The sequence below is a fragment of the Mycoplana dimorpha genome, from assembly GCF_003046475.1.
GTDB classification, from domain to species: domain Bacteria; phylum Pseudomonadota; class Alphaproteobacteria; order Rhizobiales; family Rhizobiaceae; genus Mycoplana; species Mycoplana dimorpha.
The window spans coordinates 282,015-338,443 of record NZ_PZZZ01000005.1; the positions used below are offsets into that span (position 1 = coordinate 282,015).

Here is a 56,429-nt window from a genome sequence, read left to right on the forward strand (position 1 = left end):
CAGCCCTTCTTGTGCTTCTTGGCGTTCTTCGGCATCCAGGTCTCGTGGGTGCCCCAGCCGAGCTCGGCCGGCTGCAGGCCCTCGGAGATGAAGCCTTCCACCGACCAGGTGTTCCAGAAGGTGTCGAGCGGCTTCGGCGTCTTGGCGCGCTGGGTGTCGCGTTCGGCGATGTGGATGCCCTTGACGCCGACCTTCTTCATCAGCTTCGCCCAGCCCTCGCGGTCGTCCTGCGCCGGCACGTCGTGCTTGACGCCGAGATCACCCGCGAGATTGACCAGCGCTTCCTTGACGAACCAGGAGACCATGCCCGGATTGGCGCCGCAGGTGGAGACCGCCGTCGTGCCGCCCGGGTTCTTCGCCTTCTCCCTGCGCAGGGTTTCCCGCAGCGCGTAGTTGGTGCGGTCGGCATTCTTCATGTTCTTGTCGAAGTAGAAGCCGAGCCAAGGCTCGATAACCGTGTCGACATAGAGCGCCTTGTGCTTGCGGCAGAACCGCATCAGGTCGACCGAGCCGGTGTCGACCGAGACGTTGACCACGAAGGCCTGCCCGCCGCCTTCCTTGATCAGCGGCTTCAGCAGTTCCTTGTAGTTCTCCTTGGTGACGAACTCGGCGACGTGGCGGGCGCCGTGGCGGGCGTAAAGCGCGTCGTCGGCAGCATCCTTGCGCGGTTCGATGACGATCAGGCGGTTCTTGTCGTACTTGAAATGACGCTCGATCAGCGGAAGCGTGCCGCGGCCGATCGAGCCGAAACCGATCATGATGATCGGGCCTGTGATCTCGCCGTAAACCGGGTAGGTCTTGTCTGCCATTTTCCTTCGATCTCCTTTGGGAGTGCGCGCGCGATTCGCGAAAAGAGGGTCAAACGGCCCCGCTTTCGGGATGAAAATGCCTAGAGCACAGAATTCCGTCACAAAAAAGTGGGCACGAAGCGTCGCGTCTGAGTTGTCAACCGCCGCCAATCGTCCGGAACTGGCGGGCGAGTCCGGCGCGCCTGCCGACCAGACCGTGTACTCGGCCTGCGGACGGTCAGTGATGGAAGTCCTAAAACTCTTCGACGGCCGGCAGCGCGCACCGCGAACGGACCTTGGTGGATAGCACCTATCCCGCCAGCCTTGCAGGGATCAGGCCGCGCAGCGAATTGCCGACGAAGAAGGGGTGGCGGAGCAGGTCGTCGACCTGCAGTCGCTGTTCAGTGGCCCGGCCGGTTGCGAGCAGTTCCTCGCGCAGCACGCCGGCCAGCAGGCCGCAATCGAGCGGCGGCGTCTTCAAGATCCCCGTGCCGTCGTCGAGAAAGACGGAGGTGATCGTGCCCTCGCAGACCTCGCCGCGCTCGTTGAGAAGGATCACCTCGTCGGCGTCGGCGGCCGAAAACTCCGCACGGGCGGCCTCGTAGACGGCACGGCGCGACGTCTTGTGGCGCAGCAGCGGCTCGGCGGAGGAAAGCCGCGTCGTCGCGATCCGAACTGTCCAGACGGCGTCCGCGGCGAGCGGCACGAACCGCGCGGTCTTCACCTCGATCCGGCCGTCGGCGAAGAGCTCGAGGCGGACGCGAAGCGGGCAAGCCCCTCCCCTTTGTGGGGAGGGGTTGGGGAGGGGAGGCTGCAGAGAGGTCGCGGGCGATTGCTGCGAAGACCCCTCCCGGCCCTCCGGGCCACCCTCCCCACGAGGGGGAGGGAAGGGCGTGGCACCCACCGCATCCGAAAGCGCGGCCTCGGCCCGTTCCGCCCCCAAAATCCCCAGCGCCGCCGCCGAGCGCTGCAATCGGGCCAGATGCCGGTCCAGCCGGATAAAGCCTTCTTCCGGCTCGAAGCGCAGCGTCTCGATCAGCGAGATATCCATTGGTCTCCCACCGCGAACCGCGCCTTCAGTAGGCATTCCTCGTATTCGGCCTCGGCGTTCGAATCGAAGACGATGCCGCCGCCGACATTGAAGACGGCCTCGCCGCCCTCGAAGAGCGAGAGCGTGCGGATCGCCACGTTGAACTGCATGGTGCCGTCCGGGGCGATCAGCCCGATCGCGCCGCAATAGGCGTCGCGCGGGCCGGCCTCGAGGTCGTGCAGGATCTCCATCGCCCGCATCTTCGGCGCGCCGGTGACCGAGCCGCAGGGAAACAGCGCGGCGAAGATGTCGCGGATCGAGGTCCCCGGCACAAGCTTGGCCCGCACGTGGCTCACCATCTGGTGGACGGTCGGGTAGGTCTCGATGGCAAAGAGCTTGGGCACCTCCAGCGTGCCGACCTCGGTGACCCGCGAGATGTCGTTGCGCAAGAGGTCGACGATCATGCGGTTTTCCGCCTGGCTCTTCGGGTCGGCCAGCATCGCCGCCACGATCGCCTCGTCCTCGGCGGCATTGGCGCCGCGCGGGGCGGTGCCCTTCATCGGATGCGTCTCGATAAAGCCGTCCTTATCGACGCGGAAGAACAGTTCCGGCGAGCGCGACAGCAGGATCGGCCCGTCGAGCGAGACCAGCGCACCGTACCTCACCGGCTGGCGCTCGATCAGCGACCAGAAGGCGGCGACGGGATCGCCGTTCCAGCGGGCGCGGATCGGCATGGTCAGGTTCGCCTGGTAGCAGTCGCCTTCGCGCAGGTGCCGGTGCAGCCGGTCGAAGCGCTGCCGATAGGCCTCCAGGTCCCATCCCGCCTTCGGTTCGGTGACGAAGGGCTCGTTCTCGACGCGCTGCCGCGGTCGGGCGAGGGGGTGTCCGTCGGCGGGTGCTGCGAAAATGCCGAAGCTCATCAGCGGCGTCTCGCGTCCGTCGACCGCGAAACGCGCGAGTTTTTGCTCGAACAGATGGCCGGCCTCGTAGCTCATGAAGCCGGCGATCCAGTTGCCCTCGTCATGCGCCGCTTGCAGCGCCCGCAGCGCCGGCTCGAAGTCCGCCGCCTTGCGCACCGTGATCAGGCGCAGCGGATCGGCGAAGACCGTCGTCCGGTCCTCGCGGTCGTCCCGCAGGAGCACATAGCGTTCGCGATCGGTCATCTCATTGGTTCTCGGCAGGTGATTCAGGCGGCCTTATCAAGCGCCTCGAGTTCGTCAATGAGCCCTTCGATCATCGACAGGCCCTTGCTCCAGAACGACGGATCGGCCGCATCGAGGCCGAACGGCTGCAGCAGTTCGGAATGGTGCTTGGTGCCGCCGGCCTTCAGCATCTCGAAGTACTTCTCCTGGAAGCCGCTCTCGGCCTGCTGGTAGACCGCATAGAGCGAGTTCACCAGGCAATCGCCGAAGGCATAGGCATAGACATAGAAGGGCGAGTGGATGAAGTGGGGGATATAGGCCCAGTAGGTCTCGTAGCCTTCCGAGATGCGGATCGCCGGCCCGAGGCTTTCGGTCTGCACCGACAGCCACAAATCGCCGATCTGCTCGGCGGTCAGCTCGCCTTCCTTTCGGGCCGTGTGCACCTTGCGCTCGAATTCGTAGAAGGCGATCTGGCGCACGACCGTGTTGATCATGTCCTCGACCTTCTGCGCCAGCATCGCCTTGCGCTCGCGCTTGTCCTTCGTCTGGTCGAGCAGGCTGCGGAAGGTCAGCATCTCGCCGAAGACCGACGCCGTCTCGGCCAGTGTCAGCGGCGTCGAGGCCATCAGCGCGCCCTGGCCGCCGGCCAGCACCTGGTGGACGCCGTGGCCGAGCTCGTGCGCCAGCGTCATCACGTCGCGCGGCTTGCCCATGTAGTTGACGAGCACGTAGGGGTGCGCAGACGGCACGGTCGGATGCGCGAACGCGCCCGGCGCCTTGCCCGGCCGCACCGGCGCGTCGATCCAGTTCTCGTCGAAGAAGCGGCCGGCGATCGCCGCCATTTCCGGCGCGAAGTCCCGATAGGCCGAAAGCACCGTGTCCTTGGCGTCGCTCCAGGGGATCAGCGCGTTTGGCGTCTCCGGCAGCGGCGCGTTGCGGTCCCAGAACTCCAGCTGTTCCATTCCGAGCCACTTCGCCTTCATCGCATAGTAGCGATGCGACAGGCGCGGATAGGCCTCGCGGACCGCCGCGGCGAGCGCATCGACGACCTCGCGCTCGACCCGGTTGGCCAGGTGCCGGCTGTCGGCGATGTCCTCGAAGCTGCGCCAGCGGTCGGAGATCTCCTTGTCCTTGGCGAGGGTATTGGTGATCAGCGTGAAGGTGCGGATGTTTTCCTGGAAGGTTTTCGCCAGCGCCATCGCCGCCTTCTTGCGGGTCTCGCCGTCGGCATCCTGCAAGAGGTTCAGCGCCACTTCGAGCGGCACTTCCTCGCCGTCGATCGTGTAGCGCAACGAGGCCATCGTCTCGTCGAACAGCCGGTTCCAGGCGGCGGCCCCGGTCATGGATTTTTCCAGAAAGAGCTGCTCGGTTCGGTCGTCAAGTTGGTGCGGCTTGTCCTTGCGCAGGTCCTCGATCCAGGGGCGGTAATGGGCGGCGAGCGCGTCACGCTCCAGGCTTGCGGTCAGCTTCGCGTCGTCGATCCTGTTCAGTTCCAGCGTAAAGAACAGCAGATGCGCCGAGATGTCGGTGATCTTCGCCTGCACGTCGCCATAGAACTTGCCGTTGGCCGGATCGGTGGTGTTGGAGAAATAGGTCAGGCCGGCAAACGAGGCGACGCGGCCGAGCAGGTCCTCCAGCGCCTCGAATTCCCTCACGGCCGCGCCGATGCCCTCGTCGCCGGTCTTGTCGGCCGCCGCGTCCAGCTTGCCCTTCCAGCGGGCCTCGAAGGCCAGCGCGTCGGCTGCGCCCTTTTCCATGTCGGCCAGAAATTCCGGTGCGGCCGGCGAGGCATAGAGGTCGCCGAGGTTCCAGGCCGGCAGGTCGCCGAGGTCACCGGCGATGGCGCCGGCCGTGGCGGTCGCGTGGTGGATTGCGGGCGAAAGGTCGAAAACGGACATCGGAAGCCTCATGCGTGGTTGGGCGTTCTTGCTTGCGTCGCCATTGGTTAAAAAGCAAGCCTTTCTCAAAACGGCATGTTCAGCCCTTCATGCCAAGGTCCGCCGTCATAATGATTGTGCCAACTCTGCGCATGACGCGCGGCCCGGCAAGGAGGTTCCAATGGCGGCCCACATTCTTGTCATCGACGATGATCCTGTCCAGCGTCGGCTCCTGAAGAACATGATCGAGCGCCTCGGCCATGTCGCGCACATGGCCGACAACGGCCGCAGTGGCCTCGAAGTCCTCGATCGCAAGGGCGGGCTGATCAGCGTCATCCTGCTCGACCTGATGATGCCGGAGATGAACGGCACGGCCTTCCTCGCCGCGCTCGCCGAGCGCGAGAGCACGATCCCGGCGATCGTGCAGACGGGGCAGGGCGGGTTGGATACCGTCGTCACTGCGATGCGCGCCGGTGCCTTCGACTTCGTCGTCAAGCCCGTGTCGCCGGAACGCCTCGGGGTGGCGATCGACAACGCGCTCAAGCTCGAGCAGCGCGACCAGCGCGGCCGCTCCGGTCGGCGCGCCCGCAGCGAGGCGGTGCAGTTCGAGGACATCGTCTCCGGCAGCCCGGAAATGCTGCGGGTGATCGATCTCGCCCGCCGCGCGGCCCAGTCCAACATCCCCGTCGTCATCGAAGGCGAATCCGGCGTCGGCAAGGAAATGGTGGCGCGCGCCATCCAGGCGGGCAGCGATCGGGCCGGCAAGCCCTTCGTCACCGTCAATTGCGGCGCCATTCCGCACAATCTGGTCGAGAGCATCCTGTTCGGCCACGAAAAGGGCGCCTTCACCGGCGCCACCGAGCGCCACATCGGCAAGTTCGCCGAGGCCGACGGCGGCACGATCTTCCTCGACGAGATCGGCGACCTGCCGCTGGAGGTGCAGGTGAAGCTGCTGCGCGCCGTGCAGCAGGGCGAGATCGAGACGGTCGGGGCCCGCGCGCCGCAGAAGGTCAATGTCCGGCTGATCTCCGCCACCAACAAGGACCTGATCACCGAGGTCAAGGAGGGGCGGTTCCGCGAGGACCTCTACTATCGCCTCAACGTCTTCCCGATCACGATCCCGGCGCTGCGCCGGCGCAAGGAGGACATCCCGGTTCTGGTCCGCGCCTTCGTCGAGCGCTTCGCCGGCGAGCAGAAGCTCGCCACGCCGCTGTCGGTGTCGTCCGCCGCCATGGCGCTTCTGACCGCCTATGACTGGCCGGGCAACATCCGCCAGCTGGAGAACGCAATCTTCCGCGCCGTGGTCCTGGCGCAAGGGGCGGAACTCGGTACCGCCGACTTCCCGCAGATCGCCACGCAGCTCCCCGGCCACGCCATATCGGACGCCGGTACCGTATCCTGGGACGCCCCGGCCGATCCGGTAAGGGCGTCAGACGCCGGACAGCCGCCGGTCCATCCCGATTTCCGTCCGGGCGGAGGCTTCGAATCAAATCCGCAACCGGCGGCTGAAAACACCATCGCGAGCGTCGATCGAGGCGGTCAGGTGCGTCGCCTCGCCGAAGTCGAGGAAGAATTGATCCGCTTCGCGCTGAAGTTCTACCATGGTCAGATGAGCCAGGTTGCGCGCAAATTGGGCATCGGACGGTCGACTTTGTATCGAAAATTGAAGGATTATGGCATCGATCCGGACAATCCGCTCAAGGATGCCGCCTGATTTCAGTTGATTTCTCAGGCCTCACATGTTTTCCCCGTTGCCGTTCACCGCTTGTTAGTGGATCGTTCACTATAAGCGGAGAGCACCGGCGACTGTGGCGAATATGCCATGCTGTCACCGCAATTGGACGTCATCTGAACCCTCGGCGGGCGTCTATATAGTCCACAGGACGGGGATAGAATTGGCAGACATCATTGGACCGATGACGCTCCGGGGAGCCAGCGCGCTAGCTATGTGCCAAGCCGCCGTCGCCAAGGCTCCGAGGATATTGACCGTCGCCGCTCTGGCTTTCTCGCTCGCCGTTCCGGCTTTGGTCCCGTCGGCAACCGATGCCGCTTCCGGCACGCGTTCGCTGAAACTCTACTTTGTCCATACCAACGAAAAGGCGGAGATCACCTTCAAGCGCAACGGTCGCTACGACCAGAAGGGTCTCGAGCAACTCAACCGTTTCCTGCGCGACTGGCGCCGCAACGAACCGACCAAGATGGACCCGCGACTCTTCGACCTCGTCTGGGAGGTCTACCAGAAGAGCGGATCGCGCAGCTATATCCACGTCGTCTCCGCCTATCGCTCGCCGGCCACGAACTCGATGCTGCGCTCGCGCTCCAAGGGCGTGGCCAAGAAGAGCCAGCATATGCTCGGCAAGGCGATGGACTTCTATATCCCCGACGTGAAGCTGAAGACGATCCGCGAGATCGGCATGAAGTTCGAGGTCGGCGGCGTCGGCTATTATCCCACCTCCGGCTCGCCCTTCATCCACATGGACGTCGGCGGCGTGCGCGCCTGGCCGCGCATGAGCCGTGATGAACTGGTCCGCCTGTTCCCGGACGGCAAGACGATGCACCTGCCCGCCGACGGCAAGCCGCTGCCGGGCTATAATCAGGCGGTCGCCGACTACAAGCGCCGCGTCGGTGCCGATGCGGTACAGGTCGCCGGCGGCGGATCGCCGGACCAGGCGCGTTCCGGCAAGAAGCGCAACCTCCTGGCCGCGCTCTTCGGCGCTGGCGGGGACGAGGATGAAGAGCCCACTGCGATCGCCAGCGCCGAGCCGCTCGAGGCGCCGGCACCGGCGGCGAGCGCCAACGCTTCGACCGGTACGGGCGAATTGCCGGGCGTCGCTGCGTCCGCCACGCCGCAGGCCCGCCCGGTCGTGACCGAAACGGAAATCGCCGAACTGAATGCACCGGTTCCGCTCGTCCGTCCGGCCTTCCGCAGCGAGGCGGCAACCACCGAACTGGCGCTTGTCTCGCCGTCGACGAACAATGCCGCCGCCGCCCTCAATGCGGCGCTTCCGGCCTCGGGTGAAGCGCAGGCGCAGTTCGCCGATCTCGGCGCCTACCGCGTGCCCGTGCCGGAGCTTCTCGGCAAGCGCACCCTGCCGGGCGAGGCAGAGGAAGGCGTGCTGACCGCGTCCGCGGTCGGGCTCTCCGACCAGGACTTCGGCGTCATCCCTGTTCCCGGCGCGCGGCCCGGCGACGAAACCGCCCTTATTGCGGCTGCCGCAGTCGAGGTCGGCGTGCCGGACCAGAACGGTTCGGCCAATGTTGCCGTGGTCGCCGAAGCCGAGCATGAGGATGGCCTGACGGCGGAGGCGGCCACGCGCGTGGCGCTCGCCTCCCCGAGCGACCAGATGGACGCAGGCACGCCGGTCGAGCTTGCCGCTCTCGTGCCGACCGCCTCGCGACGCGCGCCCGAAGCGCTCACCGCCTTCGACGTCCAGCCGAGCGAGCTTCCCACCAAGGGGGGCCGGCCGAAGAAGCAGGACGCCGATGCCGCCGCGCGCGGCGCGATCCGGACCGAGCCGAAGCTGAACGAGAAGATCATCTCGCAATGGGCCCTGACGCAGGGCCGCGTGGCGACGCTGTCGAAACCGGTCAAGGCACCGCGCTTCGTCAGCCCGAAATTGCGCACGGCCCCGACCACCGTCTACATGGCAGGCTTCCAGCCGGCCAAGGTCGTGGTCGATCCCGCCCGGTTCAGCGGCAGCGCCGTCAACTTCATGGAAGTGCGCAAGTTCTCCGACACGAACTGAGGCCCGCCTCCCGGGGCTGGCGGTTGCGGGGCAAGAGCGCGTGAACCCATCTCCCGCGCTTTGCATTGCCGCTCTGACAGCCTCGCCATTTTTCGCGAGCACTGCTCTTCCGTCTCCCCGGACTTGATCCGGGGTCCAGCAGCGCCGCGTCTGCCGCGCGAAAGGCTTGTATTACGCTCAAGGACTGCCTGGATGCCGGATCAAGTCCGGCATGACGGAGCCGTGTGAACCGCTCGAGCGATGAAGAGGGGCGAAAGGGCGCTGTCAGCACGGCGGATCTGGCGCCGTCGCTGCCGGCCGCAGAAAACCTTCCAGCCCCAAAAGAAAAACCCGCCAGGCTGGAACGGCCGAGGCGGGTTCTTGTCGTCAGCCGGCGAGCGGCGTCATTCGGCGTCCGGCGGCAGCTCGATCATGCCCAGTGCCTGCAGGTAGGTGTCGAGGATGGCCTCCTGTTCCATGCGCTCGTCCTTGTCCTGCTTGCGGATCTGGATGACCTTGCGCAGGATCTTGGTGTCGAAGCCGACGCCCTTGGCTTCGCCGTAGACGTCCTTGATGTCGTCGGCGATCGTCTTTTTTTCTTCTTCCAGGCGCTCGATCCGCTCGATGAAGGCACGAAGCTGGTCGCGGGCGACGCCGTTGGCATCGGACATGGTCTTCTCCTCGTTGGGGGAATGAGAAATATGATGGCGGTGGTCTGCCGCGAAGTTCCGGCGAGATCAAGACCCGCGGTCTGGGAGAACGCGATTTTCGCCGCTTATACCAGTTTCCCCCACTATTCCTTCGGGCGGTTCGTTTCGAAGGCGGCCTTCTGCTCGGGGCTCGCTTCCTTCTGGTGCAGGTCGCGCCAGGCGTCGTAGGGCATGCCGTAGATGATCTCGCGCGACTGCTCCTTGTCCATTGCGACGCCCGCCTCGTTCGCTGCCTCGCGGTACCAGTTGGACAGGCAGTTGCGGCAGAACCCGGCGAGGTTCATCATGTCGATGTTCTGCACGTCGCTGCGCTCGCGCAGGTGCGCGACCAGCCGCCGGAAGGCCGCCGCCTCGAAAGCGGTGCGTTGTTCTTCGTTGATGTCCACCATAACCTCCTTTCGGTTGCCTGCGAGCGCACCGGCCACCGGTACAATCATCTGTCCCGCCTAGTACGCGCCGGTGCGGGAGGGGAATGTCTGATAGGTGTGCAGGTCCGCGTCGGCATTCAAGTCGGCGAGGATCGGCGCAAGGCGGGCGGCCCAGCGCGCCTCGCCCTCGTCGTCGCCGATTTCGTCCTGCCGGATCTCGATCAGCGCATGGGGGATGGCCGCCATCATGCAATGCCGGAACATGGTGTCGCCGCGCAGCGCCCCGTCGTAAGGTTCGTTGCTGGCGGTGACGATGCCGGGGATCGCGCCGAAGGCAGCCAGCAGTGGCCTGACTGCGCGGTCGTCGCCGTCCCACAGCACGGTGACGTGCCACGGGCGCGGCACGCCCTTCCAGACCGGCGTGAACGAATGCAGCGAGATGACCAGCGGCGCCCGACCCGACGCCGCAGCCACCCTTCCGATCGTCTCGGAAACGGCGGCATGGTAGGGCCGGTGAAAGCTCTGTAGCCGGTGCTGCCATTCCTCGGCCGAGATCGGGTGGTTGCCGGGGATGATCGCGCCGTCGGAGATCCGCATGATCAGCGTCGGATCGTCCTCGCCGCGGTTGGGGTCGATCAGCAGGCGCGAGAAGCGGCTCAGCACCGCCGGCACGCCGAGGCGGGCGGCGAGCCGCCGCGTCAGCCCCTCGATGCCGATGTCATAGGCGATGTGCCGGGAAAAGGCGCTTTCCGGCAGGCCGAGCCGGCCGTAGCGCGCCGGCAGGTGATTCGTGGCGTGATCGGCAAGCAGCACGAGGCCGCAAGCGGCATCGCCGTCGATGATCTCGAAGGGGCTGTCGTTGACGCTATCGCTCGGCATGCAATCTCCCGGGCTGGTGATCGAGGGCTTGATGGCATGCCGGACCGGCGATCGCAAGACCGCCGGATCGGTCGCAAACCGTCGATTGGGGCGCTCGATTGCGGCTGTAATCGATTAGTGTCGCGTTGACATTCGCAGCCTGCCGTCGCAAGAAAGCGTCTGCCCACATCAACGGAGTTCCACTGGAAGCCGTGTCAGTTCGTTCTCACCTCCGCTCTGTCCGTCCGTCGTCCGGCCTTTCGTTCACTGGCCTTCTTGCCGCCGCCGCCTTCCTGTTCCTTGCTGCGCCCGAAGCCGCCCATGCGGATTTCCGCGTCTGCAACGGCACCCAGAATCTCGTCGGCGTCGCCATCGGCTACCGCGCCACCGAGGGTTGGGTCACCGAAGGCTGGTGGCAGGTTCCGGCGACGACCTGTGCCACGCTGATCGAGGGCGAACTGCAGTCGCGCTACTACTACCTCTATGCCGAGGATGCCGCGCGCGGCGGGCGCTGGACCGGCGACGTCGAGATGTGCGTGGCCGAGAACGAGTTCAAGATCACCGGCGTCAAGGACTGCTTCGCCCGCGGTTTCCAGCGGATGGGGTTCAAGGAGTACGACACCGGCCGCCAGGGCAGCTGGATGGTCCAGCTCTCCGACACACCAGGGACGCAAGAAAGCCAGAATTGATGAGACGAAACAGAAGAGTAAAGATCCTCGCCACGCTCGGACCGGCTTCCGCCGAGGAAGGAACGATCCAGAAGCTGCATGAGGCCGGGGCCGATCTCTTCCGCATCAACATGAGCCACGCCAGCCATGACCTGATGCGCACGCTCATCAGCCGCATCCGTTCCGTGGAAGCGCGCTGCGGCCGGCCGATCGGCATCCTTGCCGACCTGCAGGGCCCGAAGCTGCGCGTCGGCAAGTTCAAGGACGGCAAGGCCGATCTCGTCGCCGGTCAGACCTTTACGCTCGACAACCGCGACGAGCCGGGCGATGCCACGCGGGTCTTCCTGCCGCATCCGGAAATCCTGGCGGCGGTCAAGCCCGGTCATCGCCTGCTGATCGACGACGGCAAGCTGCACCTGCGCGCCGAGCAGGCCGACGGCAAGAAGATCGTCTGCACGGTGATCGCCGGCACGAAGATTTCCGACCGCAAGGGCGTCAGCCTGCCCGACACGCTGTTGCCGGTCGGCGCGCTGACGGAGAAGGACCGCGCCGATCTCGATGCGGTGCTGTCGACCGGCAGCGTCGACTGGGTGGCACTGTCGTTCATCCAGCGTCCGGAGGATCTCGCCGAGGTGCGCAAGGTGGCACGCGGCCGCGTCGGCCTGATGTCGAAGATCGAAAAGCCGCAGGCGATCGAGCGCATCGACGAGATCATCGAGCTGTCCGACGCGCTGATGGTGGCCCGCGGCGACCTCGGTGTCGAGATGCCGCTCGAGGCCGTTCCCGGTCTGCAGAAGCACCTGACGCGCGCCTGCCGGCGTGCCGGCAAGCCGGTCGTCGTGGCGACGCAGATGCTCGAATCGATGATCTCCTCGCCGGTGCCGACCCGCGCCGAGGTCTCCGACGTCGCCACCGCCGTGTTCGAGGGCGCCGACGCGGTCATGCTGTCGGCCGAGTCCGCATCCGGCGAATACCCGGTCGAGGCGGTCTCCACCATGGCTGCGATCGCCAGCAAGGTCGAGCGTGACGCGAACTATCCGGGCATCATCAATGCCCAGCGGACCCCGCCCGAGGCCACCGGCGCCGATGCGATCTCGCTTGCCGCCCGCCAGATCGCCGAGACGCTGAACCTTTCGGCGATCGTCTGCTACACCTCGTCGGGCACCACCGGGCTGCGCGCGGCCCGCGAGCGGCCGCAGGTCCCGGTCCTCGCCCTGTCGCCGATCATCGAGACGGCGCGGCGCCTTTCGGTCGTCTGGGGGCTGCATTGCGTCGTCACCGGCGATGCCGAGAGCCTGGACGACATGGTCAACCGGGCCTGCCGCATCACCGTCAGCGAAGGCTTCGGCAAGCCGGGCGACCGCATCATCATCTCCGCCGGCGTGCCGCTCGGAACGCCCGGCGCCACCAACATGCTGCGCATCGCCTATATCGGCGCCGATGGCGTGAGCGGCGTCTGAGCCGTCGCGAAGCGGCCCGCACGCCTGTCGCACGCCCCCCTGGCCGGTCTTTCCTGCCGCTCTTCCCTGCCATGGGGAAGGGCAGCGATGCCGTGGCGTCGCTGCGGCGCCTCCTGCTCAACAACCCAGGTTTGTCATCTGCAGAATTGAACCAAGCTTGCGCGAATGGAGGGGCCAACTGGTCGCTACGCGGTAAAAAGTGATCGCCCCGGATGCGTTGAATGCTGTGTCGACGGGTAGGGGAGGAGTATGATGTCCCTACCGTTGCATTGGGCGGTAGTTCCAACCAAGGAGAACGTCATGCTCAGGATTGTTTTGGCAGCGTGTGTGATGCTGAGCGCCGGTCAGACCCTGGCCGCGAGCCAGTACTATATCCAGCATGCGGCCGGTGGAAAGTGCACCGTGTCGCAGCACAAGCCGAACGGCAAAAGCGAGATGCAGGTAGGCAAGGCCTTCAAGACGATGACCGAAGCCGAGCGTGCAATGAAATCGGCACACGAGTGCGGCTATTGAGAAAACCTGGAATAGAAGGCGGAGCGGTGTTCTGCACCGCTCCTTTGTTTGCCGCTAGCCTTTCAGCTTCGCGTTGCAAAGACTGTAGAAACCGCCGCCCTTCTGGATCCATTTCAGCCCATTGAGCGTGTTGGCGTCCTTGTTCTGATGATAGGCGTCGACACAGGTGTGCATCCGCCCCTTGCCGGCAGGCTCGCTGGCATACTTGGGCGCGATTTTCGACGGAAACTGGACGCCGGCAGGCGCCTTCATCGTCGGCTTCTCGGGCTCTGCGGTTTCATTCGCATTCAGCGTCACATCAGGTTCGGCGGTGGCGTCCGGCCCGCACTCCGCTTTCCTGAAGTCGTTCCATTTCATGGTGTTGCCGCTGCCCTGGGCGGCCTTGTATTTCGCGCTGCACTCTTTCATCGTCAGTGCAGCGGCCGGTGTCGTCATGGAAGCGCTTCCAATGACAAGAACGGCAAACGAGGCGAGGAATGCAACACGAGACATCATGGCAGATCCTCCGATGGTGCATGTCCTTATTCCACCACCGAACTGAGCCAATTTGATGACTTGAGCGCGTGCGTATTGCGCCCCCGGCGGCTTAAGGCAGGTCGCAAGAATTGCCGATAGGAGAGATCAGCCTCAATCAGGTCCGGCTGCCCGCCAGCTTTTCGGCGATGTCGCCGAGCGCCTTCTGGGCCCGCCGTTCGGAGGGGTAGATATCGAGGAAGCGCTGCCAGGCCTCAAGCGCCAGCTGGTCGCGGCCGTAGCTGGTCAGGATCATTGCCATGCCGGCGATAGCGCCGAAATGGCGTGGCTCGATCTCAAGCACCCGGTTGATGTCGGCCATCGACTTGCGGTAGTTGCCTTCCTTGTAGTTCAGCGTGGCGCGCTGGTTCCAGCCTTCGACATAGCCGGGGGCCAGCTGGATGACCTCGTCGAGATAGTCGAAAGCGGCGGCGTCCTTGTTTTCCGCCATGGCCTTGTCGGCCTGCTGCATCAGGAAGTCGACGGTCGCGCTGCCCGATTGGCGCCACTCGGCGCGGATGTTGTCGGAAATCGCCTTCGCCTTCGCCGGGTCGCCCTCGTGCTTCAGCTCGGCAAACAGGGTGTCCAGCCGCACGGCGGGAGGGGCGGACGGGTCGGGGGCGGTCACCGCCGGCCGCGGCTCCGGCGACTGCGCGTTTGCGGCACCGGGCAGGGGGGAAAGCAGCAGCAGGCTCAGGCAAAAAGCGAAAGGGCGCATTCGATTATGCTAAACCGCATGCGCCCGAAAGCAAACCGATATCTCGACAGCGAGCGCCGTCGCTCAGCCCTGGCGGGCCTTGAAGCGCGGGTTCGACTTGTTGATGATGTAGACGCGGCCCTTGCGGCGAACCAGGCGGTTTTCGCGATGGCGGGTCTTGAGCGACTTGAGCGAATTCTTGATCTTCATGTTTCTGATCCGCGATGCTGGGGAGGAAACGAATCCGCCCGAAATCTTGTCAATTAAAAACGCGCCGTTTGGGGCGCGCTCTCAGGTTGGCGTTCGTGTAACGGTTCGTCCGGGGCCTGTCAACCGTTCGGCTGTGTTTTGGAGGCCGGCGAACCGTGATTTTCCACCGTGCCGCCGGCTCTCAACGCAGCTTCGTCACGTGTCCCATCTTGCGGCAGGGACGCGATTCCGTCTTGCCGTAGAGGTGCACCAGGGCGTCCGGGGTCTTCAGCCAGGCGGGGACGGTCTCGATGTCGTCACCGATGAGGTTGTACATCACGCAGTCCGAGTGGCGCCGCCCGTCGCCGAGCGAAAGGCCCGCGACGGCGCGCATATGCTGCTCGAACTGCGAGATCACGCAGGCCGCCTCCGTCCAGTGGCCGGAATTGTGCACCCGCGGCGCCATTTCGTTGGCCACCAGCTGGCCGTCGCCGAGCACGAAGAACTCGACGCCGATCACGCCGACATAGTCGAGCCGGTCGAGGATCGCCCGCGCCGCGCGTCGGGCCTGGTCGGCCGTCGCCTCGCTGATCGCCGCCGGAACGGTCGAGGTGTGCAGGATGCCGTCGCGGTGGACGTTTTCGGCCGGGTCGTAGCAGACGATCGTGCCGTCCTGGGCGCGGGCGGCGATGATGGAGATCTCCCGCTCGAAGGCAATCAGGCCCTCGAGAATCAGCGGCACCGAGCCGAGTGCCGCAAACACGCCCCGGCGGCTTTCCGCCGGCGAGCGGAACATGCGCTGGCCCTTGCCGTCGTAGCCCATCCGCCGCGTCTTCAGCACGCCGATGCCGCCGAAGCCGTCGAGGGCAGCCTCGAGCTCGGCCTGGCTGTCGACCGCCTCGAAGGGGGCGGTGGCGACGCCGCAGTCGTTGATGAAGCGCTTCTCCACCAGCCGGTCCTGCGAGACCTCCAGCGCCCGCGGTGGCGGAAACACCCGCACCGAATGCGCCAGCCGCTCGGCGGCGCCCACCGGCACGTTCTCGAACTCGTAGGTGACGACGTCGCATTGGCCGGCGAGCGCTTCGAGCGCGGCGGGATCGTCATAGGCGGCGACGATCTGGGCGTTGGCGACCTGGGCCGCGGGGCAGTCGGCCTGGGGTTCCAGAACGACGGTGCGAATTCCGAGGCGCGCGGCCGCCATGGCCAGCATGCGGCCGAGCTGGCCGCCACCGATGATACCGACGGTGCGCACGCTCATAGCGGGCCATCCACCGGATAGTCTGCGACGGCGGCGCTCTGCTGATCCCGCCATTCATCCAGCCGGAGCGCCAGTTCGGGATCGGAGAGGGCCAGAACCGCGGCGGCGAGCAGGGCGGCATTGACGGCGCCGGCCTTGCCGATCGCCAGCGTCCCGACCGGGATGCCTGCCGGCATCTGCACGATCGACAGCAGGCTGTCCTGGCCGGACAGCGCCTTGGACTGGACCGGGACGCCGAAGACCGGCAGGGCGGTGAGTGCTGCAATCATGCCCGGCAGGTGGGCGGCGCCGCCGGCACCGGCGACGATCACCTTGAAACCTTCGGCACGAGCCTCCTTGGCGAACTGGTAGAGCCGCTCGGGGGTGCGGTGGGCGGAAACGATTCGCGCCTCGTAGTCGACCTCGAGGGCGTCGAGCGTATCGGCGGCGTTCTTCATCGTCTCCCAGTCGGACTGGCTGCCCATGACGATGGCGACTGGGGGCGTCTGCGGTGTCTTCACGATCGGGTTCCGTTTCAGGCGATGATGTCAGGAATGATCTGATCTTCGATCTTCGAGATCCGGTCCTTGATCACGAGCTTCTTTTTCTTCATCCGCTGAACCCTGAGCGCGTCGCAACCGACCTGAATCATGGCGTTGATGGCGGCGTCGTAGTCCTCGTGCTCCTGGCGCAGCCGGGCTATCGCCAACCGCAGTTCCGCCTGTTCCTGGTCTGCCATGCTCTTCATCCCATCCCCTGCCGATGGCGGCCGTACCTGCCCCACTCGCGTCCAGCGAGAAGGCTGCTCCTACCATGAAAGGCAGGTCTACGGGAAGTAATCCTCGGCCATGAATTCGCCTTCGACAAATGAAAAATGGCATGGCAGACTTTGAATGTTGCAACCTCGACCATCCGGCGCGAAAGCGTCGGGTGAGAGCAGAAGGAAGGAACTTGATATGTCGATTGAGGCTCATCTTGCCACGCTTGAAAAGAAGCACTTCGCCCTCGAGGAAGAGCTTCACGAAGCGATGACCCGGCCGTCCAAGGAGGATGTCGACATTGCCGAGATCAAGCGGCGGAAGCTGCGCATCAAGGACGAGATCGAGAGACTGCGCTCGTCGACGAATTGACGGGCAGGTGTTTTTAAACAGGGATTCCGCTACCCGTCATCGCAAAAAATGACAAAGGCGGGGGCCGACAGGCCTTCAAACATCCAACCGTTTCGGCATCCCGGCTGCTCCCGCGCCGGGATGCTTTTGTTTGAGGTAGGTCACGACCGCCGTTCGAGCGATCCGATCGCCACGGCGGTTGCCGTTGCGCTGCATGGGCCTCTGTCCCGCCGCTACACCAACAATGCCACTCCGTCATAGGCGAGCTTAAGGCCTGCGAGCAGCGCCATCGTGTACATGAAGGGATAGAACACGTCCGGCTTCATGCGCTTGACCATGTATCCGCCGGCGGCGGTCGCCGCGACCGCGATCGGCGCCAGCGTCGCCGAGATCGTCAGGTGGGCCGTGTCGAGCTGGCCGAGCGCGAAGTAGGGGACGAGCTTGACCGCATTGAGGATCGCGAAGTAGCGCACCGCCGCCCCGGTATAGTCGCGCGGCGGAAGCTTCAGCGGCAGCGCGTAGACCTGGAACGGCACGCCGCCGGCATGCGCCACGAAGCTGCCGTACCCGGCCAGCGTGCCGAAGAAGGCGGCCGGGCCGGCGCGGTGCGGCTTGGGGGGAACGGCGATGCCCCGCCGGATCTGCCACTGGCCGTAAAAATAGCGCAGCGCGAAGAAGATGGTGATGATGCCGATGATCAGCCGCAGCGCATCGCGCGGCACGTAAGCCGACGTCGCCCAGCCCAGCCCGATGCCGATGATGCCGCCCGGCAGCAGCAGTTGCAGGGTGCGCCGGTCATTGTGGCGGCGCCAGATCCACAGCGAGACGACATCGCTGGCGACGAGGATCGGCAGCAGGATCGCCGCCGCTTGCACGGGCGGAACCACCATGGCAAGGATGGGGACGCCCATCAGCGCCAGCGCCTCGCCCATCCCACCCTTGGTGAGGCCGACGAGGATGACGGCGGGAACGGCGGCGAGATAGAGGCTGGGGTCGATGGACATGCGCGGCGATTGATCCGTTGCGATATCCGGTCTATCGGCTTTGGCGAGGCCTGGCGAGACCCCCTCGCCGCGCGATGTGAATGCAGACGATGGATATTCGATGACTGGAACCGAAAACCGCTGCCGCCTGGTGCTGATCGTGCCCGAGGGCGACGACATCGCCGCCCGCAGGACGATGCTGGAGGACGCGCTGCGCGGCGGCGATGTCGCTTCGGTGATCCTGCCGCAATACGGGCTCGAGGACAGCCTGTTCCAGCAGCATGCCGAGGCGCTGGTGCCGGTGATCCAGCACGCCGGGGCGGCGGCGCTGATCGCGGGCGACACCCGGGTCGCCGGGCGTGCCCGCGCCGACGGGCTGCACGTCACCGGCGGCCTCGAGGCGCTCGCCGAGGCGATGGAAAAGCATTCGCCGAAGCTGATCGTCGGTGCCGGCCATGCGAAGGACCGCCACATGGCGCTGGAGGTCGGCGAACTGGCGCCGGACTACATCTTCTTCGGCAAGATCGGCGGCGACATCAAGCCGGAGGCACACCAGAAGAACCTGGCGCTTGCCGAATGGTGGGCGTCGATGGTCGAGGTGCCCTGCATCGTCATGGGCGGCACCGATCCGCAGTCCGCGCTGGCGGTCGCCGAAACCGGCGCCGAATTCGTGGCGCTCTGCCAGGCGGTCTTTGCCGAGCCCGCGAACGCCGCCCAGGCCGTTGCCGCCGTGAACGCGCTGCTTGACGAAAAAGCGCCACGGTTCGAGGATTAAAGGCGGCGCATGACGAGGGCTTCCGACTTCAGGCTGTTTCGGCTGACAACGCTACTGTGCTGCGCGCTTGGCGCCGGCGTGCCGTTCGCGTTCGCTCAGGATGCGCCGAAGCCGGAGGCCGCGCAGGCTGACAATAGCGGAGAACACGCCGGCGGCGATGCCGTCCCGGCGATGGTGCCGAACGCCGCCAGACCCGACGCGGCCGAGCCGGCCACAGCTCTTCCGGGCATCCCGGGCGCGCCGGCAGACAGCACGACTTCCCCGGCCAAGGCCGGGCCGGCCGAAGCCGCCGTGGGCGACGAGAACGCCGCCGGCCTCGATGGACCGGCCCCGGACAGCCGCGCTTCGCGGCTCCTCGAACCCACCGGCGAAAGCGAGCCGGTCGGCAGGCTGACCCCGAAGGACGGTAACCCCGCCCTGGGCGACGGCAAGACACTGCAGGCGCCATCCGAGGGTCTGGGCGTGCTCGACCGCATGGGCGTGCCGCTGCCCGAACTGCCGGCGGAAAAAGCCTATTCCGGAAAGATCGACGAGGCCTATGGCGCCTTCCAGCGCGGCCTCTATCTGACCGCGATGGAACTCGCCATTCCCCGCGCCGAGGCCGGGGATGCCGCGGCGCAGACGCTGGTTGCCGAACTCTTCAACCAGGGTTTCGGCGTCAAGCGCGATCGCAAGCAGGCGGCCTTCTGGTACAAGCAGGCGGCCGAGGGCGGCGATCCGGCCGGCATGTTCAAGTATGCGCTGCTGCTGATGGAGGGGCGGGTCGTGCCACGCGACCGCAAGGCGGCCGACAATTTCATGAAGCAGGCGGCGGACGCCGGCAATGCCTCGGCGCAGTTCAACTATGGCCAGATGCTCGTCGCCGACATGCCCGGCGAAAAGGGGCTGCGCGCCGCCTTGCCCTATTACGAGAAGTCGGCCGAACAGGGCATCGCCGACGCCCAGTACGCGCTCTCGCAGCTCTATACCAACCTCACCGGACTGCCTCCAGAGAAGACCAGGCGCGCCCGCGAATGGCTGGTGCGGGCGGCGCGGGCTGGATTCGACACCGCGCAGCTCGACCTCGGCATCTGGCTCGTCAACGGGATTGCCGGCGAGCGCGACAACGAAGCCGGTTTCGGCTGGCTCAGCAGGGCGGCCAATGGCGGCAACGTCGTGGCGCAGAACCGGCTCGCCTATCTCTATATCAACGCGATCGGGACCAGGCCCGACCCGGTCGAGGCGGGCAAGTGGTTCGTGCTGTCGCGCCGCGCCGGCCTCCACGATCCCGGCCTGGAGGATTTCTATCTGGGGCTGACCGACGAGCAGCAGAAGGCGGCGATCAGCGCCGCCAACAAGTTCCGCCGGCGATAGAGTATTTCTCCCGAAAGCGGGAACCGGTTTCGGGACAAAGACATGCGAAAAGAAAGACGGTCCCGAACTTGCCTGGCAATGGATGTGAGGGATCGCGATGATCCCTGTCAGCCCAGCCCGGCGGCCTACGAATGGCTGCCTGCTTGCGCGCAGACTTGAACTTTGAAGGGATTTGTGGTCTTGAGGCCGCAAGACGGTTCTGGTCGCCCGATGGCGCGGAGCCGGCAACACCTCGCGGAACCCTCATGAAAATCAGCGGCAACGAAATCAAGCCGGGCAACGTCATCGAGCACAACGGCGGCCTGTGGGCGGCGGTCAGGTGCAACACCGTCAAGCCCGGCAAGGGCGGCGCCTTCAACCAGGTCGAGTTGAAGAACCTGATCGACGGCACCAAGCTGAACGAGCGCTTCCGCTCCTCGGAAACGGTCGAACGTGTCGAGCTCGAGAAGAAGGACTTCCAGTTCCTGTTCGCGCGGGACGAGGGCCTCGTCTTCATGGACGTCGACAGCTACGACCAGCTGGAGCTGCAGAAGGAATTCGTCGGCGACCGCGCCGCCTTCCTGCAGGACGGCATGATGGTCACGGTCCAGCTCTATGACGAGAAGCCGATCGGCGTGTCGTTGCCCGACCAGGTCGTGCTTGCGATCGCCGAGGCCGACCCGGTGGTGAAGGGGCAGACCGCAGCCTCGTCCTACAAGCCGGCGATCCTCGAAAATGGTGTGCGCGTGCTGGTGCCGCCGTTCATCGAGGCGGGCGAGCGCATTCTCGTCGACACCAACGAAATCACCTATCTTCGGCGCGCCGACTGAGGCCGCCTTCCGCCGGCGGTGTGCAGACCGCCTCCGCCGCCGGACAATTGACAAGGACAAGTCCCGATGGCCCGCTCAGCTCTTCTCAACGTCATGGTCCAGGCCGCCTTCAAGGCCGGCAAGTCGCTCGCCCGTGACTTCGGCGAGGTGCAGAACCTGCAGGTGTCGCTGAAGGGCCCCGGCGACTACGTGTCCCAGGCCGACCGCAAGGCCGAAAAGCTGATCCGCGACGAGCTGCTCAAGGCCCGCCCGACCTATGGCTTTCTCGGCGAGGAGAGCGAGGAGATCAAGGGCACCGACGGCGCGCACCGCTGGATCGTCGACCCGCTCGACGGCACGACGAACTTCCTGCACGGCATTCCCTTCTTCGCCTCCTCGATCGCGCTGGAGCGCAACGGCGAGATCGTCGCCGCCGTCGTGCTGAACCCGGCGACCGACGAGCTCTACACCGCCGAGAAGGGCGGCGGCGCCTTCCTCAACGATCGCCGCCTGCGGGTCGCCGCCCGCAAGGAGCTGTCCGACAGCGTGATCGCCTGCGGCGTGCCGCATCTCGGCCGCGGCAACCACGGCAAGTTCCTGATCGAGCTGCGCCACGTCATGGGCGAGGCTGCCGGGATCCGCCGCATGGGCGCCGCCTCGCTCGATCTCGCCTATGTCGCTGCCGGACGCTTCGACGGCTACTGGGAGCGCGACCTGTCGGCATGGGACATGGCCGCCGGCATCCTGCTGGTCCGCGAGGCCGGCGGCTTCGTCTCCGATCTCGACGGCGGCAATGCCATGCTGGATGCCGGCAATGTCGTCTGCGGCAACGAATATGTCCGCAAGGCGCTCTTCGAGGTGCTGCACCGCCCGGTGCCGACCCGGTAGACCGGTGCGGCGCCGAAGGGCGCCCGCCGCGGCGGCCGCAACCTGCGGCGTCATTTTCGCCGCGCGCACCCCGGTTGCGCCGCCCTATCCTTGCCGATGCTGTGAACTGTCGCGCCCAAGGGCGCGTTCTGGCTCTTCAATTCGGCGCAATCTTCCTCTACGCTCGCTCGCGTGGTGAAAGCAGGAGATGCGCGGATTATGACAAAGCTGGCGCTGTCGGGTTGGGAAGAGCCGGCCGAAACCGGGGAGGACTATCCCCACAAGCTCTCAAGTCCGATGCCGTTCTTCTGGACCATGGTGATCTTCCTGATCATCGTCGGGTTCGTGGCCGCCATCCTGTTCCGCCAGGCGCACGCGGCCTTCGTCAGCAATCCCGGCCTCAACGGCCTCATCCTCGGCGTGCTGGCGATCGGCATCCTCTTGGTGTTCAGCCACGTGCTGTCGCTGCGGCCGGAGGTGCGCTGGTTCAATTCCTACCGGGCGGCCGGCAGCGCCGAGAAGGTCGGGCGCAATCCGGTGCTGCTGGCGCCGATGCGCGCGCTGATCGGCAAGCATCATTCCTTCGCGATCTCGACGACGGCGCTGCGCTCGATCCTCGATTCGATCGCCACCCGGCTCGACGAATCGCGCGACACCTCGCGCTACCTCATCGGGCTGCTGGTCTTCCTCGGCCTACTCGGCACCTTCTGGGGCCTGCTCGGCACGATCGGCTCGATCACCACCGTCATCCAGTCGCTCGACGCCGGGGCGGGGTCGGCAAACGACGTGCTCACCGCCCTGAAGGAAGGTCTCTCCGCGCCGCTGTCGGGCATGGGTACGGCGTTCTCCACCTCGCTGTTCGGCCTGTCCGGCTCGCTGATCCTCGGCTTCCTCGACCTGCAGGCGGGCAGGGCGCAGAACCGCTTCTACACCGAGCTGGAGAACTGGCTGACCTCAGTGACCGACGTGTCGTCCGAACTCGCGCCGGCGGCATCCGCCAATGGCGGCGAGGCGGTGGACATCCGGGCGCTCGCCGAACAGATCCTGAAGCTGTCGCAGGAAGGCGGCCACAGCCGCTCCTCGGCAGCCATGGCGAGCCTCGCCGAAGGCATCCAGGGCCTCGTCAAGAACATGCGCAACGAGCAGCAGATGCTGCGCGACTGGATCGAGTCGCAGCAGGACGAAGCCAAGGCGCTGCGCAAGACCCTCGACAAGCTGGCGGCGCGCACCGCCGATCTTGGCGGCGACCGGTCCTCCGAGCGGGCCGATGATCGCCCGCGCCTTCGCGACCAGGCCGGGGGCGAGTGATCGATGGCGCTCGCCCGCAATCGCCGTTCGCAACGGGTCGTCGACTACTGGCCGGGCTTCGTCGACGCGCTGTCGACGCTCTTGCTCTCCATCATGTTCCTGCTCTGCGTCTTTGTCGTCGCGCAGTTCTTCATGAGCCGCGAGATCACCGGCAAGGACGAGGTCCTTGACCGGCTGACGAGCCAGGTCAACGAGCTGACGCAGCTGCTGGCGCTGGAAAAGAGCGGCAAGCAGGACCTCGAGGACACCCTGGCCAATCTCCAGGCCTCGCTCGCCGAATCGGAAGGGGAGCGGTCGCGCCTGCAGCAGATGCTGAGCCAGGGCAGCGGCGCCTCCGACGCCGCCAACGCCCGCGTCGCCACCCTCACCGAAACGCTCGACGCCGAAAAGCAGGTGAGCGCCCGCGCCCTCAGCCAGATCGAGCTGTTGAACCAACAGATCGCCGCACTCCGCAGCCAGATCGCCGCCGTCGAGGGGGCGCTGCAGGCCTCCGAGGCCAAGGACCAGGCCTCGCAGGCGAAGATCGCCGACCTCGGCCGCCGGCTGAACGTCGCGCTCGCCCAGCGCGTGCAGGAGCTGAACCGCTATCGCTCCGACTTCTTTGGCCGCTTGCGGGAAATCCTCTCCGACCGTGAGAACATCCGCATCGTCGGCGACCGTTTCGTGTTCCAGTCAGAGGTGCTCTTCCCCTCCGGCGGCAGCGAACTCAATCCGGACGGGCAGGCGGAAATGGCCAAGCTCGCCTCCGCCGTGCTCGATCTCGCCAAGGAGATCCCGCCGGAGATCAACTGGGTGCTGCGCGTCGACGGCCACACCGACAACGTGCCGCTCTCCGGGTTTGGGCGCTACGCCGACAACTGGGAGCTCTCCTCGGCGCGCGCCACCTCGGTGGTCAAGTTCCTGATCTCGAAGGGCGTGCCCGCCGACCGCCTGGTCGCCGCCGGCTTCGGCGAGTACCAGCCGCTCGCCCCCGGCGACACCGACCAGGCCCGCGCCACCAACCGCCGCATCGAGCTGAAGCTGACGGAGAAGTAAGGGGCGGACCGGTGTTCCGGCTGTGGGAGGGGGCGCCTAGCACCGGTAGCTCTTGTCCGGAATTTCGTAGCAAATGCTACCAACGTCCGCTTCCGGCCCGGGAGCTGTCATTGTCCTCGGCAACGACGAACATCGTGGAAGTGGTGGGAAGCGGACTTCTGACGCATCAGTTCGAAAAAGCAGACATTTGGTGACCGGCTAATTTGGTACTATTGGCGGACAGGCCACCATTGGAACTGAGGCTCGTCAGGCAGAAATTGTGAGGAAACCTAATCCGTCGACCATTTTGCCATGCGCCCATCTGAGATCGTTGTGTCGTACCGCTCAATGAACTTCATCATTTTCTCTGTATCGACATAAGTCTGCGCCCATTTTGCCGCACCGTCGGCAACGGCCAACATCAATAGATAGAGGTTGAACGGCTTGGGCATACGCGGGTCTAATCGTGGCATTAACGGGGTCCTTCCAATGTAAGGCGCTATGGAAGACACCTTTCCAGCGAGGACCTGTCGCGATGAGAGGTTGGTCATGTGGAGAATCGAGTTTCGAAATTCCCAGACCTCAACGGCGCTGATTCCGATTGGCTTGAGGTCCACATATGTGTCGAGCCAGTCGGTGAAATTGCCGCGGCCGTCGCCATGTTCCACAAAAGCGAGCGTATCGATACACGACATAAGTAATTTTGCCGATGATACATGGTGCCCTGCGTTGAAAAGTAATTTGATAGCTTTGAAATAGTCGTCATTGAGTAGTTCTGCCAAGTAGAATACATTATCCCGCACGTACTTTACCAAATAGTCTGGAACTGATCCACGCCCTTCGATCTGCGTCACGGCATCGCCGCGAAACGGGCTGGGAGAAACCTGTTGATCTACAGTGGGCACGCCGTCGACAACTGGCGTAACGCAATAAATTACATTACGAGGTGCTCTATAGTGACAGAATGCCTCCTCGAAATAGTGAGTTACTTCGCTAAAGCGTTGCGCCGCAACCCACTCATCCGGGGTGAAGGTCCTTTCAAAATCAAAACGCTTGGCGTTTGTGTGGTCGGTCTCAACGTTGGCCAGCAAGTGTTTTAGTTTAGCCTCGGTACTGCCCGCTAGACGGTGATGGCGAGCGCCATATTGCCGAGCTACGCCCTCATCAAAATAAACAAAAAGGTTGAAGGCGCGTTCCACAGACATCGACGCTCTTTCCCCGCTTAAATGGCAGTGTTCTGCGACTAGGTAGGCCATTCGATCAAGGCCAAGGCCTGAAGACTTCGCTGCATTTCTTTACGCTGCAAAGAATCCTGATGGCGGAAAGCCCAACCAATTCGGAGAATCTCCCCGATGACGCGCGCTATCAACTTCGCAATCTCAGGAATTCCTGACACCTCGATTGACCAGCCCATCGGCTCGAAATGCACGAATTGGTTCCGAATATTCTTGTGAAAGCCGCGCAACCAATTCAGCTCAGACTCGCTTATCGCAACACCAGCAGCATTGCTGCGATCCCCTGCCGAATAAGGTTTTCTCACGGCTTTAAGCAAGTCTGGAAGCCCCATTAAATGGGTCTTGGGCGGTATTGCATTCGGATTGGTGCGCTGGTCCTCAAAATAGGCCAGCCATTCGCCCGCATTGCGCTCGGTGACAGCACCCACCGGTGCCGCAGTCGTAGTGAGATGGCATACGCACGCGCCCTGCAGCGCAGAATGCAACGCTATCACCACCCACTTCCATGCTTGGGGATCCTTCTCCACAAACTGAGCGAGGCGTATAACTTGGCGGATCGATCCCGCAACATCCTCCGTCTCATCCGTCTGAATCCAATTGTCTGCCATCGATCACTCGCCGTCATATCGCTTGCAGCGAGCATAGACCAATCGGTGGCGATACGAACAGACGCGGGCGGGTCTCGACGAACGGGGTTCACGTACTCCCGCTTCTCCCCACCGGGGAGAAGGTGGCCCGCAGGGCCGGATGAGGGGGCGTAGGTTGAGGCTTGGGCCGGCTACCGCGCCGCGGTCGCCACTTCCTCGGCGCCGTCGTCGAACTGCAGGCGGGCGAGCCTGGCGTAGAGGCCGCCCTGGCGGACCAGCGACTGGTGGGTGCCTTCCTCGACGATGCGGCCGTGGTCCATGACGAGGATGCGGTCGGCCTTCAGCACCGTCGCCAGCCGGTGGGCGATGACGATCGAGGTGCGATGACCCATCAGCCCGTCCAGCGCCTTCTGCACCAGCTTCTCGCTTTCGGCGTCGAGCGCCGAGGTGGCCTCGTCGAGCAGCAGCAGCGGGGCGTCCTTGAGGATGGCGCGGGCGATGGCGATGCGCTGGCGCTGGCCGCCCGACAGCGTCACGCCGCGCTCGCCGACCATCGTGTCGAAGCCCTTGTCGAGCCTGTCGATGAATTCTTCCGCCTGCGCGGCCTTGGCGGCGGCGCGGATCTGCTCGCGCGTGGCGCCCGGCATGCCGAAGGCGATGTTGTCGGCAACGGAAGAGGCGAAGATCGTCACGTCCTGCGGCACGATGGCGATGCGGCTGCGGATCGCTTCGGGATCAGCAGCGCGCAGGTCGACGCCGTCGAGCTTCACCGCGCCGCTCACCGGATCGTAGAAGCGCAGGATCAGCGACAGGATCGTGCTCTTGCCGGCCCCTGACGGGCCAACGACGGCGACGGTCTCGCCCGGCCTGATCGAGAAGGTCAGGCCGTTCAGGCTGCGATAGCCGGGCCGGGACGGATAGCAGAAGTGGACGTCGGAGAATTCGAGCGCGCCGCGGGCCGGGGTCGGCAGCGCCACCGGGTTGGTCGGCGCGACGATCGCCGGCTTCTCGTCCAGAAGTTCCGTCAGCCGCTCGGCGGCGCCGGCTGCCTGCGACAGCTCCCCCCAGACCTCCGACAGCGAGCCGAGGCTGCCTGCGGCGAACACCGAATAGAGCAGGAACTGGCCGAGCGTGCCCGCCGAAAGGGTGCCGGAGAGCACGGCCTGGGCGCCGAACCACAGCACGGCCACGACGCTGCCGAACACCATGGCGATGGCGAACCCGGTCAGGAAGGAGCGGGCGAGAATGGCCGAGCGGGCGGCGCCGAAGGCGGCCTCCACGTCGCCGCCGAAGTGGGCCCGGGCGGCCTGCTCGGCGTTGAACGACTGCACGGTGCGGACCGCCCCGATCGCCTCGCCGGCATAGGCCGAGGCGGTCGCCAGCGTGTCCTGCGCCTGCCGCGAGCGGCGGCGCACGGAGCGGCCGAAGGCGACGAGCGGAAAGACGATGATCGGGATGGCGGCGAGCACAAGGCTGGACAGCTTCGGGCTCGTATAGATCATCATGGCGATCGCGCCGAGGCAGAGGATCAGGTTGCGCAGCGCCACCGAGGCGGTCGCGCCGACGGCGGATTTGATCTGCGTGGTGTCGGCGGTCAGCCGCGAGACGATCTCGCCGGACTGGTTCTGGTCGAAGAAGGCCGGCGACAGGCGGGTGACGTGGTCGAACACCGCGCGGCGCAGGTCGGAGACGATGCGCTCACCGAGCGTGATGACGAAGAAGTAGCGAAGCGCGCTCGCCAGCGCCAGCAGGAGCGCGAGCGCCGCGAGCATGATGAAATAGGTATCGATGAACCCGGCGTCCGATTGCGAGAAGCCGTGATCGATCATGCGACGGACGGCCATCGGCAGCGCCAGCGTGGTGACGGCGGCAGCGACGAGGGCAACCAGCGCGCCGGCGACCAGGCCGCGATAGCGGGCAAGGTAGGGAAACAGGACGGCGAGCGGCCGGAGGGACTTGCGGTCGCGGGCGCGCGCCGCACCGGCTTGATCATGTTGGCTCACGTCTACCTCATTCCCGGCCCGTTGCGGCACGAAGTGTCTTTCGGCTCTTGTTATCGCGGCGGCCTTCATGTATAGGCTCGCCATCGAATTGGGAAGCCGCTGGCCCGAACGGTCGCGGCTTCATTTACGTCTTTGGCCCGGCTGTCGCAACCGCTTGCGACAAATGGTCTCCGGAACAGCAGGAAGATTGTCATGAAGGCTGATATCCATCCCGACTACCACATGATCAAGGTCGTCATGACCGACGGCACCGAGTACGAGACCCGCTCGACCTGGGGCACCGAAGGCGCCGTGATGAACCTCGAGATCGACCCGAAGTCCCACCCGGCCTGGACCGGCGGCAACCAGCAGCTCATGGACCGCGCCGGCCGCGTCTCCAAGTTCAAGAAGCGCTTCGAAGGCCTCGGCCTGTAAGCCGCTGCTGCAGCGATTTTGTGAAAAGCCCGGGTTTTCCCGGGCTTTTTTGTTGCCTCGATTGCCCGGCCTGACCGGGCATCGGCGCGCGCTGATCTTGCTTGGCGTTTTTGACGTCGTCGTACCCGCACCGGTGCTCATCTGGGGCTCATCCGGGGCGGAGGAGGGCGCCAAACAAAAAACCCGGCGCGGGGCCGGGTCGATGCGGGATTCCTTGAGCGACGGCGGTCAGTTGCCGCCAAAGACGGTGTGCAGCAGGTGCAGCTGCGCCTGGACGCTGTTCTGGTTGTCGGGCACGAAGGCCTGGCTCTCCTGCGGGCGATAGACCTCGCGGTCGAGCACGGCAATGCGGTTCTGCAGGCGCAGTGACCGCTCGACGAGATCGCGGAAGGCTTCCGGCAGGTCGTTCCAGCCGGGGGCGCTGCGGTCGACGTTGAAGCCGTCGAGGCGCACCTTGCTCTTTTCCGACAGCACCTGGTCGCGGGTCATCTCGCCGTTGTTGACGGCGCGCTGCAGCAGCAGCCACGAGGCCATCTGCATCAGCCGGGTGGTCAGCCGCATCGATTCGGCGGCGTAGAGCACGGAGGCCATGCGCGGCAGCACCTTGGCGGCCTGGCGGCCGGGGCCGTCGAGATAGCTGGCCGTCTCCTCGACCAGGCCCATGCCCTCGGCGTACAGGTTCTTGAACTGCGACGAGGTAGCGACGTGGCCAGCGAAGCTGACGGTGTTCAATCCTCTTTCCGACATGGTCCCAGCATCCTGTTAAACGCAATTACTACTGAGGGTAACCCGAACTTGCGGGAAGTGTTCCGCCCCGCCATTTCGTGCAGGCAGAATGCAGCCTTAGCCGATTCCGCACAAGCCTGATCTTAATGAAAGGTTAATCTCCACAATTCTTTACGATGTCGCGGCGGCGGGGGAGCGACAAAAGAAGAGCCGCGGTGAGGCGGCTCTCAAGGTAAAACAGGGAGAAAATCAGACCCATTCCCCAAGCGGCGAAAATGTCTGAGCCCGGAAAACTCCGGACAGGCGATTAATAGCCGATGATGCTTAACGGCCGGTTAACCGTAACGGCCCGGCGGCCCGAAGCCCTCGCAGGCCGCATCAGCGGAACAGCTTATCGGCCGCCGAGCGGCTTTCGCCCTTGCGGGCCCTTTCCGCCTCGAGCCGGCCGATTTCCGCCTGCAAGAGGGCGATGCGCGCTGCCAGTTCGTCCACCGACAGCAGCGACAGGTCGCAGCCGATCTCGTGCGCCACCTTCCTGACCGGCCGGTCGTCGTCCGACATGCTCATTTTCCGTCCTCCGTCCCATGGGCCCCCGGGTCATGGCCGTGCTGGCCGGCGCGCGGCGAAAGGCGGAGGCTTTCCGGCGTCGTCAGCGTGCCGGGATTGGTATAGGCCTCGCGCGCGGCGGCGGGAAGGGCGGCGCGGCGGCGGCTGCGGAAAATCGCATAGAGGGCGATGGCGGCGTGGGCGGCGAAGGTGACGAGGAACAGGCCGTGCGGCCCGGTCGCCGACATGACCGGACCGCCGACCGTCGGGCCGATGATCGTGCCGATCCCGTAGAGCAGCAGCAGCCCGCCGGACACCTTCACGAAATCCTCCGGGTGGGCGAAGTCGTTGGCGTGGCTGACGGCGATCGGATAGAGCGCGTTGGCCGCCGCGCCATAGACGGCGATGACGAGCAGCAGCAGCATGACCGAGCCCGGCTGCATCAGCACCATCAGCAGCCCGGCTAAGCCGGCAAGCGCCGACAGCGCCGCGAGCACGTAGCGGCGGTCGACCCGGTCGGAGATGCGGCCGGCCGGCAGCTGCATGACCGCGCCGGCAAAGATCGTCACGCTCATCATCAGCGCCACCGTGCGGGCCGACAGGCCGGCCTCGGTGCCGAACACCGCGCCGAGCGTACCGAAGGCGCCGTTGGCGATGCCGATCAGCACGATGCCGACGCAGGCGACCGGCGAGGTGCGGAACAGCGCCGGGATGTCGAGCCTCACCTGCTTCAAGGGCTGCGGCGAGGCGGCGGTCGACAGCGTCGTCGGCAGCATGGCGAGGCAGTAGAGGATGCCGGCGACCATGAACAGGATCGGCGTGCCGACATCGCCGAGCGGCACCATCATCTGGCCGCCGACGACGCCGAACAGGGTGATGGCGATGTAGAGCGAGAAGATCGCGCCGCGGCTCTCGTTCGTCGCCCGCTCGTTCAGCCAGCTCTCGATGATCATCGAGGTGCCGGCAATCGAAAAGCCGGTGACGGCGCGCAAGGCCACCCACCAGACCGGATCGACCAGGATGCCGGTCAGAAGCGCGATGATGGCGATCAGCGAGGCGAAGCCGGAGAAGGCGCGCACATGGCCGATGCGCTTGACGATCTTCGGCGCCAAAAGGCAGCCGAGCACGAAGCCGGTCGCCCAGGAGGTGCCGAGCAGGCCGAGGATCGTGGTGGCGTAGCCCTCGAGCGAGCCGCGCACCGGCAGGAGCAGGCCGTGCAGGCCATTGCCGAGGAAGAGGAACAGGGTGCCGAGCAGGAGCGAGAAGACGGAGAGAAGGTTTTTTCGCATCGGATATCCCTGTGGTCGCAACCGAAATCAACTATGCCATGCGCGGACGATAACCCAAGCCGAAGTCGGAAAGATCCGGGCCCGGATTCGCGCCGCCGCGAAACGACCCTCGGCTTGGAAAAATGTCCGCCTTGTGACAGGAAGCGAAAAAGGAAAACAAATGATGTCGAAAGTCCTGCCGCTTCTGCTGCTCCTCGCCATGCTGCTCCACCTGCTGCGCCCGCTCGGGCTGCCGGGCCTGCGGCGCCGGCGGGATTTCTGGAAGATCGCGGTCGGCGCGATCGCGCTGATGATGGTGACGGTGCTGGTCAGGCCCTGAACCGCCCCTGAACGCCCCGGAACGCCCCGGACGTCTTGGCTTTCCGTCGTGCCGCCTGTCTTCCCGTGAGCCAACGGCGGCGCGTTCACGCGGCGCCGGGCGCCCGTGTCATGCGGCAATCGATGTCGGACGGGGCGCTGAAAGCTGCCTCATCGAGTGTTGTATGTGTGGCACCTCTCAGCGCCCCGTTCGGCGGTTTCTGCCCGCAACTTCGCCCTTCTGCTCCCGCCCCACTTTTCGGAAGGACGGGCCTGTGCGCCACCCGGGCGCGTCCGGAGCGAAACTCGGGTTTCCCCGCCGTGTCCAGAGGAGGGCCTTTCTGCGGACCCCGTCATGCGAGGGCACGCGTCCCTCCCTCGCACACAGCGCCGGTCCCGCCTCGCCACGACGCCTCGCGGTGCATCCGCGGCGGAACGGGGAGAGTATGGCACGGCTTTGCCGGGCGGGGATGGCGGAGGGGCGGGGGTGTTGATTTTGTTGGGGGAAGCGGAGTTGATGTACCCGGAGGTGTATGGTTTGAGCAAGCCAATTACTATGACTGTGTTAAACTTGGTTCAGATCGAATAGGCTCATTTGGCGTCCTTCGATTTCCGATATAATCCGCGCCTTTGTCTTTGAACTTCGAAACAACTGGTATTGCGCAGTGCTCTTCACGTTGGCGCACGCTCTCGCCACGAGCGCGATCGCTTCGAGAACCAATTTTTTAGCGTCTGCGCCTGCGGGTAAAGGCATGGCTTTCTGAGTGAGGATCAATTTCGCCGCGTAGAGCACGAACCAGTGACCATAAACGAGGTACTGACTCTCCCCGGTCGGCTCGATGGCGTCTCGCTGTCTGGCAACGTAGGTATCTCGCAACTCTTCGATTATCCGGTAGAGTTCCACCATTCGACAGAGATCGTCGACGCGGTAGTGCTCGTGGAAAATTTGATGGAAACGCTCGCCGAAAATGGTGTCTGAATCCGCCTTCGCCCTATCCGGCTCCATCATTTGAAACGATAGTAGGATTTGCCCGAGTTTAAGTGCATCAATTCGCTTCTTGGGATCGCGGTCCGAGTGCATATTTCTTTTGCGCTCGAAGTAATATCCATGGTCGTGGAAGCCGATCTCGAGTTTTTTCAACGCGGGGTGGTTCGCGCGGAGGTCCCTGGATTGAATGCGGGCTTGGCTATTCGTTGCGACTGCAACTCTCACAGTAATGTCCTCTCGGTTCGTGGCGTACACTCTCACCAGCAGAACAACGTTTTCAAACGCTTCCGGAGCGCGCTTGTAAGCTTCGAGCAGTGAATGAGAGGTCTGTGCGCCGTTTACTATCTGGAAGTCTTCGATCCTGATCTTCGGATTCGAATGCCCTTTGTTATAGGCGTATTCCTTACAGGTTATGGTGATTCCGTTATTTAGGTACCAGAACAGGTGGCTGTCATCGGATATTGCTGTCTGGATGATGTTGCCGTTGTAGCCGCCATTGGCACCGAGGAAGATGCGGAGATTTTCATCGAACAGGTGACGCTTGATCGACTTGCCATCGCCGGTCCGAATCAGGTCCACGAATGAGCCCGCATCTACAGATGCAATGACGCCCCTGATGTCTCCGTCGCTGCGTTCAAAGGCTTCTTTTCCAATGACCTGGAGGTATCCCACCTCGGACTCGCGCCCCGACGCTCCGATGTCACGGATCATTTCTGCCGGGCCATAGACCTCGTAGTGAACTGAATAGAGCGTCTTCAGAGCGCTTTCCAATATCGTTTCGGCAGACGCCGATAGACCTTGTCCGTTCGTGCAGAATACCACCTGGTAACGACAGACAACACCGCGTTCGTGGAGCCTCCAGATCCTGGCCACCGCTTCGGTCAACTGCAGATTTCCGGTCTCAAGGAGACGCTGTTCCTTGTCGAACACCGCATGCAAGAAGGATGCTATCTTCAAGGCCTCGCTGTCATTGATCGTCCTGTCGGTGGACTTCAGCGACGTGCGATGTTTAGACTGGAAAATGAATACCTCAGCCCTCTCGTCGCGCTCAAGAACTTCGATTGCGTCGACGCCGAGATCATTGCCGCCGTCCACGATCATCTCGGGAAAATCTGAGGCTCGGTCCGGAAAATATTGCTCCAGCACAAGACAGAGAAATCCAAAGGAATGTTCTCTTGTGGCATGGCGCTCCATCGCGGCCCTAACACGGGCATCGACGATATCCCATTCGACAGCGGACAGGGCCGGCATCAGAATCAAGCCTCGATTGAAATACGCGAACTATACCCGTTATCCTCGAATATCGCACCGATCGAAGGATGATATTCACCGGGATTTTAGTTGGAGGTGTAAAAGGTCCGCATACGGCCGCAGGCAGACGCCACACGGCTCAGCGTCAGTTCGCCGACCGTCACCCTCCCGCCAGAGATACCCAACCCGCGATCAAGTTCGAGCTTGATCGTCTGAGATGGGGTGGCAAAGCAGCTGCTGCTTCAGCCACGAACAAATGACCGCTGCGGCCAATTCCAGAAGGACAACATTCGGTCGATGGGTCCGCCGAAGCCCCGCCTCTCCTTGTTGTCAGGCTGCTGACGACCTCGACAAGCAGGGTTGCCACAGCGCCTCTAGAGATGAAAATCGCCGGCCGACTCCGGTTGGTAGAGTACCCTTTCGATCCGAATACGTCGCGTACGATCTGTAACCCTCCAGTCGATGGCATCGCCTTCCTGATAGCCCAGGATCGCGGCGCCGACGTCGGAGAGCACCGATAGCTTGCCAGAGCGTTCGTCGGCGTCTTGCGGATAGACAAGACCCACTTCCGTTTGTTCATCGTCAAGTTGCAGCACGACCCTGGAGTTCATGGTCACGACATCGCGCGCGACGTGCTGAGGATCAACGACAATGGCTCTCTCGATCTCGTGTTCAAGCTCGACAATTGCCGCCCCTTGCTCGAACTCAATCAGGCTCTGGAGCCGTGCCTTGTCGATCTCCGTGACGTAGATGTCGGTGGATTTTGCCATGGCGCCTTCGCGCAGGAGCTGGAGATAGCGGCCAGAGGTCATGAACAGGGAATTGAGCGTTGGTGTTTCGAGTTTGAGAAGAAAACCGCAGCGTTCAAAACCCTTTAGCGAGCGCGTATTGTTCGGGTGAATTTTGGCGATGACGCTCTCGGCACGCATGTCGAGGAAGGCGAGCTTCAAACCTTCGCGGATGGTGCTGGCGCCGAGCCCGCGCCCCCAGTTGTCATGGTCTCCGATGACCAAGACGATTTCACACTCAGCGCCTGTCTTGACCAGACGGACGAAGCCGACCGGGATGTCGTTTCGGTCGTAAGCCATAAAGAAGCGGCCGCCCTGATTGAACAGATGCGTCAGGATCGGCATTTGCGCTCGGTCGACGGCCTGTGCGATGAATCGAGACACACCGCGGGAATCGCTCAGGTAGCGAGTGACGCGTTCATCTTCCAACCAGTCCATCAGGATCAGTGCGTGTGTCCGAGTGATTTCCGGACGCAACGAAACAAAAGGCTTGTTCATCTTCGCTACCTTGGTCGCAAGAATGAAAGCCTGTCACGGTCGCTGCCGTGCTGGTTCTTTCGGGTCAACGTTGAAAATTTGAAGGCCGATCTAGCAAAGATCCAGCGGTGAAGGCCAGCGGAGAAGCGCCCCGTATGAGGGAGGGCGTGCCGCAGTCCAACTGGGGCCCCACCTGAGAGGGTTCCTGAACGGGACGGGCAGGAAACCACCCCCAAACAGCCCTGGCGTCAGCTTGGGCGGAAACGATTCGTTCCGGCAGGATGAGGGCCGAAATCGGACGGGCAGCATTCGGCAGATGGGGCCCCGAGCGGCACGGTTGTGACCTTCATCCCCGATCAGCCGAGCCCGCTTGCGTCTGCCTTCGAAGAATGGTTCCGGACGCAGCCTCACGCGTCGACCCCCCGATGCCGGAGCGCGACCCGCCGGCGCCTTTCCGATTCAGAAACGCTTGAATACTTGAAGTCCTGCAGACTGGCCGAAGGCGTCGTCGCGGTGCCAGGCGTCGTAACCGGCGGTCACGCCCAAGCCGTTGGCGTTCGTGTAGGTGAGCGCCAGGGCGGCTTCCACCTGCCAAGGCGACTCCGCGCCGCCGGTGGTGGTGAAGACATCATCAGGCGATCCGGCATAGGCAGCGTCGATGCTGCCGGCCTCCCGGAGTAAGCCGTAGCCCGCGCCGAGGCTGACATCCACCGCCATGCGTTCGGTCAGGTCGTGGGTCAGCGCACCGTTGACGCCGAGCACGAGTGCATCGCGATCGCGGCCCTTCACGAGGAGGTTGAGGTCATTCGCGCCGGTTTCGGTATAGGCATCATCCTTCATCCAAGTGTAATCCACCCAGACCGAGGGCCTGAACAGCGTGACCTCGCTAACCGCGAAGATCCGGTCGAGCCCGAGGCCCACATGGGCAAAATTGGATGCATAGCTGGAGCTTGCGGTCGCGCTGATTGCCTCGATCGCGCGGTAGCCATCCACGAAGCTGCGGCCGGCATCGACCTGGAAGAGCAGACCGGTTTCGCTGCCCAGATCATGCCGGCCATAAAGCGCGAGCTGATAGGTGTCGACATCGGCACCCTGATCGGGGCCGCTGTTATTGGTGGAGAGATCGGAGCCCGACCAGGCGAAGGCGATGCCGAGATCGGTCTTCCGGCCTACGGTGCCGTCAATACCCGCGACGACGCCGTGTCCGTCGGTCCGGGTGTCCGACATGCCGGTCGTACCATCCTGGTGCATCAGGCCGGCAAAGGTGGTGAGCCAGACATACTGCTCGATCGACAGGGCGTCCGCGGCCAAGGAAGCGGCAGGCACGCCCGAGGTGGCAGGGCCGATACTGCCGGTCGTCAGGTTCGAGATGCTCCGGTCTAGCCCGGACAGGGTGTTGATGCGGTTTCGCAAAACGGTATTGACGCGGTCCAGCGACGCGAAGGTAGCGCTCATGACGCCGCCATTGACGAGCGGCAGCGTCTCCGCGACCGCCGAGGCAACCTCATCCTCGCGCTCGGCCTGGAGGATCGACTGCAGCATGAGGCTGAACTCAGTCGAATTGGTACCGCTAACAGAGAGGTCATCCCAAAAGGCTCCGACCTCGGCTGCACCGGGCATCCGGTTTTCGAGCGCGGCACGGATGGTGGTCATGCCGGTGTCGTTGGCAACGAGGTCGAGGGTTGTCGCATCGTAGAGGGCCGAGAAACGGTAGCGCAGCGAGTTGTCGATGATCGCCAGCCCGTTGCTTGTCAGGCCACCGCTTGTGGAGATGACATCCGAGAGTAAGCTGCCGTCGTAGCCGGCACCGACATCGAGAACGAGCGATCCTGCTAGACTCGCAGTGCCGCCAATCGTCAGCGTGCTGTAGCTCGAGGCCGTGTCGACCGACATATCGAGGCGACCCGTCGACTTCTGGACAAAATTGCCGTCGACCGAGCTTGCAGTCGCGACGCCGGTGCCGGAATAGTCCGCAAGACTTGCGCCCCGCTTCAGGACGAGCGTCCCGGCGTTTTCGAGATTGGCGGCCGAGCCTAGCCGAACGGCGCCGATGGCCAAGCCGCCAAAACTGTTTTCGACATCGGCAAGGATCCCGTAACCGACCTCTAATGCCGCGAGTTCGCTTGCGATCGTGCCGCTGTTGACGATGGATGCGCTGCTGGCCGCAGTGACGCTGATGCCGGTGCCGCTGGACAGAATCGTGCCGGAATTCTCGATCTCGATCCTACCGGCGTGGGATTCGGCGTAAATGCCGGTCTGCGCATCGATCCCACCGGCATTTCTCATGGTGATGGTGCCGCTGTGGCTGGCGGCCGCCATGCCCGCATCCCAATGCGCCGTCAAAATGCCCGCTGCCGTGTTAGAAATCGTGACGGATCCGGCGCCACTGGTATAGGCGCTGATGGCGTGAAAATCCGGGCTGATCTGTGTGAGATTGAGGTCGCGGTTGGCGGTGACGTCACCGCTGTTGGTGACGATGACATCCCCACCGGTGCCAGCAGCGAGGATGGCATCGTAATGGTCGGCGACCACGGTGCCGCTGTTGTCGATCGTGGCACCGCCATTGGCTGACCAACCGACGATAGCCTGACGCGTCGCCGATCGGACACTGCCATCGTTGCCGATGACCGCGGTACCGGTGTAATTGATCGCGCGAAGGCCAGCCTGGTAAGCCTGGATGGAGCCTGAATTGCTGATGCTGACGGGAACCGGAGTGTTGCTCGCATAGCCGCCTTCGGCGTATATACCGCGGCCCCCAGCGGCAGAGACGTCGCCCCGATTGGTGACTCTGACAGAGCCATTGTTGGACGTGGCGGTAATGCCGTCCGCGTTTGCGCCATAAGAAACGATCGTGCCCGAACTGTTCACCACGAGGTCATTGCTTGTCGTGGAATCGGTGCTTTCTGAACGCAGCCAGACCGCACCGAAGGGACCGGCCGACGTGATGCTCACATCTTCGCCGATGAAGAGATTGGCGTCCCAGCCGGCCTGAGAGCTGTACATGTAAAGGCCGGGGTAATCGGTGCGGTTGAGAACGGTCCTTCCATCAACCGTCAGGGTCTGGACGAAGGGGCCGCTCGCGAACGGACTGGTGAGGACTGCGACGGAGCTTGCGGTTACGTCCGTGACGGTGAGCGATGAGGCACCCGTACCGCCGACCATCTGGACATCACTGGAAGCGCATTGGACAGCGGAGATGTTGCCGCTCGTCACGCAGCTTGCCCGCGCCTCGCCCAGGGGGATTCCGACAGCAACCGGCAAGGCAAGGAGAACACTCGCCCGAGTCATCCAGACCGGATCAGCCAACCAGGACTCCATTGAGAAGCCGGGAAAAGGGAAGGACCGGGCGGAAACAGAATGGCGCATGGGGACTCGCTGCGAGGGAGGCAATTTAGCGTTGCGCAGGCGAAGCAGCGCGCACGCAAATTGAAAAATCGGCTTTGCGCGGTCAAGGGCTCAGATGCGATTTACAGAGATAGGTGCAAATTCGATATGCTCCGGATTGCATAAGGCGAGACTTATTCGACTGGAAATGCAAACAATCTCGCAACGGTCTATCTGATCGCAGCAAGATTCTCGGAACCTCAAGGCACCGATCGTGTCCCTGCAACGCGACGCCGCGCCTACTGCGCCGGCGCGCCTTCCTCGACGCGCTCGGTGCCGCCCAGCACCCAGCGGGTCAGCGGGCGGGCGAGGAGGATCAGCACCAGGCCGAAGCCGGCGCTGGTCATGAAGATGCGCAGGAAGGCGTCGTGCAGGCCGGTGGCGCGCTCGGTATCCATGCCGGCGGCGAGCAGCCCGGCCATCAGGTTGCCGAGCGAGGAGGCGACGAACCAGAAGCCCATCATCTGGCTGGTGAACCGCTCCGGCGCCAGGCGCGAGAAGGTGGACAGGCCGACCGGGCTCAGCATCAGTTCGCCGACGGTGTGCAGGAAATAGGTGGCGATCAAAAACAGGGCCGAGACCCGCACGCCGGTCGCCGCGGTCTGCGCCGCCGGTGCCAGGACCAGAAAGCCCAGCCCCAGGAAGACGAGCCCGGCGCCGAACTTGACGAAGACGGGAATGGTCCAGCGCTGCTCGGCATAGATCCAGAAGGCGGCGAAAACCGGGGTCAAAAGGATGATGAACAGCGAGTTGAGGTTCTGGAACCACGAGGCGGGCACGATGAAGCCGCCGAGCTCGCGCCGGGTCAGATCGTTGGCGAACAGGTTGAGCGAGGAGCCGGCCTGCTCGAAGCCCGACCAGAACAGGGCCGCTGCGACGAAGAGGATGGCAAGCCCGATCATCCGCCTCTTCTCGGGAGCGGTCAGGTCGCCTGCGAAGTAGATGTTGAGGAAGAAGCCGACGGCGACGGTGACGATGATCAGGCCCATGGCCCTGGCAAGGCCCGAGGCGCTGGTAAGGTCGATCATGCCCGTGACGGCGGCGGCGGCGACCAGCACCACGACAAGGCCGCCGATCAGGCCGGTGAAGATCTGGTCGCGGCGGCCGGTGGTGGCGTCCGGATGGTGGTGGACGGCGGGCACGCCGCCCTTGTCGCGCAGCGACCGGTTGCCGGCGTAGAGGAAGTTGACCAGCCCGATCAGCATGGCGACGGCGGCGGCGCCGAACCCCCAGTGCCAGCCCCATTTCTCGCCGAGGTAGCCGGCGATCAGGCCGCCGAGGATCGCCCCGACATTGATGCCCATGTAGAAGAACGAGAAGCCGGCATCGCGACCGCCGATGTCGTTCTTGTCGTAGAGTTGGCCGACGAGGGTGGAGATGTTCGGCTTCAGCAGCCCGGTGCCGATGGCGATCGAGACGAGGCCGAGGAAGAAGACCGCCGCAACCGATCCGGAGATCGCCAGCAGGATGTGGCCGAGCATGATGGCGATGCCACCGACGACGATCGCGCGCTTGTATCCCCAGAACCGGTCGGCGACCCATCCGCCGGGCAGGGCGAGGATGTAGGCGGCGGCGGTGTAGAGGCCGTAGATCGCCGCGGCCTCGGCGGTCGCCAGACCGAGGCCGCCATTCTGCACCTGGTCCACGAGAAAGAGGATCAAGATCGCCCGCATGCCGTAATAGCTGAAGCGTTCCCACATCTCGACGAAGAAGAGGGCCACGAGGCCCGACGGATATCTTTGGGACGACGGCATCGAATGCACCTCGCGATAAAGCGCGCGGCGATCTGCCGACCGCCGGCGGCGCTTTTCCGGTTTTCGCATGCTCGGGGACTATAGCGCGGTTCGGGCCGGGTGTCCCTCAAGAGGTTGGCCCTGCACCCTTCGCGGAACAGCCGGGCAGACAACCGAGCCGGGACGGCGTCGCCGCCGGCCCTCGGGGCCGGCGGGGGTTACCGTTTTCCCGACTGCCGGGCGACGGTGCCGTCGCCCGGCGCCAGCCTTGCTCAGTTGCCCGGCTTGTTGCGGATCGCCTCGTCGATCTGCTTCTTGACGGCGTCGAGATTGAAGGAGGCGGGGTCCTGCATCGGCGGATAGTCGATTGCCGTCAGAGCCAGCTCCTTGACCCGGTCCTGGACGGAGACGAAGCGCCAGAACTCGCGCGCGTAGAAATCGTTCATGTAGCCGCCGCCGAGGTCATTGAGGCTCTGCTCGCCGATCGACGGTGTCCGCTCGAACGGGTCCTGGCGGATGTTGACCATGGTCGGCATGTCGGTCGTCACCTTCGCGCCAGGCCAGCCCTGCGGCTGCTGGTAGAACTGGAACTTGAAGTCGTCGATGCGGATGGCGCCGAGCTGCGGGCCACCGAAGTAGAAGAACTCGTGGCGGGCCGACGGGGCGTTGCCGGTCAGGAGATCCAGCTGGTTGTAGCCATCGAGATGGTTCTTGTAGGTGCGGTCGCCAAGCTGCACGCCCTTCAGCAATTGCTGCTTGACGTCGGGGTTGCCGGCGGCGGCGAGCAGCGTCGGGAACCAGTCGAGCGCCGAGAAGATGCCGTTCTCGACCGTGCCGGGCTTGACCTTGCCCGGCCAGCGGATGATGGCCGGTACACGGAAGCCCCCTTCCATCACGGTTCCCTTCGTTCCCTTGAACGGCGTCATGCCGCCGTCGGGCCAGGTGAACACTTCCGCGCCGTTGTCGGTGGTGAAGACGACGATGGTGTTGTCGGCCTCGCCGGCGTCGTCGATGCATTTCATGATCGCGCCGACGCTGTCGTCGAGCTGTGCCATGCCGGCTTCCTCAAGCCCGTAGTTGCTGTCGCTGTTCATCTGCGCCTGATATTTCGGCGACAGGAAGGTCCAGACGTGCATGCGCGTGGTGTTGTGCCAGACGAAGAACGGCTTGTTGTCGGTTTTCGCCTTGTCCATGAAATCGCAGGAAGCCTTGACGAGCACCTCGTCGAAGGTGGTCATGTCGTATTTGGCCTTGGGCATGATGTCGTGCATGTTCGGCACGTTGGTCATGTCGGGGTAGGGCGCCAGCGGGCCTTCGTCGACGATCCGCTGCTTGCCGATCTTGCCCCAGCGCGGCTGTTCGGTGGTGTCGTCGGTGTCGGTTGCAAAGCTGTGCACCAGGTTCCGGGGACCGACCTTGTCGCGGTAGGACTGGTCGTTCGGGAACGAGTACCAGTAGGGATCCGACATGGCGTCGAGGTGGTAGAGATAGCCGAAGAACTCGTCGAAGCCGTGCACGGTCGGAAGGTATTTGTTGAGGTCGCCGAGGTGGTTCTTGCCGAACTGGCCGGTGGCGTAGCCCTGAACCTTCAAAGCGGAGGCGATGGTGGCCGCCTTGTCGGGCATGCCGACGTCCGCGCCCGCCTGGCCGACCGTGGTCAATCCCGTGCGCAGCGGGATCTCGCCGGTGATGAAGCTCGCCCGCCCGGCGGTGCAGCTCGCCTCGGCATAGTAGTCGGTGAACAGCATGCCCTGCGAGGCCAGCCGGTCGAGGTTCGGCGTCTTGCCGGACATGATGCCCCGGTGATAGGCGCCGATGTTGAACCAGCCGACGTCGTCGCCCATGATGACGACGATGTTGGGTTTCGGGTGCTCTTGCGCCCTGACAAGCGCAGTGCTGCTGAAAAGTGCCATTCCCACGCTCAGCGTCGTTGCGATGCAGGTTTGCAAATTCATGTCACTTGTCCTCCTCTGGGACGCGCGCGGCCGAACAGCAACTGCAAGATTGCGCATGCGCCGGCGATGACTTGAAATGCGATCGAGATGTCGGAGACGCCCGCTGCTATGCCGTCGTTCCTGCCGTTGCTCTCGGATTTTGCTGAAATGGCGAAAATATTTTCGCGGAGGCTAATATAATGCCATCCCGCGGCGAGAGACACTGCCGCAACAAAAATTGATTCCGCCGGCCGCTGGCCGTTTTCCGGTGCCGGAATCAAAGAGGGCCGCGTGTAGCGGCCCTCCATGAGGTTTGACCCTGTGACAGGCCCGGACCTTAGGGCCCGAGGAAGGTGGGGATCAGAACGAGGGCTGCCTCGTTGCTGCCACCGCAATTCCCATTGCCGTCACGAGCGTCGAAATCCCATTAGACATTGGACCACCTTCCTTTCTTTACGTTGACGATACCCTGAATGTAGGTCGTCAGGCGCAAAGCACAAGGGCGGAGCCACGGTTTGAGCCCGCGGCGGCCGAGAACGCCGCGTGCGGTCGAGCCGAGGCGATCGGCCTTGCATGGCGGCGGGTGCCTGCGCGTCCTCGTCCGAAACCCATCCGGGCGGAAGGCGCCAGGCTCAGGCCGCCTTCTCCATCTCCTTCGTCCAGAGGCCCCGGGCCGCCAGGCTGCACATCTTCGCGCGGTGGGCGAAGGCGCGCTGGGCGGCGGCGACGTTCTCCGCCTTTCCGCCCCAGGCGGCGAGCGCCTCGGCCTGCAGGGCCCGGCCATAGGAGAAGGTCAGCCGCCACGGCAGGGCGCCGGCCATGGCGTTGATGGCCGACAAATGGGCCGCCGCTTCCTCGGTCGACTGTCCGCCGGAGAGGAAGGCGATGCCGGGCACGGCGGCAGGCACGGTGCGCTTGAGCACCCGGAGGGTGCGCTCGGCGACCTCGTCGACGGGAGCCTTGCGGGCCTTCTTGCCGTCGATGACCATGGAGGGCTTGAGTATCATGCCTTCGAGGCGGATGCGCTGGTCGGCCAGTTCCTCGAAGGTGATGCGCAGCGTCTGCTCGGTCACCTGCTGCGAGCGTTCGATCGAATGCGTGCCGGGCTCGCCGTCCATCAAAACCTCCGGCTCGACGATCGGCACCAGGCCGGCCTGCTGGCAGAGGGCGGCATAGCGGGCGAGCGCATTCGCGTTGGCCTTGATGGCGCCGTAGCTCGGCAGCGTGTCGGAGACGGCGATGACGGCGCGCCACTTGGCAAAGCGCGCGCCGGCCTCGTGATATTTCGCCAGCCGGGCGGCGAGGCCGTCGAGCCCTTCGGTGATCGTCTCGCCGGGAAACAGCGCCATCGGCTTGGCGCCGGTATCGACCTTGATGCCGGGCACGGCGCCGGCGGCGCGGATGATCTCGGCGAGCGGCCGGCCGTCATCGGTCTTCTGGAACAGCGTCTCCTCGTAGAGGATGACGCCGGAGATGCAGGAGCGCATCGCCTCATCGGCGGTGAACAGCATCTGGCGGTAGTCGCGGCGGCTGGCCTCGGTGGACTCGACGCCGATGTCGTCGAAGCGTTTCTTGATGGTGCCGGTGGACTCGTCGGCGGCGAGCAGGCCCTTGCCGGTCGCGACTATGGCGGCGGCGATGTCTTCCAGTCGTTCGGTCATGCCTTCCTCCCTTGCCTCACGGCATCGATGTCGTTGCCTCTCCGTCTCCCTGCGTCGGCGGCCATCTGCGGCCGCACCTTGCGCCATCTTCGGCCAGCACCGGTGGGGCGTCAACGAAAATGGCCCCCTCCATCGGGTGGAGAGGGCCGGATAGGGACGCTGGTAAGCGTCCGCGGCCTCTCAGCCGTCATGCCGGACTTGATCCGGCATCCAGCGGCTCAAGTCCTTGAGCGCTGGAGGAGCTTTCGCGCCGCAGACGCGGCGCGGCTGGACCCCGGATCAAGTCCGGGGGACGGAGGGAGGCGGCTGCAGGCCTGATTACGGTGGCAGATGCCAGGTCAGGCCGGAGGGAGGCGGGCCCGGCATGCCGGAGACGCGCGGCGCGGCGGCCCAGCTCCCCAGTCATGGCGGACTTGATCCGGCATGACGGAGCGCTCAAGTCCTTGAGCGCTGGAGTCTTTCGCGCCGCAGACGCGGCGCGGCTGGACCCCGGATCAGGTCCGGGGTGACGGAGGGAGGCGGCTGAAGGCCTGATTACGGTGGCAGATGCCAGGTCAGGCCGGAGGGAGGCAGGCCCGGCATGCCGGAGACGCGCGGCGCGGCGGCCCCGCTCCTCCGTCGTGCCGGACTCGATCCGGCCTCCAAAGCGCTCAAGTCCCTGAGCGCTGGAGTCTTTCGCGCCGCGGACGCGGCGCGGCTGGACCCCGGATCAAGTCCGGGGTGACGGCGGGAACCGGCTGCGGCGGCCTACTTCTGCTGCAGCACCTCGACGCCCGGCAGCGGCTTGCCTTCCATCCATTCGAGGAAGGCGCCGCCGGCGGTGGAGACGTAGGTGAAGTCGTCGGCGACGCCGGCATGGTTGAGGGCTGCGACCGTGTCGCCGCCGCCGGCAACCGAGATCAGCGCGCCTTCCTTCGTGCGGGCGGCGGCGTGCCTGGCCGCCGCGACGGTCGCGGCATCGAAGGGGGCGATCTCGAGGGCGCCGAGCGGACCGTTCCAGACGAGCGTCTCGGCGCGCGAGATCCAGGCGTTGACCACCTCGACCGACTTAGGGCCGACGTCGAGCACCATGGCGTCGGCGGGGATCGCGTCGATCGCGACGACCTCGTTGTCGGCACCCGCCTTGAACTCGCGGGCGACGACGCCGTCCTCGGGCAGGATGATGGCGCAGCCGGCAGTGGCCGCCTCGATCATGATCTGCTTGGCGGTGTCGGCGAGATCATGCTCGCAGAGCGACTTGCCGACGTTGGTGCCGCGGGCGGCGAGGAAGGTGTTGGCCATGCCGCCGCCGATGACGAGCGCGTCGACCTTCTTCACGAGATTCATCAACAGGTCGATCTTGGTGGAGACCTTGGCGCCGCCGACGATGGCGACGACCGGGCGCTTCGGATTGCCGAGGCCCTTTTCCAGCGCCTCGAGCTCGGCCTGCATGGTGCGGCCGGCATAGGCGGGAAGCAGGCGGGCGAGGCCTTCGGTGGAGGCATGGGCGCGATGGGCGGCGGAGAAGGCGTCGTTGACGTAGATGTCGCCGTTTGCGGCCAGCGCCTTCGTAAAGTCAGGATCGTTCTTTTCCTCGCCGGCGTGGAAGCGGGTGTTCTCCAGCAGCAGGATATCGCCGTCCTTCATCGCGTCGATGGCGGCCCTGGCCTGGTCGCCGATGCAGTCCTGGGCGATGGCGACCGGCTTGCCGAGTACGTCCTTTACGGCCGAGACGATCTGCAACAGCGACTGATCGGCGACCGGCTGGCCCTTCGGCCGGCCGAAATGGGCAAGCAGGATGACCTTTGCGCCCTTGTTCGACAGTTCCAGAATGGTAGGCGCGACGCGCTCGATGCGGGTCGCGTCGGTGACCTTGCCGTCCTTGACGGGAACGTTGAGGTCGACGCGGACGAGAACGCGCTTCCCGGCGATGTCGGTGAGGTCGTCTAGGGTCTTGAAGGTCATGGCACCGCTCCTCGAATTCTGGGCCTGCAGCGCGGGCGTTCGGGGAACGCATAAATCTGCGCTGAAGATATGAAAATTGGAAATCCGCCTTCAAGCGGGAAGGCGGTTTTTTTGGAAAGACATGCGCCCGGACGTTCTATCCGGGAGCAGATCGCAAGCCGGCTGTCCCAACCTGCCGTCATCGCTTGAGCCGGGATCCAGCCGCACCGCGTCTGCGGCGCGAAAGACACTTTTGCGCGCAAGGACTTGCGCGCTGGATGCCGGATCAAGTCCGGCATGACGGATGCAGACGTGGCGCCCGTCGGGCCAGCCATCCCGCACCTTGCCGGCAGTCGCACCCGGGCATCGCTGCCCGGGTGCGTCGTGCCTTGCTCAGATCAGCTTGCCGAGCGCGACGGCGGTGTCGGACATGCGGTTGGAGAAGCCCCACTCGTTGTCGTACCAGGAGAGGACGCGGACGAGGTTGCCCTCGAGAACCTTCGTCTGGTCGGCGGCGAAGCTCGACGAATGGCTATCGTGGTTGAAGTCGATCGAAACCAGCGGGCCGGTGACGTAGTCGAGGATGCCCTTCAGTTCGCCTTCGGCGGCGGCCTTGATGGCGGCGTTGACTTCCTCGGCGGTGACGTTGCGCTTCGGCACGAACTTCAGATCGACGACCGAGACGTTCGGGGTCGGCACGCGGATCGACGAACCGTCGAGCTTGCCCTTCAGCTGCGGCAGCACGAGGCCGACGGCCTTGGCGGCACCCGTCGAGGTCGGGATCATCGACAGCGCCGCGGCGCGGGCGCGGTAGAGATCCTTGTGCATGGTGTCGAGCGTCGGCTGGTCGCCGGTGTAGGCGTGAACCGTCGTCATGTAGCCCTTCTCGATGCCGAAGGCCTTGTCGAGAACGTAGGCGACCGGCGCCAGGCAGTTCGTCGTGCAGGAGGCGTTCGAGATGACGAGGTCGTCCTTGGTCAGCGTGTTGTGGTTGACGCCGTAGACGATGGTCTTGTCGGCGTTGTCGCAGGGGGCCGAGACGATGACCCGCTTGGAGCCGTTGGCGAGGTGGGCCGCGGCCTTTTCCTTGGTGGTGAAGAGACCGGTGCACTCCAGCGCGATATCGACGTCGCCCCAGGGCAGTTCCTTCGGATCGCGGATGGCGGTGACGCGGATCGGGCCGCGGCCGACATTGATGGTGTCGCCTTCGACGGTGACGGTGTGCGGGAAGCGGCCGTGGACCGAATCGTAGCGCAGCAGGTGGGCGTTGGTCTCGACCGGGCCGAGGTCGTTCACCGCGACGACTTCGATGTCGGTGCGGCCGGATTCGACGATGGCGCGGAGCACGTTGCGGCCGATGCGGCCGAAACCGTTGATGGCGACTTTTACGGTCATATCAGGTCTCTCCCTGTCAAATGTGGGTATGCAAAAAGGCCGGCGCGCCGGTCAGGCGCGCCGGCCGAAGATCAGGCCAGCCTGGATTCCGCGGCGGCGACCACCGCTTCCGGCGTGATGCCGAAATGTTTGTAGAGTTCCTTGTAGGGGCCGGAGGCGCCGAAGGAATGCATGCCGACGAAGAGGCCGTCGGAGCCGATGATGTGGTCCCAGCCCTGGCGGATTCCGGCCTCGACGGCGATCTTGACCGGCGAATTGCCGATGATCGCCTTCTGGTACTCTTCCGGCTGCTCGTAGAACAGCTCGAAGCAGGGCACCGAGACGACGCGGGTGGCGACCCCCTTGGCCGTCAGCGCCTCGCAGGCCTTCACCGCGATCTCGACCTCGGAGCCGGTGGCGAAGATCGTCACCTTGGCATCGGCGGCGGAGATCAGGTCGTAGGCGCCCTTGGCGCAGAGGTTCTGTTCCTCGAACTCGGTGCGAACCGCCATCAGGTTCTGGCGGGTCAGCGCCAGGCCGGAGGGCCGGTGCTTGTTTTGAAGCGCCAGCTGCCAGCACTCGGCCGTCTCGGTGGCGTCGGCCGGGCGGAACATCAAGAGATTCGGAATGGCGCGAAGCGCCGCCATGTGCTCGACCGGCTGGTGCGTCGGGCCGTCCTCGCCGAGGCCGATCGAGTCATGGGTCAGCACGTGGATGACGCGGATGCCCATCAGCGCGGCAAGGCGGATCGCCGGACGGCAGTAGTCCGAGAAGATCAGGAAGCCGCCGGAATAGGGGATCAGGCCGCCATGCAGCGCCATGCCGTTCATCGCCGCCGCCATGCCGTGCTCGCGCACGCCATAGTGGATGTAGCGGCCGGAGAAGTCGTCCGGCGTGATCGAGGCGGTCTGGCTGGTCTTGGTGTTGTTGGAGCCGGTCAGGTCGGCCGAGCCGCCGATCGTCTCCTTCAGCACGCCGTTGATGACCTCGAGCGCATCCTCGGAGGCCTTGCGGGTCGCGGGCGAGGGCTTCGTCTCGGCGAGCTTCTTCTTGTATTCGACGATGGCCGAACCGAGGCTGCCCTCGAGTTCGCCGGCGAAGCGGCGGATGAACTGCACGCGCTTCTCGGCGTCGGCCTTCTCCAGGCGTTCCTGCCATTCCTTGTGCGCCTTGGTGGAGCGCAGGCCGGCGAGGCGCCAGGCGTCGAGCACGTCGGAGGGAACGACGAACGGCTCGGATTCCCAGCCGAGCGCCTTGCGGGTGGCGGCGATCTCGTCGGCGCCAAGCGGCGAGCCGTGGACCTTGTGGGTGCCGGCCTTGTTCGGCGCGCCGAAGCCGATCGTCGTCTTGCAGGCGATCATGGTCGGCTTGTCGGACTTCTGCGCCTTTTCGATGGCGGCGGCGATGGCGTCCGGGTCGTGGCCGTCGACGGCGATCGTGTTCCATTGGCAGGCGCGGAAGCGGGCGTGCTGGTCGGTCGAGTCGGCGATCGAGATCGGGCCGTCGATCGAGATGTTGTTGTCGTCCCAGAAGACGATCAGCTTGTTGAGCTTCAGGTGGCCGGCGAGCGCGATCGCCTCCTGGCTGATGCCCTCCATCAGGCAGCCGTCGCCGGACAGCACGTAGGTGTAGTGCTCCATCAGCTCCGGACCGAACTCGTCGCGCAGCTTGCGCTCGGCGATCGCCATGCCGACCGCGTTGGCGATGCCCTGGCCGAGCGGGCCGGTGGTGGTCTCGATGCCGGCGGCGTGGCCGTATTCCGGGTGGCCGGCGGTGCGGGCGCCGAGCTGGCGGAAGTTCTTGATCTCGTCGATCGTGATGTCCTCGTAGCCGGTCAGGTAGAGGAGCGAATAGAGCAGCATCGAGCCATGGCCGGCCGACAGCACGAAGCGGTCGCGGTTCGGCCACGACGGCGCCTTCGGATCGAAGGTCATGAAGCGGGTGAAGAGCACCGTTGCGATGTCCGCGGCGCCCATCGGCAGGCCGGGATGGCCGGAGTTTGCCTTCTCCACGGCATCCATGGAAAGAAAGCGAATAGCATTCGCCATCCGGTCGTGTTTTTCGCGAGAGATCATGACTGTTCCAAATCAATCGGGGTGTCGGGGCCGATGCCATCCGGTCACCGGTCGGGGAGCGGCTGACACATAGCAGGTGCGCCGCCGGAGTCAACGAATTGGGCGGTTTTAGCCGCCATGCGCGGCGATTCGCCGGCCTGCCTGCGGCTCTGCAATTCCGGCGCGGGAGGCGTTCTGTTGCGGTGCAGCAATACCATCCACAGCGCAGCGCCGGGCGACGCGGCGCCGCGGTTGACGCTGGCGGCCGCTGTTGAATACTGTCAAGCCCTTGAAACAGACGGCGGACACGGCGATTCGCCCGTGGGCCGGGATGCCGGTGAAGGCGCGATGGCGGCAGGAGAAACAGTCAGGACGGCGATCGAGGAGTTGCGCAAGGCGCTGACGAGCCTCGACAACGCGCTCGAGACGCGCTTCGAGCGCGAGCGCGCCCATGTCGAGATCGAGAGCGAGGTCCGCCGCGTCAACACCGACCGCTCGCGCCTGGCGCAGGAGCTGGACCAGTCGGAGTTCCGGGCGAACCGGCTCGAAGAGGTCAACCGCGAGGTATCCCGCCGGCTGGTGACCGCGATGGAGACGATCAGGGCGGTGCTCGACCGCTGACGGCCGGCATCCTGATCGGGTTTTGCCCCCTAACGAGAGCGGGAACATTCGATGGCGCAAGTAACGGTGATGATCGACGGCAAGGCCTATCGGATGGCCTGCGAGGAGGGGCAGGAGCAGCACCTGACCGACCTGGCCTCCGGGCTGGACCGCTATGTCGGCCATCTGCGGAGCCAGTTCGGCGAGATCGGCGACCTGCGGCTGACCGTGATGGCCGGCATCATGGTGATGGATGAGCTCAGCGAGATGACCCGGCGGCTGAAGGCGCTGGAGCAGGAGACCGCGGAGCTGCGCCGGGCCAGGGACAACGCCGCCGCCGACGCCTCGCGCGACGAGGCGGAGATCGCCCAGGCGATCACCGAGCTGGCGGGCCAGATCCAGGGCATGACGGCGAAGCTGACGGGCCGGCCGGCCGCCAACTGAGACAGGCAGGTAAGCGGACGCGTTGCCGCGAGGCGCGAGGCGCCGAGCGCGCGACGGGGCGAGACGACCGGCGACCATCCTGGCTTCATGGCGGCCCGCGCGGCCGCGCTTTCGCACGCGCAGCCGAGCCTGCACGAGTGCGCGGCCTCGGGTGCCGGAACGGTTTCGGCGATGCGGCCGCCGCGCGAGCCGGCCGCGGCAATCCGTTCCGGCGTCGAATTGGGGGCTGGCGGAGACGGCCGTTTCAGCCTATATCTTCGATGCGGTCTGCGCTTCCCGACAGGACACAACAATCCCCGGGGCCATACACGATCTCAAGGGAGCTGTCCCTGACCGGGCCCGTGGGCCTGGATATACGGCGCCCACCTACTTTGTAGGCACCCGGGATCGTACTCGCGCCATCGGTCGTCGCGGATCGCACTTATTTTATATCGTTTCCTCGATTTTCGGCTCGGGTCGAAACTCCCCTTCACTGGTTCGGAACGCGCATGGCGGCATTGCCGGCCAGGCCCGACGGCCGCCACCCGAAGCGCAGCTTTCGGGTCATTGAGCAGTTCGCACCGGAATTCCACCTCAACCGGAGCCTCGCCGTGAAGCGCAAGATTTACCTTCCCAGTCCCGGTCCCGCCGCGTGGCAGCAATTTCTTGCTGAGCCGGAGAAGCAATGGCGGCTTGGATATTCAGCTCGAACACTGGCTCATTGCTGGGAAGACAGCGACGGCTTACCCCCGGAAATAGCCGCGCTGTTGATTGCTGTTCCCGAACACAAGGTTCCTCTCCCAGGAGGGAGCCGAGACAGTCAAAACGATGTCTTTGCCCTGGTGAGGTTCGACGGGCTGACGTGTGCATCGACGATCGAGGGCAAGGTGGGCGAGCCGTTCGGACCAACTGTCGGAGAGTGGTTCAAGTCGCCCTCCGAAGGCAAGGTTACCAGGATGCGGCACATCTGCGAACTGCTCGGCTTATCCGATGTGCCGCCTGCGGATATACGCTACCAACTGCTGCATCGATCCGCTTCCGCTTTGATCGAAGCCAAACGTTTCAAGACCGATGAAGCAGCGATGATCGTTCATTCGTTTTCCCCGACGAACGCATGGTTCGATGATTTCGTCTCTTTCGCTGACCTGTTCGGAGTGCGTCCAGAAATCGGAAAGCCTAACGAGATCGTTTTGCGCTCGGGCGTTAGGTTTAGGATTGGGTGGGCTCCCGGCAACCCGGCATACTTGTCGGTTTAGGATACTCTGCACATTCCAGCCGGTCCGAGGGTGTCGTAGACCGGTCGTTCACCGTCCCACCGGAAACAGCGCCCGGTTGAGGGCGCCGGCGGCGCGGGGCGGGAGATTGGCCTTGGCCCAGGCGGCGATCAGGCGGCGTTCGCCGGCCGGGATGGCGGCGAAAAGCGCAAGGCTGATAGCATAGGCGAGCGCGCCGGCGGCGATGCCGAGCGCCATGCCGGCAAGGCCGGGCATCCAGCCGATGCAGGCGCGGGCGGCGGCGGCGCACAACAGGGCGGCGAGCACCACCTTCATGAGCGCCACCGGGTCGGCGGCGGCACCGAGGCGCCTGCGGCAATACCACAGGTGATAAAGGCAACTGCCGGTCAGGGTGAACGCCTTGACCCAGGCGGCGCCGAGCGGGCCGGCCCACGGGACGACCGCGATGAGCAGCCCGATGCAGGCAACCCCTTCGAACAGCGACAGGCGCAGCACCGCGCCGCTGCGCTCGTGGGCCAGCATCAGGCGGTAGGGCACCGATACCATCGCCGGGGCGAAGGCGAAGGCCAGCAGGATTACCGAGAGGTCGACCGACGGGGCGAAGGCGTCGCCGAACAGCAGCGGAATGAGCACCGGCGCGATCGCCGCGCCTCCGAAGCAGATCGGCGCCAGCACCATGGCCAATCCGAGCAGACTGCGCCGGTAGGCGGCGGCGAGGGCGGCGTGGTCGCCGCGCTCGGCATGGCGGGAAAACAGCGGGACCAGCGGCGCCACCAGGAAATAGGACAGCTGGACGACCATGCCGGCCATCGTCGCGGCGATCGCATAATGGCCGACGGCGGTCAGCGTGAAGAACAGGCCTATGACGGCCAGCTCGACCCGCGAGCCGAGCAGCGCCGTCAGACCGCCGGAGAGCCAGGCGTTGCGGGCATAGGCGGTGATCGCCGGGGTCACTGCCTCGGCGCGATCCGATGCCGGGGCGAGATATTTCCGCAGCGCCAGCGCCTGCGGCAGGTGCCGTACGGCGTGCCCGAAGATCGCGCCCGCCGGCCCGAGAACGAGCGCCCCGAGGCCTACGAAGAAGGGCTGCAGCAGGCAGCCGAGCGCGGTGTTGAGGCTGCTTTCGCGAAAGTGCCCGAGCCCTTGTGCGGCGCCGAGCGACATCGTCGAATAGGCATAGGACAGGAAAAGCGCCGCAGTGCCGAGCCAGATCAGCCCGGTGTCGGCCCGGCCGGAAAATTCGAGCCAGCCGCCATAGGCGAGGATGGCCAGCGCAAGCAGGCTCGTGGTGACGGCAAAGCGCCCCGACAGGGTGCGCACGAGCCCGCCGCATCCGCCCTCGCGGCCCTCTTCCTGTCCCACGAAGCGCAGGACCGCCTGCGGCATGCCGAAGTCGGACACCAGCGTCGCCACCGTCATGATCCACAGCGCATAGGCGACGGTGCCGGCCCCCTCGACGCCGAGCAGCCGTGCGACCAGCACGCTGCTGCCGAAGCCGGCGACCAGCGACAGGAGGCCGGCGGCGGTGTTGATCAGGGATGAGCCGAGCATGGATTTCATCGTTGGCCGACCGTCATTCGTTCCGCTGCGACGCCCCGGCGGTGCGGCGAAGCGTATACCGCGCCACGGCGGCGGCGCGGAGCGGAGAGGACCCTAGACCGGCCGGCTTAAAAATCGGTGTCCGAGGCGGGCGGACCGGCGCCAGCGGTGCGATGCTAACCGGTATTTAACGGAACCGGGTTAGGGGAGCATACCCAAGGCGCGACAAGAGAGTGTAATCGATGTCGGACATTTCGCTGTCGCCGCGCGGTGAACGCCGGCTGACACAGAAGCTGCAGCGCCTGTTCTGGCGGCTGATCGCGGTGCTGCCGGACCGCCCCTACATCCGCTGGAAATACTTCTCGATGGCGGGCCGCTTTCCCGATCTCGAGCGACCGCGGCTGTTCAGCGAAAAGGTGCAGGCGCGCAAGCTCTATGACCGCAACCCGATCTACCCACGTGTCGTCGACAAGCATGCCGCCAAGGCGCTGATCGCCGAGCGGGCGGGTGCGCAATACGTCATCCCGACCTACTGGGTCGGCCGCGACCTGCAGCAGGTCGACTGGTCGGCCGTTCCGCTGCCGGCGGTGGTCAAGCCCACCCATGCCTCCGGCTGCGGCGTCTTCCTGCGCGACCAGGGCGACATCGACCGGCTGCTCGCCGAGGATCCCGGCCCCGGCTGGCTGGCGCTGAAGCATCACCGCATCAATCGCGAATGGGCCTATGGCGCGTTCGAGCCGGTGATCATCGTCGAAAAGATGCTGGTCGAGAATGGCCAGGCACCGGACGATCATTGCTTCTTCGTGTTTTCCGGGCAGGTGTCGCACATCGAGATGCGGCTGCGGCGGAACGGCGTCGGCTACGAGTGCAACTTCACGCCGGACTGGCAGCGAATGGAGCACACCAGCGGCTACTACGATGCCTATCCCGGCGACGTGCCGCGGCCGGAAAGGCTCGACGAGATGCTTGAGGTGGTCAGGAAGATCGCCGGCGACAGCGATTTCATGCGCGTCGACCTCTATCTGGCGAACGGCCGCGTCCAAGTCGGCGAACTGACGCTCTATCCGGGCGGCGGCTTCAAGGGCTGCGTGCCGGATGCGTATGACGAACGGCTCGGGATGCTGTGGAAACAGGAGCTGCCACACAGGCCGGGTTGACCGGCGGGGCCGCGGCCCCGCGCGTGTCGCCACGGCGGACAGGAACACGATGCACTTCCTCTTCCTTTCGACCCACGCCTTCCTGCCGACGACACGCAAGGCCAGCGTGCATTTCGTCGTCGAGGCGCTCGCCGCCCGCGGCAATGCGGTCGATACGGTCAGCGTCGGGTTCAGTCTGCTGACGGCACTGACGAAACCACGGCTCTTCGGGGAGCTGGCCGTCCGGCAGAGGAACCGCTTCGTCCAAACGGGGCCGCGCCGGCGCTCCGCCTGCTACCTGCCGCCGCTGCATCCCTTCAGCTCCAGATGCGGGCCGTTGAACCGGGCCAATGCGCTGTTCTTCCCGCTGTTCGGCAACCGTCCGCCGCGCTTCATGACCGAGGCGATCGAGCGCGCCGACGTCGTCGTCATCGAATCGGGAACGGCGATCGCCTTCTTCGACGCCGTCCGCCGCATCAACCCGCGCGCCCGCACCCTGTACTTCAAGCGCGACCGGCTCGACACCGTCGGCGCCTCGGCCTGGCTGCAGGCCCATGAACGGCGGATCGCGCCGCAGTTCGACCGCGTCGTCGTGCCCTCGCCGAGAATGGCGGAGCACCTGCCGGCCGGCTGCCGCATGGTCTATGTGCCGCAGGGGATCGACAAGGCGGGATTCGACGCCTGTGTAACTTCCCCCTATCCGGACGGCTCGCGCAACGCCGTGTCGGTCGGCGACATGCTGTTCGACGCGGAAGCGGTGGCGGCGATGGCCCGCAGCAGCCCCGACGTCCGCTTCCACCTGTTCGGCGCCGGCATTCAGGGCGCCTATCCGCCCAACGTCCATCTCTACGGCGAGCGCGCCTACGGGGACATCGTCCCCTATATCAAATTCGCCGATTTCGGCATCGCGCCCTACCGGCTTGGCGAGCGGGAGCTCTATCTTGCGGAATCCAGCCTGAAGCTGCAGCAGTACAGCTATTGCCGGCTGCCGATCCTCGCCCCCGATCTCCTGGCGGGCGGCCGGGCCAATCTGGTCGGCTATGACCAGCACGACGAGCGCGACTGGGCCGGCAAGGTCCGCCGCGCCGCCACGATCGCCCGCGAGCCCGGCTGGCGGGACGGCATCCTCTCCTGGGACGAGGTCGCCGCCCGCATCGAGGCGGAGGCGGTTTCGTCCTGATGCGGGGAGGGCGGTGCTCCCGGCGCCGGGTCGACCAGGGGCGCAGACAGAAGCGTATCGCCTTCACTTCACTTCGAGCGCTATCCCAACGGCCCCCCGTCATGCCGGACCTGATCCGGCATCCAGCGCGATCAGGTTCTTTAGCGCAGAAGAGTCTTTTGCGCCGCAGACGCGGCGCTGCTGGACCCCGGATCAAGTCCGGGGTGACGGAGGAGGGGTGGTCGCGAAACCGGCGGCTGAACGCAAAACGCCGACCCCGAGACGACCCGCAGGGGCGCTGACAGAAGCGTACCGCCTGCACTTCACTTCGAGCGCTATCCCAACGGCCCCCCGTCATGCCGGACCTGATCCGGCATCCAGCGCGATCAAGACGTTGAGCGCAGAAGAGTCTTTTGCGCCGCAGACGCGGCGCTGCTGGACCCCGGATCAAGTCCGGGGTGACGGAAGGAGGGGTGGTCGCGAAACCGGCGGCTGAACGCAAAACGCCGACCCCGAGGACGACCCGCAGGGGCGCTGACAGAAGCGTATCGCCTTCACTTCGAGCGCTATCCTAACGGCCCCCCGTCCAACAGCTGAACGCAAGACGGCCGCCTCGGGGGCGGCCGTCTTGAAGATTCGATGCGGGGCGGGCCGTTTACGCGGCGGCCTTCAGCTCCTTGTCGACCATCGCGCGGAGCGCGCCGAGATCCTTGGCGAAGGCGCGGATGCCTTCGGCGAGCTTTTCGGTCGCCATCGCGTCCTCGTTCAGCATCCAGCGGAAGGTCTTCTCGTCGATCTTGATCGGGGCGACGTGGCTGACGTTATCGGGCGACAGCCGGCGCTCGAGCTTGCCCTGCGCCGCGTCGAGCTCTTCCAGCAGCTGCGGGCTGATCGTCAGCCGGTCGCAGCCGGCCAGCGCCTCGATCTCGCCGGTGTTGCGGAACGAGGCGCCCATGACGATCGTCTTGATGCCGTTGGACTTGTAGTAGTCGTAGATGGCGCGCACCGACAGCACGCCCGGATCGTCCTCGGCGGTGTAGGTCTTGCCGGTCGCCTTGACGTGCCAGTCGAGGATGCGGCCGACGAAGGGCGAGATCAGGAAGGCGCCGGCGTCGGCGCAGGCGACCGCCTGGGCCATGCTGAACAGCAGCGTCAGATTGCAGTCGATGCCTTCCTTCTGCAGCACTTCGGCGGCGCGGATGCCCTCCCAGGTGGAGGCGAGCTTGATCAGGATGCGGTCGCGGGAGATGCCGCGCTCGTCATAGGCCCTGATGATGGCGCGCGCCTTTTCGATCGAGGCTTGCGTGTCGAAGGAGAGATCGGCGTCCACCTCGGTGGAGACGCGCCCGGGGACGAGCTTGGCCAGCGCGGTGCCGACCGAAATCGCCAGCCGGTCGGCGACGGCGGCGACCACGCCCTCGCGGCTGCCGGCCTGCGACTGGCCCCAGCGCAGCGCCTCGGCGACGGCGTCGGCAAACATCGGCGTGTGCAGCGCCTTCAGGACGATGGTCGGATTGGTGGTGCAGTCGACGGGCTTCAGGCGGGCGACGGCTTCGATGTCGCCGGTATCTGCCACCACGGTCGTCATCGCACGCAGTTGTTCTAGCTTGGAGGTCATGTTCGAGGTCCCGTTTCGTGATGTCCGTGTGGAGCGCCGACGTCGGCTCGACACGATCGCCGGCGTCTTCGGCACCGCCGACA

51 protein-coding genes and 1 other RNA gene (1 of these 52 only partly in view) are annotated in these 56,429 nt (G+C 65.1%); 20 read left to right on the forward strand and 32 right to left on the reverse strand.

From position 1 onward, the window contains the following. The 4 genes from C7449_RS14170 to C7449_RS14185 all read right to left on the reverse strand — a co-directional run. Window positions 1-809, reverse strand: the 5' portion of a protein-coding gene (locus tag C7449_RS14170) for a homospermidine synthase (protein WP_108003456.1). 643 nt of this gene lie to the left of the window's left edge; the window shows 809 of its 1,452 coding nt (coding positions 1-809); it begins with the start codon at window positions 807-809; its stop codon lies off the left edge, out of view. Between the two features lie 289 nt (window positions 810-1,098). Continuing rightward, window positions 1,099-1,839, reverse strand: coding sequence for an aminotransferase class IV family protein (locus tag C7449_RS14175; protein ID WP_170115892.1), 741 nt, complete (start codon window positions 1,837-1,839; stop codon window positions 1,099-1,101). Beyond that, complete coding sequence (locus C7449_RS14180; protein ID WP_108003458.1) at window positions 1,824-2,981, reverse strand: aminodeoxychorismate synthase component I; 1,158 nt, start codon at window positions 2,979-2,981, stop codon at window positions 1,824-1,826. The genes C7449_RS14175 and C7449_RS14180 overlap by 16 nt, the downstream gene beginning before the upstream one ends. A 23-nt stretch (window positions 2,982-3,004) precedes the next feature. Next, window positions 3,005-4,858 (reverse strand): M3 family oligoendopeptidase, encoded by a 1,854-nt coding sequence (locus tag C7449_RS14185; protein ID WP_245414390.1) that lies wholly within the window; start codon window positions 4,856-4,858, stop codon window positions 3,005-3,007. Window positions 4,859-5,018: 160 nt separating this feature from the next. On the opposite strand from C7449_RS14185, the gene C7449_RS14190 reads away from it, so the two are divergent. Both C7449_RS14190 and C7449_RS14195 read left to right on the forward strand, forming a co-directional pair. Beyond that, window positions 5,019-6,551: a sigma-54-dependent transcriptional regulator gene (locus C7449_RS14190; protein WP_108003460.1), complete on the forward strand. Its 1,533-nt coding sequence runs from the start codon at window positions 5,019-5,021 to the stop codon at window positions 6,549-6,551. Window positions 6,552-6,732: 181 nt separating this feature from the next. After that, the gene (locus C7449_RS14195; protein ID WP_374828195.1) at window positions 6,733-8,583 is read left to right on the forward strand and encodes a DUF882 domain-containing protein; all 1,851 of its coding nucleotides are present in this window, start codon (window positions 6,733-6,735) and stop codon (window positions 8,581-8,583) included. A 383-nt stretch (window positions 8,584-8,966) separates the two neighbouring features. On the opposite strand, the gene C7449_RS14200 is transcribed toward C7449_RS14195, so the two are convergent. The 3 genes from C7449_RS14200 to C7449_RS14210 all read right to left on the reverse strand — a co-directional run bounded on the left by C7449_RS14200 (window position 8,967) and on the right by C7449_RS14210 (window position 10,519). After that, on the reverse strand, window positions 8,967-9,233 hold the full coding sequence (locus C7449_RS14200; protein ID WP_108003462.1) for a DUF2312 domain-containing protein: 267 nt from the start codon (window positions 9,231-9,233) through the stop codon (window positions 8,967-8,969). Window positions 9,234-9,355: 122 nt separating this feature from the next. Beyond that, on the reverse strand, window positions 9,356-9,661 hold the full coding sequence (locus C7449_RS14205) for a DUF1244 domain-containing protein (protein WP_108003656.1): 306 nt from the start codon (window positions 9,659-9,661) through the stop codon (window positions 9,356-9,358). A 57-nt stretch (window positions 9,662-9,718) separates the two neighbouring features. Beyond that, a complete protein-coding gene (locus C7449_RS14210; RefSeq protein ID WP_108003463.1) occupies window positions 9,719-10,519 on the reverse strand; it encodes an N-formylglutamate amidohydrolase in 801 nt (266 codons plus the stop codon). Window positions 10,520-10,710: 191 nt separating this feature from the next. On the opposite strand from C7449_RS14210, the gene C7449_RS14215 reads away from it, so the two are divergent. The 3 genes from C7449_RS14215 (at window position 10,711) to C7449_RS14225 (ending at window position 13,139) form a co-directional block, all read left to right on the forward strand. Then, on the forward strand, window positions 10,711-11,187 hold the full coding sequence (locus C7449_RS14215; RefSeq protein WP_374828196.1) for a DUF1036 domain-containing protein: 477 nt from the start codon (window positions 10,711-10,713) through the stop codon (window positions 11,185-11,187). Then, window positions 11,187-12,626 (forward strand): pyruvate kinase, encoded by a 1,440-nt coding sequence (gene pyk, locus C7449_RS14220; protein WP_108003464.1) that lies wholly within the window; start codon window positions 11,187-11,189, stop codon window positions 12,624-12,626. The genes C7449_RS14215 and pyk overlap by 1 nt, the downstream gene beginning before the upstream one ends. 300 nt (window positions 12,627-12,926) lie before the next feature. Beyond that, window positions 12,927-13,139: a hypothetical protein gene (locus C7449_RS14225; protein ID WP_146165087.1), complete on the forward strand. Its 213-nt coding sequence runs from the start codon at window positions 12,927-12,929 to the stop codon at window positions 13,137-13,139. A 54-nt stretch (window positions 13,140-13,193) separates the two neighbouring features. Here C7449_RS14225 and C7449_RS14230 read toward each other — a convergent pair whose 3' ends face one another. The 6 genes from C7449_RS14230 to C7449_RS14255 form a co-directional block, all read right to left on the reverse strand. Continuing rightward, a complete protein-coding gene (locus C7449_RS14230; RefSeq protein WP_108003466.1) occupies window positions 13,194-13,634 on the reverse strand; it encodes a hypothetical protein in 441 nt (146 codons plus the stop codon). A 136-nt stretch (window positions 13,635-13,770) separates the two neighbouring features. Next, complete coding sequence (locus C7449_RS14235; protein WP_108003468.1) at window positions 13,771-14,370, reverse strand: tetratricopeptide repeat protein; 600 nt, start codon at window positions 14,368-14,370, stop codon at window positions 13,771-13,773. A 63-nt stretch (window positions 14,371-14,433) separates the two neighbouring features. Next, on the reverse strand, window positions 14,434-14,559 hold the full coding sequence (gene ykgO, locus C7449_RS14240) for a type B 50S ribosomal protein L36 (RefSeq protein WP_012709334.1): 126 nt from the start codon (window positions 14,557-14,559) through the stop codon (window positions 14,434-14,436). Window positions 14,560-14,740: 181 nt separating this feature from the next. Beyond that, window positions 14,741-15,796 (reverse strand): 5-(carboxyamino)imidazole ribonucleotide synthase, encoded by a 1,056-nt coding sequence (locus tag C7449_RS14245; protein ID WP_108003470.1) that lies wholly within the window; start codon window positions 15,794-15,796, stop codon window positions 14,741-14,743. Next, window positions 15,793-16,260 carry a 5-(carboxyamino)imidazole ribonucleotide mutase gene (purE, locus tag C7449_RS14250; protein ID WP_108003471.1) on the reverse strand — a complete coding sequence of 156 codons (468 nt, stop codon included), beginning with the start codon at window positions 16,258-16,260 and terminating at the stop codon, window positions 15,793-15,795. Before purE ends, C7449_RS14245 begins: the two co-directional genes overlap by 4 nt. A gap of 50 nt (window positions 16,261-16,310) precedes the next feature. Next, window positions 16,311-16,514, reverse strand: coding sequence for a YdcH family protein (locus tag C7449_RS14255; protein WP_108003658.1), 204 nt, complete (start codon window positions 16,512-16,514; stop codon window positions 16,311-16,313). A gap of 217 nt (window positions 16,515-16,731) precedes the next feature. Here C7449_RS14255 and C7449_RS14260 point away from each other — a divergent pair, with 217 nt between their 5' ends. Continuing rightward, window positions 16,732-16,905, forward strand: coding sequence for a YdcH family protein (locus tag C7449_RS14260; protein ID WP_108003473.1), 174 nt, complete (start codon window positions 16,732-16,734; stop codon window positions 16,903-16,905). Between the two features lie 212 nt (window positions 16,906-17,117). On the opposite strand, the gene C7449_RS14265 is transcribed toward C7449_RS14260, so the two are convergent. Beyond that, window positions 17,118-17,888 (reverse strand): sulfite exporter TauE/SafE family protein, encoded by a 771-nt coding sequence (locus C7449_RS14265; RefSeq protein WP_108003476.1) that lies wholly within the window; start codon window positions 17,886-17,888, stop codon window positions 17,118-17,120. A 100-nt stretch (window positions 17,889-17,988) separates the two neighbouring features. Between C7449_RS14265 and C7449_RS14270 the strand changes: the two genes are divergently transcribed. From C7449_RS14270 to C7449_RS14295, 6 genes are all read left to right on the forward strand, one after another. Continuing rightward, window positions 17,989-18,642: a thiamine phosphate synthase gene (locus C7449_RS14270; RefSeq protein ID WP_108003659.1), complete on the forward strand. Its 654-nt coding sequence runs from the start codon at window positions 17,989-17,991 to the stop codon at window positions 18,640-18,642. A 171-nt stretch (window positions 18,643-18,813) separates the two neighbouring features. Beyond that, entirely contained in the window at window positions 18,814-19,995 is a 1,182-nt protein-coding gene (locus tag C7449_RS14275; RefSeq protein ID WP_108003660.1) for a tetratricopeptide repeat protein, read from the forward strand. 245 nt (window positions 19,996-20,240) lie between these two features. Further along, window positions 20,241-20,804: an elongation factor P gene (gene efp / locus C7449_RS14280; protein WP_108003478.1), complete on the forward strand. Its 564-nt coding sequence runs from the start codon at window positions 20,241-20,243 to the stop codon at window positions 20,802-20,804. Between the two features lie 66 nt (window positions 20,805-20,870). After that, on the forward strand, window positions 20,871-21,671 hold the full coding sequence (locus tag C7449_RS14285; RefSeq protein WP_108003479.1) for an inositol monophosphatase family protein: 801 nt from the start codon (window positions 20,871-20,873) through the stop codon (window positions 21,669-21,671). Window positions 21,672-21,869: 198 nt separating this feature from the next. Then, entirely contained in the window at window positions 21,870-22,958 is a 1,089-nt protein-coding gene (locus tag C7449_RS14290; RefSeq protein ID WP_108003481.1) for a flagellar motor protein MotA, read from the forward strand. Between the two features lie 3 nt (window positions 22,959-22,961). Further along, complete coding sequence (locus tag C7449_RS14295) at window positions 22,962-23,993, forward strand: peptidoglycan -binding protein (protein WP_108003483.1); 1,032 nt, start codon at window positions 22,962-22,964, stop codon at window positions 23,991-23,993. Window positions 23,994-24,262: 269 nt separating this feature from the next. Here the strand turns inward: C7449_RS14295 and C7449_RS21580 are convergent, their stop codons facing one another. The 3 genes from C7449_RS21580 to C7449_RS14310 form a co-directional block, all read right to left on the reverse strand. Continuing rightward, window positions 24,263-25,177 (reverse strand): hypothetical protein, encoded by a 915-nt coding sequence (locus C7449_RS21580; protein WP_146165088.1) that lies wholly within the window; start codon window positions 25,175-25,177, stop codon window positions 24,263-24,265. Between the two features lie 38 nt (window positions 25,178-25,215). Further along, window positions 25,216-25,815: a hypothetical protein gene (locus C7449_RS14305; RefSeq protein WP_108003485.1), complete on the reverse strand. Its 600-nt coding sequence runs from the start codon at window positions 25,813-25,815 to the stop codon at window positions 25,216-25,218. A gap of 170 nt (window positions 25,816-25,985) precedes the next feature. Continuing rightward, window positions 25,986-27,797, reverse strand: a complete 1,812-nt coding sequence (locus tag C7449_RS14310; protein ID WP_374828197.1) for an ABC transporter transmembrane domain-containing protein — start codon at window positions 27,795-27,797, stop codon at window positions 25,986-25,988. A gap of 192 nt (window positions 27,798-27,989) precedes the next feature. On the opposite strand from C7449_RS14310, the gene rpmE reads away from it, so the two are divergent. After that, complete coding sequence (gene rpmE, locus C7449_RS14315; protein ID WP_108003489.1) at window positions 27,990-28,211, forward strand: 50S ribosomal protein L31; 222 nt, start codon at window positions 27,990-27,992, stop codon at window positions 28,209-28,211. A 228-nt stretch (window positions 28,212-28,439) separates the two neighbouring features. Here the strand turns inward: rpmE and rcdA are convergent, their stop codons facing one another. The 3 genes from rcdA to C7449_RS14330 form a co-directional block, all read right to left on the reverse strand. Continuing rightward, entirely contained in the window at window positions 28,440-28,958 is a 519-nt protein-coding gene (gene rcdA / locus C7449_RS14320; protein WP_108003491.1) for a protease adaptor protein RcdA, read from the reverse strand. 357 nt (window positions 28,959-29,315) lie between these two features. Then, the gene (locus tag C7449_RS14325; RefSeq protein WP_108003493.1) at window positions 29,316-29,504 is read right to left on the reverse strand and encodes a DUF1192 domain-containing protein; all 189 of its coding nucleotides are present in this window, start codon (window positions 29,502-29,504) and stop codon (window positions 29,316-29,318) included. After that, complete coding sequence (locus C7449_RS14330) at window positions 29,501-30,772, reverse strand: MFS transporter (protein WP_108003494.1); 1,272 nt, start codon at window positions 30,770-30,772, stop codon at window positions 29,501-29,503. Before C7449_RS14330 ends, C7449_RS14325 begins: the two co-directional genes overlap by 4 nt. A 160-nt stretch (window positions 30,773-30,932) precedes the next feature. On the opposite strand from C7449_RS14330, the gene C7449_RS21815 reads away from it, so the two are divergent. Continuing rightward, window positions 30,933-31,091 (forward strand): hypothetical protein, encoded by a 159-nt coding sequence (locus C7449_RS21815; RefSeq protein WP_170115877.1) that lies wholly within the window; start codon window positions 30,933-30,935, stop codon window positions 31,089-31,091. Between the two features lie 543 nt (window positions 31,092-31,634). Here C7449_RS21815 and C7449_RS14335 read toward each other — a convergent pair. From C7449_RS14335 to tkt, 10 genes are all read right to left on the reverse strand, one after another. Continuing rightward, window positions 31,635-33,308 (reverse strand): AIPR family protein, encoded by a 1,674-nt coding sequence (locus C7449_RS14335; RefSeq protein ID WP_108003661.1) that lies wholly within the window; start codon window positions 33,306-33,308, stop codon window positions 31,635-31,637. 374 nt (window positions 33,309-33,682) lie between these two features. Continuing rightward, on the reverse strand, window positions 33,683-34,594 hold the full coding sequence (locus C7449_RS14340) for a bifunctional GNAT family N-acetyltransferase/nucleoside diphosphate kinase regulator (protein WP_108003497.1): 912 nt from the start codon (window positions 34,592-34,594) through the stop codon (window positions 33,683-33,685). 438 nt (window positions 34,595-35,032) lie between these two features. Beyond that, a complete protein-coding gene (locus C7449_RS14345) occupies window positions 35,033-37,879 on the reverse strand; it encodes an autotransporter outer membrane beta-barrel domain-containing protein (RefSeq protein ID WP_170115893.1) in 2,847 nt (948 codons plus the stop codon). Between the two features lie 317 nt (window positions 37,880-38,196). Next, window positions 38,197-39,711 (reverse strand): peptide MFS transporter, encoded by a 1,515-nt coding sequence (locus C7449_RS14350; RefSeq protein ID WP_108003662.1) that lies wholly within the window; start codon window positions 39,709-39,711, stop codon window positions 38,197-38,199. Window positions 39,712-39,962: 251 nt separating this feature from the next. Continuing rightward, window positions 39,963-41,603 carry an arylsulfatase gene (locus tag C7449_RS14355; protein ID WP_245414399.1) on the reverse strand — a complete coding sequence of 547 codons (1,641 nt, stop codon included), beginning with the start codon at window positions 41,601-41,603 and terminating at the stop codon, window positions 39,963-39,965. Between the two features lie 38 nt (window positions 41,604-41,641). Further along, on the reverse strand, window positions 41,642-41,932 hold the full coding sequence (locus C7449_RS21585; protein WP_146165089.1) for a hypothetical protein: 291 nt from the start codon (window positions 41,930-41,932) through the stop codon (window positions 41,642-41,644). Between the two features lie 324 nt (window positions 41,933-42,256). Further along, window positions 42,257-43,285: a class I fructose-bisphosphate aldolase gene (locus C7449_RS14360; protein WP_108003502.1), complete on the reverse strand. Its 1,029-nt coding sequence runs from the start codon at window positions 43,283-43,285 to the stop codon at window positions 42,257-42,259. A gap of 747 nt (window positions 43,286-44,032) precedes the next feature. Then, window positions 44,033-45,229 carry a phosphoglycerate kinase gene (locus C7449_RS14365; protein ID WP_108003504.1) on the reverse strand — a complete coding sequence of 399 codons (1,197 nt, stop codon included), beginning with the start codon at window positions 45,227-45,229 and terminating at the stop codon, window positions 44,033-44,035. Window positions 45,230-45,601: 372 nt separating this feature from the next. Then, entirely contained in the window at window positions 45,602-46,603 is a 1,002-nt protein-coding gene (gene gap / locus C7449_RS14370) for a type I glyceraldehyde-3-phosphate dehydrogenase (RefSeq protein WP_108003506.1), read from the reverse strand. 71 nt (window positions 46,604-46,674) lie between these two features. Continuing rightward, window positions 46,675-48,657 (reverse strand): transketolase, encoded by a 1,983-nt coding sequence (gene tkt, locus C7449_RS14375; protein WP_108003508.1) that lies wholly within the window; start codon window positions 48,655-48,657, stop codon window positions 46,675-46,677. A 327-nt stretch (window positions 48,658-48,984) separates the two neighbouring features. Between tkt and C7449_RS14380 the strand changes: the two genes are divergently transcribed. The 4 genes from C7449_RS14380 to C7449_RS14395 all read left to right on the forward strand — a co-directional run bounded on the left by C7449_RS14380 (window position 48,985) and on the right by C7449_RS14395 (window position 50,915). Then, a complete protein-coding gene (locus C7449_RS14380; RefSeq protein ID WP_108003663.1) occupies window positions 48,985-49,257 on the forward strand; it encodes a DUF4164 domain-containing protein in 273 nt (90 codons plus the stop codon). 51 nt (window positions 49,258-49,308) lie between these two features. Continuing rightward, window positions 49,309-49,680 (forward strand): cell division protein ZapA, encoded by a 372-nt coding sequence (locus C7449_RS14385; RefSeq protein WP_108003510.1) that lies wholly within the window; start codon window positions 49,309-49,311, stop codon window positions 49,678-49,680. A 261-nt stretch (window positions 49,681-49,941) separates the two neighbouring features. Further along, window positions 49,942-50,101, forward strand: a non-coding RNA gene (gene ssrS, locus C7449_RS14390) — 6S RNA. 67 nt (window positions 50,102-50,168) lie between these two features. Then, a complete protein-coding gene (locus C7449_RS14395; protein ID WP_108003512.1) occupies window positions 50,169-50,915 on the forward strand; it encodes a DUF6946 family protein in 747 nt (248 codons plus the stop codon). Between the two features lie 48 nt (window positions 50,916-50,963). On the opposite strand, the gene C7449_RS14400 is transcribed toward C7449_RS14395, so the two are convergent. Further along, a complete protein-coding gene (locus C7449_RS14400) occupies window positions 50,964-52,445 on the reverse strand; it encodes a lipopolysaccharide biosynthesis protein (protein ID WP_170115894.1) in 1,482 nt (493 codons plus the stop codon). A 230-nt stretch (window positions 52,446-52,675) separates the two neighbouring features. Here C7449_RS14400 and C7449_RS14405 point away from each other — a divergent pair, with 230 nt between their 5' ends. Then, entirely contained in the window at window positions 52,676-53,590 is a 915-nt protein-coding gene (locus tag C7449_RS14405) for an ATP-grasp fold amidoligase family protein (RefSeq protein WP_108003516.1), read from the forward strand. A 49-nt stretch (window positions 53,591-53,639) separates the two neighbouring features. Further along, window positions 53,640-54,749, forward strand: a complete 1,110-nt coding sequence (locus C7449_RS14410; protein WP_108003518.1) for a GumK N-terminal domain-containing glycosyltransferase — start codon at window positions 53,640-53,642, stop codon at window positions 54,747-54,749. A gap of 634 nt (window positions 54,750-55,383) precedes the next feature. Here C7449_RS14410 and tal read toward each other — a convergent pair. Then, complete coding sequence (gene tal / locus C7449_RS14415; RefSeq protein WP_108003520.1) at window positions 55,384-56,346, reverse strand: transaldolase; 963 nt, start codon at window positions 56,344-56,346, stop codon at window positions 55,384-55,386. Between the last annotated feature and the right edge of the window lie 83 nt (window positions 56,347-56,429).

Excerpts from the sequence above, each read along its gene's own strand:
- C7449_RS14175 (WP_170115892.1), bottom strand. The coding sequence starts at position 1,839 with ATGGATATCTCGCTGATCGAGACGCTGCGCTTCGAGCCGGAAGAAGGC.
- C7449_RS14180 (WP_108003458.1), bottom strand. The coding sequence starts at position 2,981 with ATGACCGATCGCGAACGCTATGTGCTCCTGCGGGACGACCGCGAGGAC.
- C7449_RS14185 (WP_245414390.1), bottom strand. The coding sequence starts at position 4,858 with ATGTCCGTTTTCGACCTTTCGCCCGCAATCCACCACGCGACCGCCACG.
- C7449_RS14190 (WP_108003460.1), top strand. The coding sequence starts at position 5,019 with ATGGCGGCCCACATTCTTGTCATCGACGATGATCCTGTCCAGCGTCGG.
- C7449_RS14200 (WP_108003462.1), bottom strand. The coding sequence starts at position 9,233 with ATGTCCGATGCCAACGGCGTCGCCCGCGACCAGCTTCGTGCCTTCATC.
- C7449_RS14205 (WP_108003656.1), bottom strand. The coding sequence starts at position 9,661 with ATGGTGGACATCAACGAAGAACAACGCACCGCTTTCGAGGCGGCGGCC.
- C7449_RS14210 (WP_108003463.1), bottom strand. The coding sequence starts at position 10,519 with ATGCCGAGCGATAGCGTCAACGACAGCCCCTTCGAGATCATCGACGGC.
- pyk (WP_108003464.1), top strand. The coding sequence starts at position 11,187 with ATGAGACGAAACAGAAGAGTAAAGATCCTCGCCACGCTCGGACCGGCT.
- C7449_RS14225 (WP_146165087.1), top strand. The coding sequence starts at position 12,927 with ATGCTCAGGATTGTTTTGGCAGCGTGTGTGATGCTGAGCGCCGGTCAG.
- C7449_RS14230 (WP_108003466.1), bottom strand. The coding sequence starts at position 13,634 with ATGATGTCTCGTGTTGCATTCCTCGCCTCGTTTGCCGTTCTTGTCATT.
- C7449_RS14235 (WP_108003468.1), bottom strand. The coding sequence starts at position 14,370 with ATGCGCCCTTTCGCTTTTTGCCTGAGCCTGCTGCTGCTTTCCCCCCTG.
- ykgO (WP_012709334.1), bottom strand. The coding sequence starts at position 14,559 with ATGAAGATCAAGAATTCGCTCAAGTCGCTCAAGACCCGCCATCGCGAA.
- C7449_RS14245 (WP_108003470.1), bottom strand. The coding sequence starts at position 15,796 with ATGAGCGTGCGCACCGTCGGTATCATCGGTGGCGGCCAGCTCGGCCGC.
- purE (WP_108003471.1), bottom strand. The coding sequence starts at position 16,260 with ATGGGCAGCCAGTCCGACTGGGAGACGATGAAGAACGCCGCCGATACG.
- C7449_RS14255 (WP_108003658.1), bottom strand. The coding sequence starts at position 16,514 with ATGGCAGACCAGGAACAGGCGGAACTGCGGTTGGCGATAGCCCGGCTG.
- C7449_RS14260 (WP_108003473.1), top strand. The coding sequence starts at position 16,732 with ATGTCGATTGAGGCTCATCTTGCCACGCTTGAAAAGAAGCACTTCGCC.
- C7449_RS14265 (WP_108003476.1), bottom strand. The coding sequence starts at position 17,888 with ATGTCCATCGACCCCAGCCTCTATCTCGCCGCCGTTCCCGCCGTCATC.
- C7449_RS14270 (WP_108003659.1), top strand. The coding sequence starts at position 17,989 with ATGACTGGAACCGAAAACCGCTGCCGCCTGGTGCTGATCGTGCCCGAG.
- C7449_RS14275 (WP_108003660.1), top strand. The coding sequence starts at position 18,814 with ATGGTGCCGAACGCCGCCAGACCCGACGCGGCCGAGCCGGCCACAGCT.
- efp (WP_108003478.1), top strand. The coding sequence starts at position 20,241 with ATGAAAATCAGCGGCAACGAAATCAAGCCGGGCAACGTCATCGAGCAC.
- C7449_RS14285 (WP_108003479.1), top strand. The coding sequence starts at position 20,871 with ATGGCCCGCTCAGCTCTTCTCAACGTCATGGTCCAGGCCGCCTTCAAG.
- C7449_RS14290 (WP_108003481.1), top strand. The coding sequence starts at position 21,870 with ATGACAAAGCTGGCGCTGTCGGGTTGGGAAGAGCCGGCCGAAACCGGG.
- C7449_RS14295 (WP_108003483.1), top strand. The coding sequence starts at position 22,962 with ATGGCGCTCGCCCGCAATCGCCGTTCGCAACGGGTCGTCGACTACTGG.
- C7449_RS21580 (WP_146165088.1), bottom strand. The coding sequence starts at position 25,177 with ATGTCTGTGGAACGCGCCTTCAACCTTTTTGTTTATTTTGATGAGGGC.
- C7449_RS14305 (WP_108003485.1), bottom strand. The coding sequence starts at position 25,815 with ATGGCAGACAATTGGATTCAGACGGATGAGACGGAGGATGTTGCGGGA.
- rpmE (WP_108003489.1), top strand. The coding sequence starts at position 27,990 with ATGAAGGCTGATATCCATCCCGACTACCACATGATCAAGGTCGTCATG.
- rcdA (WP_108003491.1), bottom strand. The coding sequence starts at position 28,958 with ATGTCGGAAAGAGGATTGAACACCGTCAGCTTCGCTGGCCACGTCGCT.
- C7449_RS14325 (WP_108003493.1), bottom strand. The coding sequence starts at position 29,504 with ATGAGCATGTCGGACGACGACCGGCCGGTCAGGAAGGTGGCGCACGAG.
- C7449_RS14330 (WP_108003494.1), bottom strand. The coding sequence starts at position 30,772 with ATGCGAAAAAACCTTCTCTCCGTCTTCTCGCTCCTGCTCGGCACCCTG.
- C7449_RS21815 (WP_170115877.1), top strand. The coding sequence starts at position 30,933 with ATGATGTCGAAAGTCCTGCCGCTTCTGCTGCTCCTCGCCATGCTGCTC.
- C7449_RS14335 (WP_108003661.1), bottom strand. The coding sequence starts at position 33,308 with ATGCCGGCCCTGTCCGCTGTCGAATGGGATATCGTCGATGCCCGTGTT.
- C7449_RS14340 (WP_108003497.1), bottom strand. The coding sequence starts at position 34,594 with ATGAACAAGCCTTTTGTTTCGTTGCGTCCGGAAATCACTCGGACACAC.
- C7449_RS14350 (WP_108003662.1), bottom strand. The coding sequence starts at position 39,711 with ATGCCGTCGTCCCAAAGATATCCGTCGGGCCTCGTGGCCCTCTTCTTC.
- C7449_RS14355 (WP_245414399.1), bottom strand. The coding sequence starts at position 41,603 with ATGGCACTTTTCAGCAGCACTGCGCTTGTCAGGGCGCAAGAGCACCCG.
- C7449_RS21585 (WP_146165089.1), bottom strand. The coding sequence starts at position 41,932 with ATGGAGGGCCGCTACACGCGGCCCTCTTTGATTCCGGCACCGGAAAAC.
- C7449_RS14360 (WP_108003502.1), bottom strand. The coding sequence starts at position 43,285 with ATGACCGAACGACTGGAAGACATCGCCGCCGCCATAGTCGCGACCGGC.
- C7449_RS14365 (WP_108003504.1), bottom strand. The coding sequence starts at position 45,229 with ATGACCTTCAAGACCCTAGACGACCTCACCGACATCGCCGGGAAGCGC.
- gap (WP_108003506.1), bottom strand. The coding sequence starts at position 46,603 with ATGACCGTAAAAGTCGCCATCAACGGTTTCGGCCGCATCGGCCGCAAC.
- tkt (WP_108003508.1), bottom strand. The coding sequence starts at position 48,657 with ATGATCTCTCGCGAAAAACACGACCGGATGGCGAATGCTATTCGCTTT.
- C7449_RS14380 (WP_108003663.1), top strand. The coding sequence starts at position 48,985 with ATGGCGGCAGGAGAAACAGTCAGGACGGCGATCGAGGAGTTGCGCAAG.
- C7449_RS14385 (WP_108003510.1), top strand. The coding sequence starts at position 49,309 with ATGGCGCAAGTAACGGTGATGATCGACGGCAAGGCCTATCGGATGGCC.
- C7449_RS14395 (WP_108003512.1), top strand. The coding sequence starts at position 50,169 with ATGGCGGCATTGCCGGCCAGGCCCGACGGCCGCCACCCGAAGCGCAGC.
- C7449_RS14400 (WP_170115894.1), bottom strand. The coding sequence starts at position 52,445 with ATGCTCGGCTCATCCCTGATCAACACCGCCGCCGGCCTCCTGTCGCTG.
- C7449_RS14405 (WP_108003516.1), top strand. The coding sequence starts at position 52,676 with ATGTCGGACATTTCGCTGTCGCCGCGCGGTGAACGCCGGCTGACACAG.
- C7449_RS14410 (WP_108003518.1), top strand. The coding sequence starts at position 53,640 with ATGCACTTCCTCTTCCTTTCGACCCACGCCTTCCTGCCGACGACACGC.
- tal (WP_108003520.1), bottom strand. The coding sequence starts at position 56,346 with ATGACCTCCAAGCTAGAACAACTGCGTGCGATGACGACCGTGGTGGCA.